The organism is Ralstonia edaphi (genome assembly GCF_958350185.1).
GTDB classification, from domain to species: Bacteria; Pseudomonadota; Gammaproteobacteria; order Burkholderiales; family Burkholderiaceae; genus Ralstonia; species Ralstonia edaphi.
The window spans coordinates 1-43879 of the sequence record NZ_CATWHI010000011.1 but is presented as its reverse complement, the minus strand read 5'-3'; the positions used below and the strand labels follow the sequence as shown (position 1 = coordinate 43879).

The window sequence follows — 43879 nt, the reverse complement described above, 5'->3', positions numbered from 1 at the left end:
TTCTTGGTTGCTGCTAGTCATAAACACAGTCGTATGCCTACCCGTTAGTTTAAGTGGGTGACTGTGTCCGGAGATTCAGGGGGCCGCTCCAGTCACATGCCTTCACGTCATTCGGTGAAATGCGTGTGTCATCGACCGCGGTGGTCGCTCCCATGCCGAACACCCTTCTAGCATCAGCTTGCGAAACCGCTTTCCAACCCGGCTGTTTGGCAGCGCCCTGCGGGATCAGGAAGTAATTGCTAGTCTCGTCTTCGAGAGCTGCTTTACTGATCCAGAGATCGTGCCCAAAGGTTGGATCCTTCAAGTGATATCGGCCATTCTGCTCGCCAACGATGGCGGCATAGTGATTTATCTTCCAATGAACCACCGCTGGTAGTGGAATTGGCGTACCAGGGATGCGCTTCGCAATGGTGTACGACAGGTTGACCTGTTTCGCCAATCGTCCCACCTCATCCAACGTTACGCCTCGCGGGCTTGAGCGCACAGCATTGAGCTGCGCGACACGGCTCTTGTCGGCGCCCTGGAACTCCAAGATGTTCTTGAGCGCCATCGGGCCGCACAGATAGGCGAGGCCGGGATCGTTTCGCATCATCCAAAGGCCTTCGCGAGCACCAGCTACAGCTTCGGTCGCAGGCCCTTGCAAAGGACGCCTTTCGGCTTCCTTCAGTAGCGTGTTCACCCGGTCGGCGTGGCCAATACGGGCATGCATGCGTACAAGCTCACCAAGGGCGCGATCTGCCAAGCGTTTAACATCCGGCTGTGCCTGCGCTCTAGCATCTCGCCAAGCGTCCTCCCATTCATTCATGGCGCTCGAGAAATAGCCGAGACGGTAGTACGTCAGCCCGATATTGGTTCGCAGGGCCAGGCCCCATGGGCTTCTGGGGTACTGCTCCAAGAACGACTTTAGAGGACCGAGCGCTTCCGCATTGCCTCCGTCGCGATATTGCTGAATAGCCCGCCAAAGCGTTTGTTGCTCTTCTAAACTACTTGGCCCTGTGGCAATCAGCGGCTCCTCAAACAGGCGCACTTCGCGTAGTCGCGTTTCCAGCGTTTCGGAATCTTGAGCAGCAGTTGGAGGAGTATCGTTCGCCAGACCGACTCCCGAGAACGAGTATAGGAGTGCCAAGGCAATAGCCGGCACTCGAAACCCTCGCGCTTGCGCATAGGTCGAGTTGTTCCAAAGCATGATGGGTCGTTGATAGATGTTGTTTTAAGGCCTACGCCGACCGCGACATTGAGCAGTTGGTTCATCGAGTCGAAGACGCGAGCGATTTGGCGAGTCAGATTGTCGCTGGGGGCTGTGGGCTGTTACTGCATGCGCGTGCGCATGGCGTCAGCCAGATGCCTGCCGCACAGGTCAATGTGGAATGTCTCACTTGTAGAACTCAAGCTCGTACCACATCACCCAAAACGGACTACTAGTCGTGGTGATGCGGATATAGCGCACCGGCGACGGCGAACCACTCGGCGTAAATGTCACCCACTCGTGATTTGAGGTCGTACCGGACAGCGTGCCTAGCACGTTTGTCGGCGACGGAACCACGTCGCCTGTAATCACGTGGGTTGTGTTGCCAGTGGCGTCCTGATCCGGCATGAGCCGCATGGATCGCAGAAGAACCGGTGTTCCAAGATCGATCTCGATCCACTGCGTTGGGTATCCACCGCTTACCCAGCGCGTATCGAGATTGCCGTCAATGGCCATGCTGGGAGTCAGTGTGTCGTTGTAATACCCGGAGGCTCTAGCGCTCACTGCAGCAACCTTGACCAACTGTCCGGACCCGGGGGCGGGGCCGGTGCCCGCCGACAACGACGGCCCTTCCATCACCTGCACGGGCCGATCCATCGCGTCGAACATTCGTGTCGTCTGGCGAGCCAACGTGCCAGAGGCATCCTTGAACTGGTCACGAGAACGGTTTGCGTTCTGGTCAAGCGTGTAGGTAACGTTATTGGCTTGGCTATCAGATACTGAAGTCAACCGCCCTGCGTTGTCGTACTGAAACGCGGTATACGTACCGTCGGGTTGGTTTTTCCGAGTGAGCTGACCTGTGCTGTCATAGCTGTACGATGTGGCTTGCATAGCTCCATTCGCTGCGGTGACGGTACGTCCCGCCAGCATATCGCTTGGCGTATACGTCAAGGCCGTGACGGTGCCATTACTGTCCGTTATCGTCTTTGTCTTGCCGTTTGGGTAATAATCGTACTGAAGAGTGCGACCAAGCGGGTCCGTCACCTGCACCAAATTACGCACGTTGTTGTAGGCGTACTGGGTGGTTCGGCCTAACTGATCAGCACTGCTCGCGAGATCTAGCTTGTTCCAAGTCATGACGCGAGTCGTGCCGTCGGGATACAGGACCTGGGTCAAACGATTCAGCGCGTCGTACTGGTATGCGAGCGTGTAGCCTACGGCGTCTGTCCGGCTAGCGATGCGCCCTATCGCATCATAGGTATAGCTCTCCTGGGTTTTCCCAACTGCGTTGACGACTCGCTGCAGAAAGCCGTTGGTATCGTACTCCCAGCGGGTCGTGTTCCCGAGCGCATCCGTCTCGCTGATTTTCTGACCTGCCGTGTTGTAAGCATAGGACGTCAGCTGACCGGTCGCGTCGCGGTACGTCAACGGTTGGTGCTGGTTGTTGTATGTGTACTCTGTAAAAGCACCATTGGGCTGTGTGACCCGCAAAAGGTCAATGCCATTATCAGCGTAACTGTACTGCGTCTGGTTCCCAAGCGGGTCAATCTTACTCGTGCGATTGCCCTGCGCGTTGTAGGTATAGCGCACCAACTGGGTGCTGCCGTCAGCCTGCACTCGACCCACCGAAACGGGGAGCTCTGACGTGCCAGCCGCACCGGTCCACGGCTGATTGGGGTAGTTGTACCAGACGCGATTCTCGAGAGGCGCCTTGGTGCTTTCGATCACGCCTGCGGTGTAATTGGCGTTGTCTTTCTCATGCAACCAATGCGTAATGCGTGCCCTCGTGTAGTCCCCTGCCCCTTCGGCATAGGCCTTCGCATTCCAGTAATACGTGTTGCGATCGTTCAGATAGGAATTGAAGAGGCTCATGCCAGCCGGGAGCGAAGATTCCGAAGATGGAATACCGGGGGGCTCGTGAACGTATTCGACGCGTTCGGTTTGACCTAGCGGGTCCGTGATGTTGACCCAGCGCTGTATGCCGTTCTCGCCATAGTCAAACTGGGTGGTGCCATAGGGTGTGGTCATCGTGTTGATGAAGGTGCCGGCGTCATAGGTGAAGCTGGACTTCATGCCAATGGCATCGGTGATGTCGGTCAGGCGCCCACTCGCGTCGTAGCCGATCTTGGCGGTCCGGCCAAAGGGATCACTGATCTGGGTAACTAGCAGCGGATTGTTCCCATTGCCGTAGCTCAGCGTGCTCTGTTTGCCTAGCGCGTCGGTCACCGTAGTCAACCGCAGTTGACCATCGTAATTGAGGCTGACTGCATTTCCCTGCGGATCAATGACCTGGCTCAGGAAGATGGCACGGGGGTAACTGGTGGCGCCATCCGGCTGGCTGTACACCTCTTTGCTGCCATCCTTCATGCGTCGTTCGTAGCTCGTAGCGCTGGTGCGCACGAGTACAGACATGTCCTGCGGGTCCGCGCCAAACGCTCCGGTAGTTGAGTTATACGAATCACTCTCCCAAACGGCCCCCCCACCTGCAACGATGCGGCGGACACTGGTACCCGGATTGGTGGGATCATCCTGGATGTACGCGAGCCAATTGGAAGTCCACTTCTGGCCGAAGTTGAAATAGCTGAAGTTGGCCGGTTGATAGGCCTCGCGCTGGTTGTAGGTGAGCGTAAAGTTGACTGGCGGCCCTTTCGGCGGCCGATAGCTGATTGGTGTGTCAACAAAATTGAGGCTGACCAGCATGGCATGAACGTTGTAGCTCGGCATGCCCACGCTGGGCGCGTCCGCACCAGCATCCCCGGCGCTGTCGTCATCGGACGACGGGCTCTTGCAGTCGCACGCCTTGTGATCATTCGGGCGTGTCCGCGCTGGATCAGAGAACTGGGTGTATCCCATACCGAACACCTTTTTGGCTTCGGCTTGTGCGACCGTCTTCCAGCCCGCTTGTTTGGCGGCTTGCCGAGGAATCAAGAAATAGTTACTGGTTTCAGCTTCCAACGCGTCCTTGCTGATCCAGAGATCCTGCCCAAAGGTGGGGTCTTTGAGGTGATAGCGTCCGTTCTGCTCGCCAACGATGGCGGCGTAGTGATTGATCTTCCAATGCACCACGGCGGGCAGCGGAATCGGCGTGCCGGGACTGCGCTTGGCAATGGTGTATTGGAGGTTGACCTGCTTGGCCAGTTGACCAACGGTATCGAGCGTGACTCCATTTAGACTTGAGCGGACGGCGTTGATCTTCGCAATACGGCTGCTATCCGCTCCTTGAAACTGCAGGATGCTCTTCAGTGCCATCGGGCCGCACAGATACGCAACGCCGGGGTCGTTTCGCATCACCCATAGGCCCTCCCTTGCGCCGGCCACAGCCTCGGTTGCCGCGCCTTGCAGCGGACGGCTCTCGGCTTCCTTCAGCAGTGCGTTCACCCGGTCGGCATGTCCGATACGGGCGTGCATCCGGATCAACTCACCCAGCGCACGATCGGCAAGACGTTTTGTCGCCGGCTGCGCCGTGGCACGCGTATCTCGCCAGGCTGCCTCCCACGCATCGATGGCGCGCGAGAAGTAACCGAGGTGGTAGTACGTCAACCCCATATTCGTCCGCAGGGCAAGCCTCCATGGGCTGTCCGGATACTGGTCGAGAAATGCTTGCAATGGCACAAGGGCCTCGCCACCTTCGCCATCACGGTACTGCTGAATGGCTTCCCAGAGCGCTTGCTGTTCCTCAGCGCTGCTCGGACCTGTAGCGATCAGGGGCTCCTCGAACACGCGAGCTTCGCGCAGCCGGGTCTCAAGTGCAGCCGTGCTCGAATCCGTGGGTATCGCGACTGCGGCAGGTAAACCGAATCCGAAGGAGGACAACAGCAATGCGAAGGCAATAGCCCTCGCTGGTAACCGTACGCGCAAGGCACGGGGCGAATAGTTATGCGGCATGTAGGTGCGTTGTGAATGTTGTTGTTCTACTGCGTTGCGCCGACCGTGACCCAGAGCGCCCGGCTCATCGAAGCGAAGATGAGCCGGGCATACGACCGCTCATTTATAGAACTCAAGCTCTCGCCACGAGACCCAGGAGGAACTGCTGGTCGTCGTGATTCGAATGAATCGTGTTGGCGGTAATGTGTCGCTCGGCGTAAAAGTGAGCCACTGCTGATCGGCGGTTTGACCCGACAGAGTTGTCAGCACATTGGCCGGAGCAGGCGCCACATCACCTGTAATGACGTGTGTTGAAGGGCCATTAGGCTGCTGGTTGACCAGCAAGCGAATCGATCGAAGCACCACAGGAGCTCCAAGATCGATCTCGATCCACTGAGGGGCATTGGTGTTCAGCCAGTACGTGCTGGTGTTGCCATCCAAAGCCATCGTTGCCTGATAGCCGTCTGCATAGAATCCCGAAGCGGTAGCACCCAGCGGGATGATTTTGACCAACGGTCCGGTGCCGGGCTGTGGATTCGCCTGTGATGACGTTCCAACAGTTACCTGCAACGGCCGGTTCATCGAATCGAACACACGGGTGATCTGTCGAGCTAGGTTGCCACTCGGATCTTTGGACTGCTCCTGTGTGCGGTTGCCCATCGCATCCAGCATGTAGCTAACGCTGTTGCCCGAGCTGTCCGCCGCAGCGATCAGCCGATGCGCTCCGTCGTAGCTGAGGCTAATCGTGCCGCCATCGGGTCGGGTCACCTTGATCAGCTGTCCCGCCTTGTCGTAGTCGTAGCTAGTGGTCTGCCCTACTCCGTTCAACGGTGTCGTCGTCTGGCTGATGAGCCAGCCCCGGCTCGAGTACGTGAAGGTTGTCACTGTGCCGTTGGCGTCCGTCATCTGCAGCGGTCGCCCATTCGCGTCGTACTGATTGATGGTCGTGGCATGCCCAGCTGCGTCGACGATCTGGTACAGGTCGCCCTTGCGGTATTGCGGTGGGCTGCTGGTGTCGTCCGCGGTGCGGTAGACGTATGCCGTACCGTCGTTGACATCCGTACGTGGACCGCTGCGGCTAGCGACCTGACCATCTGCGGTAAAGGTCCACGTGGTCGTGCGTGTCGGACCTGCAGCCGTTGCACTGAGGCCCTGGCTACCGTTAGTGTCGGTGGTCGGCGTCTCGCTATAGCTGATCAAATTGCCGCTAGTGTCGTAACTGTAGTTCTGCAGCTTGGTTGGCAAGGCGATCTGGGTGGGCAGATTCGAGAATTTCGAATGCCACACAGTGGTGACCGTGCGAGCGCCAGGCGTCCCTGCCCCCTCCACGCGCTGGATCTCCCGATTCTGGCTGTCGTAACTGTGTGTGGTGACGTTGCCCAGATAATCGGTTTCCTGGATCAGATTGTTGTTAGCGTCATAGCTGCTGCTACTGCGCGTGCTGCCGCACAGCCCGCAGGGGGCACTCACCGCCGTCGGTAATAGCACGCCGTTTTGTCGGAGAAACGTATAGACGCTGGTCTTCCCTGTGGGATCAACAACAGTCGTTTGATTATTCGCCCCATACAGGAATTGATAACGGTCCACAGCCCCCGCATGCTCGCTCACAGTCGCTCGACCGGAATCGTCATACGCGTAGGTGCTGTATCGAGCTCCGTTCTCATCAACGATACCTGTCAGCGCCCAAGGAAACCGACTGTCCTCATAGACGTATTGCCTCTTTGTTGCATCTGGCCAAGTCACCGAAATCAGTTGTCCGGCAGGGCCATAAGCGTACTGAGTGATGCCTCCGATCGGATCGATTAATGAGCTAATTCGCTTGTTGGAGTCATAGGTAAATGACAACTTACGCCCAAAACCGTTTTGAACGCTGGTCAATAAGCCTGCCGACGGGGCTGTTGCCGCCGGAGTGGATGCATCGCTGTAGGTCAGCAGCGTGGTCTCGCCATTTGGAGCGGCGACGCTAGAAAGCAGCCCATTCGCATCGTAGTTTTCCGTGCTCCCGTCATCCAGTACGTTAAGCTTCCAGCCCAATAGTTTGCTTTGGGTATCCAGCAACCGTACGAGGTTGTCCCGGCTACCGTTGTCGGCAACCCAACTCCCGTTTGCCAGATGGAATGTTCTCGTATTGCCGTCCTGACGCCGCAGCGCCACGCTGCTTGGCGTCAGCGTTTCGACGTATCGGCGCCACGCGTGGGTCCAGCCCAATCCGAGGTCTCCCTGGTTGGCTGTGAAGGACGACGATTGTGCGACAGTACTACGATACGTTCGCTCAAATACCAACGCCTGAGGGCCTGCACCTTGATAGTCCCTCTCTAATTGAATTTTGATGCCGGACCCTGGAAACACGGGATTTGATACAGGCTGGGCACTTGAGGCAGAACAGCTCTCCTCAGGTGTATCAGGCAGGCCACAAGAATTAAAGCCAACACTTCCTGAATTTCCTCCTGTATAGGTTTCATAACAAGTCGCTTCAGAGTCGGGCGTCGACGACTGGACTAGACCTTTTACGCCGACCCGAGCCGCGCACATTTCTTGAATCGTCGCCACGCATCGCCCACCTGCGGTATCGGGCCACTGAAATCCGGCGTAAACGTTGCTGCATGCCAACACCGCGGTGAACGTGAGAAGCCCTATCCAGTACGGCTTTTTTAGATCCCTTCGCCCCATTTTCATATCGTCTTCTTTTGTAAGCACTACATAACTCACGGTTCAGTTCAATTGAGGTGCGGCGCGAGGTCACTCACCGCGATCAAGCCACAAGAGGCTATTTGCAATCCAGGGCGTCCCAATTTCTGATGGATCCGGGCGAACGTTCATTGTTCTTCTCTGTTACCCCAGCCTAGGGGGCTGTGCCGACTGTCACCGTAAGCGGCCGGTTCATGGAATCGAAGACGCGGCTGATCTGGCGGGCGAGGTTGCCGCTCGGATCCTTGGATTGCTCCTGCACTCGGTTGCCCATGGCGTCCAGCGTGTATGTGATGCTGTTGCCTGAACTGTCTGCTGCACCGATCAGCCGGTGGGCGCCGTCGTAGCTGAAGCTGACTGTGCCGCCGTCGGGCTGCGTCACCTTGGTCAGTTGGCCAACCTTGTCGTACTCGTAGGCAGTGGTCTGCCCTGCTCCACCAGCCGGCGTCACGGTCTGGCTCATCAGCCATCCGCGGTTCGAATACGCAAACACGGTGACTGCGCCATTGGCGTCGGTCATCTGCAGTGGACGACCGTTCGGGTCGTACTGATTGATGGTGGTGGTGTGGCCCAGCGCATCGACGATCTGGTACAGATCGCCCTTGCGGTATTGCGGTGGGCTGTTGGTGTCATCCGCCGTGCGGTAGACATAGGTCGTGCCGTCATTGACATCGGTACGCGGGCCACTCCGGCTCGCTACCTGACCATCTGCGGTGTAGGTCCACGTGGTGGTGCGCGTCGGCCCTGCCGCCGCTGCACTGAAGCCTTGGCTACCGTTCGTATCTGCAGTTGGCGTCTCGCTGTAGCTGGTCAGATTGCCGTTGCTGCCGTAGCTGTAGGTTTCCAACTTGGTCGGGGAGGCAACCCGTGTTTGCAGGTTCCAGCTGGGATGCCATTCGGTGGTGATGGTGCGGGCACCCGGCGTACCAGCGCCTTCGACTCGCTGAATCTCGCGCTTCTGGCTGTCGTAGGCGTGCGTGGTGACGTTGCCTAGGTAATCCGTCTCACGGATCAGGTTGTTGTTGCTGTCGTACTCGCTGCTCTGGCGGGTGGTGCCACACAGACCACACGGCGCGCTGATCGATGTCGGCAGCAGCACGCCGTTCTGCTTGAGGAAGCTGTAGACGCTGGTCTTGCCTGTCGGGTCGGTGATGGTGGTCTGGTAGTCGGTGCCGTACTGGAATTGGTAGGCGTCCGCTCCGCCAGCATGGGTGCTTCTAATGGCCCGCGCCTGATCGTCGTAGGCGTAGGTCGCGTAGCGGTTGCCGTTCTCGTCGATGATGCCGGTCAGGGCCGTGGGGAAGCGGCTGTCCTCGTAGACATACTGGCGCACAGCGCCATCCGGACGCGTCACGCTCGTCAGCATGCCGGCGGAGTTGTAACCATACCGGGTCACGGTCGTATCAGGTGCCGTGACGCTGATCACGCGCCCCGCACCGTCATAGGTGAACACCACGCTGCGGCCGCTTGGCCCGATCACTGTCGTCAGTTGATTAACTGCGTTATAGGTCAGCGTAGTGGTACGCCCGTTGCGCTCCCTTACCGATTGCAACTTACCGTTTGCATCGTAGGTCTCGACCGCTCCCGAATCGGCAACCGTGTACTGCCAACCTGTGATGTTGTCATTGGAATCTGCGCTTGAACTCAGTGTATCTTGAGTACCTGAACTCATCCAAGCCGTACCATTCTGCCGGAAGGCGAACACCGAACCATCGTCGCGCAAGACGGTCACTTGGGGAGCCGAGTAAGTTGCCGTGCTCGTGTCTAGACTGCGCTGCCAGTTGAACGTCCATTGAGCCGCCCCCCCATTCTCCCCATAGATGCTGTACGACTGATAGGCAAGTGTGACCGGCAGCTCCGCGCTTCCCTCCTGCGCCCTTGTGGACATAGTCGTTGTGCCAGTCCCGGGGATTACTGAATTGCCGGCCGTGCAAACTCGCACAAGGGGCCGCGCAGGGACGCACGTTCCATCCCTCTGCGACGAGTAGCCAGGGCTACAGTGATCCAAAACAAGTTGAGTTGACCAGTAACCTATCGACCCCACTATTTGAGGATTCCGATCTTCTCGCCACTCAAAAATTCCTGAGCACTGGTAGTTCGTGTCCGACCAGCGCGAGACACTGATAAGGGTCATTGACCGCAACGCAGCAGATGCACGACAGCCCTGTTGGGGTGAGCTAGCGTAATAGTACGGCGCACCGTTTCCGTTCGTGTACATCCAACCATAGCCGACAGTTTGGGCGGATGTGGCCATACTCAACCAAAGAAGGACGATGGCGCTGAACCGGCAATGGCGCATGATATGTTGCACAGAAATCCATTATTTTGTTTGCGGTTCGGCGCTCCTCCGCCAATAGCAGAGCAAGTGGGGCATGCTTGCACGAATGCTGGGCTACCAGACAAATCAGGCATGATGCCGCACCCGAAATCTCATTGATGCTGCTGGTCGCATAGGGTTTTTCACCGGTAGAACTCGAGTTCGTACCAAGTTGGCCAGCCGGGGTTGACCGTACCAGTGATGCGGACGTAGCGCACTGGTGCCGACGGCTTGTCCAGCTGCACGTTGATCCATTCCTTGTCCGCCGGCGCCATCGTGATGGTTTTCAGCACTTCGGTCGGGTTCGGAGACACTCCTGCCGTAATCACGTTGGTGTCCTCGCCTGCCGGGTATTGATAGTTCATCATTCGAATTGCCCTCAAGGACACCTCGAATCCAAGGTCGATCTCAATCCATTGCGGCGGCCAGCTGGGTGAGGTCCAACGCGTATTGGGGTCACCGTCAATGGCTTTGTCCGGCGTTGTCGTCGCGTCATACGAGGCAGAGGCACGTGCCCCAACCGGCTTGAGCTGGACAAGCGGGCCGTCCGAGCCACCTGAGCTTGAAGCAAAGCCAGCTGTGGAGACTTGTAGAGGCCGGTTCATTGAATCGAAGACGCGGTTGATAAGCCTGGTGATGTTGCCGCTCGGGCCCCAGACCTGTTCCTGTGTGCGATTGCCCATTGCATCGAGCGTGTAGGCAATGTTCTTGCCTTTCGTGTCAGCGCTTCCTATAAGCCGGCCAGCCCTATCGTACTGCGGCACCATATAGCTGCCATCCGGCTGGGTGATGCGGCTTAGACGGCCTGCGATGTCATAAAGGTAGGACGTGGCTTGGACGGTACCGTTGGCACTCATGACGGACTGGCCAGCGAGCCGACCACTCGGCGTATAAGTCCATGCTGTCACCGCGCCATTAGGATCCCTTACGGTCTTGACCTTGCCGTTCCGGTAGTAGTCGTACTGCGTCACATGTCCGAGTGGGTCTACCGTCTGAATCAAATTGCGGGCGCTGTCGTGGGTATAAGTTGTAGTTCGACCTAGTTGGTCGGTCACACTTGATATGTCGAGCTTGTCCCAGGTGAAGACTCGCGTGGAGCCATCGGGATACTGAATCTGCGTCAAGCGATTGAGCGCGTCGTACTGGTACTGGCGCTTGAATCCTTCCCCGTCGGTCTCGCTAGCAACACGCCCCACAGCGTCATACGTGTAGCTCGTCTCAGTCTTGCCAGCGGCATTGACGATGCGTTGCAGGAAGCCGTTGTTGTCGTACTCCCAGCGCCTGGTGTTGCCCAGTGGGTTCGTCTCGCTGGTCTTCTGGCCGGCGGCATTGTAGGTGTAAGTCGTTACCTTTGCTGCAGCATCCTGATACGTGAGCGGCTGGTGCTGGTTGTTGTAGGTGTACTGTGCAACTAGTTTCGTTGCCGAGCTATCCGTGCGCGTGGCCGTCAGGAGGTCAATGCCGTTATCGGCATAGACGTACTGCATGCTCACGCCCAGCGGGTCGACGGTGCTCGTCACGTTACCCTGAGGGTTGTACGTGAAAGTCGTCAGTTCCGTGCTGTGGTTTTCGAGCAAACGCCCCTTGCTGACAGGCTGCTCGGTGGGCCCCGCCACTGTCGGCGCGATTGTCTGGCCTGCGTAGGCATACCAGATGCGAGTCTCGCCAGGCTCCTTCGTGCTCTCGATCCCACCACCCGTGACGTTGAGGTTGTTCTGCACGTGCAACCAGTGGGTGATGCGCGCCTTTGTATAGTCACCGGCGCTTTCCGCATATGCCTTGGCATTCCAGTAGAAGGTATTGCGGTAGTTGATCCACTCGTTCATTGTGTTCATGCCGCTGGGCACCCCTTCGCCTTCTGTGTAGAAGAGGCCGGGGGCTGCGTGCCGGTATTCGACGCGCTCGGTCTGACCCAGCGGGTCGGTGATGTTGATCCAGCGCTGGACCCCGTTTTCGCCATAGGCAAACTGAGTGGTACCGTAGGGCGTCGTCATCGCGTTGATGAACGTACCCGCGTCGTAGCTGAAGCTGGACTTCATGCCGATGGCGTCGGTGATGTCGCTCAAGCGGCCGCTTGCGTCATAGCCGATTTGGGCTGTACGCCCGAACGGATCCGTGATCCGTGTGACCAGCAACGGATTGCTGGCGTTGCCATATGACAAGATGCTTTGCCTACCGAGAGCATCGGTGATGCTCGTCAAGCGAAGTTGGTTGTCATAGCCCAGGGTGACCGCATTGCCCTGGGCATCGACGATCTGCGTCAGGAACACGCGTCTGGGGTATGCCGTGGCGCCGTCCGATTGACCGTAGATCTCCTTGCTGCCGTCTCGCATCCGACGTTCGTAGCTGGTGTCGCTGGCGCGCACCAACACCGAAATGTCCTTGGAATCCGCGCCGAATGCGCCTGTGCTGGCGTTATACGAGCCACTTTCCCACACGGACCCGCCTCCACCAACGATACGGCGCACGTTCGTGCCCGGGCTGGTCGGATCGTCCTGTATGTAGGACAGCCAGTTGGACGTCCATTTCTGGCCGAAGTTGAAGTAGCTGAAGTTGGCGGGCTGATAGGCTTCACGCTGGTTGTAGGTGAGCGTGAAGTTGATCGCCGGGCCCTTGGGCGGACGGTAGCTGACCGGCGTGTCCACCAGGTTGAGACTGACCACCATGCCGTGCACGTTGTACCTCGGCATGCCCAAGCCGATGCCGCTTGCGGCGGCCGCATCATCACCAGCACCGGTGTCCGTGTCGGGCGTAGCCGAGTCCTTGCAATCGCACGCCTTCGCGTCGTCCGGCCGGGTACGGGCATCGTCCACGCTGGTGGTGTTGCCCATGCCGAACACTTTCCGCGCTTCAGCTTGTGCCACGATTGTCCAGCCGGGCTGCTTGGCGGCCTGTTTCGGGATCAGGAAGTAGTTGCTGGTCTCCGACTCCAGCGCGTCTTTACTGATCCACAGATCGTTGCCGAAGGTCGCGTCCTTGACGTGGTAGCGCCCGTTCTGTTCGCCGACAATGGCAGCGTAGTGGTTGATCTTCCAATGCACGACGGCCGGCAGCGGGATTGGTGTGCCGGGGCTGCGTTTGGCGATGGCATATGGCAACTTCAGCTGTTTGGCCAGCTTGCCGACAGTATCCAGCGTGACGCCATGCGGGCTTGAACGGACGGCTTCGATCTTGGCGAGGCGGCTGACGTCGGCGCCCTGGAATTGCAGGATGCTTCGGATCGCCATCGGCCCGCACAGATATGCGGTGCCAGGCTGGTTGCGCATCAACCAAAGGCCTTCGCGTGCGCCCGCCACAGCTTCGGTCGCGGCGCCTTGCAGCGGCCGACCTTCAACTTCCTTGAGCAGGGCGTTGACGCGCTCGGCGTGTCCGATGCGGGCATGCATGCGGATTAGCTCGCCAAACGCGCGGTCGGCCAATCGTTTGGTGTCTGGCTGCGCTTGAGCACGGTCATCTCGCCAGGCAGCCTCCCATGCATCGATAGCGCGTGAGAAATAGCCAAGGCGGTAATACGTCAGCCCCATGTTCGTCCGCAGGGCGAGGTTCCATGGGCTGTCAGGGTGCTGATCGAGAAATGCTTGCAACGGCCCAAAGAACTCGGCGGCCCCGCCATCACGGTATTGCTGTATGGCTACCCAGAGCGCTTGCTGCTCCTCGATGCTGCTGGGACCGGTGGTAACCAAAGGTTCTTCGAAGAATCGGCCCTCGCGTAGACGAGCCTCCAATGCGGCGGTGTTCGGATCCGTAGGCATCGCGACTGCGGCAGGCAAACCGAATCCGAAGGACGACAACAGCAAAGTGAAAGCAGCAGCTCGTGCTGCCAGCTGTTTACTCAGGGTCCGGGTCAGGTTTTTATGCGACATGGTGGGCCGTGCTTTGTGTAGTTGTTGTACTGCGTGGAGCAAACGATTCGAAAAATCGGTGCAGATTTCCCCGAAGCCGGCCGCTCTTACAGATCATTCGATCATCACTACCGCCAAGATGTGATTTCCTTTTCAAGATCGGGATCGCTGGCCAGCTCTTTGATTGCCTCTTTCGCCAGCGGATTCTTGTTCCTGATCTTCCTCAATGCCGACAGTAGCAGCACCCGGCTCTCTCCATATGAACGGTCTTTGGCAAGCGCGATCAATTCCGGCAGGGTCTCTTCCGTAACCGCAACCGACAATGCACAGGCCAAGCCGTCCTTTGCCCCCAGCCTATATTCCTTTGTGTCACCGGGAGCCTTAATACCCCACCCCATTGGAGCCTTGCGATACTGTTCCACCAGGAGAGGCCAAGCCTTCTGAACTTGGGGATCGGGAACAGCCAGTGACCGTGCGACGCCCTCTCTTACGATGTCCGAATATGAAAGCTGCAAATGCTTGATCAAAATTGGGATGGCTTCGGGATACGGTGTAGTGACGTTCACCAAATCCCACACCGATTGAACGTCCCAACCGACTTCACGTAACTCTCTCAAAATCGGTTCTGCGTCGGCTCGTATCCGGGCAGAGCGTTCTAACCGCTCTTGGTCTTGGGCCTTTTTCTTCGCGAGAAATTCTGGGGCGGCTTGCAATTTTTTTGCCAATTCAGCCGCTGTCACTGGTGGGCGCTTCTTCGTTGTCATTTTGGAATTGTCGAAAGATTGATCCTGCCCTCACCAATTAGCTGCTGAAGTGGACCAGAAAGACTTGTTTCGGCTCGCGTGTAGAGATCGAAGCGAAGACCACTTTCCTCGGCGTATTGCATATAGTCTCGGATCTGCCTCGTCGCACTCAATCGACTAACGTTCTTTACTTCACTAAGAACTTCTTCAGTGAGGCCGTCAGGGAGTCGCCGGCGCCCATTCATCAGAATGGGTATTGTTGGCTTCTTGCCAATCTCACATGCAGCGCGAACCGCCATCTCGCCTTCCCGGCCGATCTGCCCCACAGTCTTTACTGCGGTGCCTGCCACGGTGGTGGCTCCGGATACCGGGTTCGGCGTGCCGGTGGCAATTTCAGCCGCAATACCAACGGCAGCAGCGATCGCGGGCCCATTCTCAGCCAAGACCACACAGACCACCGCCAGCGGCCCAACACACAAGCCTTTGGGGTCAGTGTACCGAGTTGGTTGTCCACTTACATATGCATAAGTGGAGGGCTGCCCCGCCGCGAGCCCAATGGGGTCGGACTGCACATACCGCCCACCTGCCGGATCGTAGTCCCGATTCACGTTGTAGTGCTTGCCCGTCTCCGCGTCATAGACCTGTCCCGGGAAGCGCAGGTTGTACGTAAACGCGCCGAGGCTGGTCGGATTCTCATCCGGCGCAGCCACCCCAAACGGATCGGCCTGATCCCACCGCCACACCATCAGGTTGTTCGTATCCGTGATCACCCGCGGCGTGTCGATCTGGTCTGCATACACGTAGTACGCGGTTTGGTTCTTGATCGTCGCGACGGGGGTGTCACCTAGGTACACCGTCTCCTGGATGGGAGCGCCGGCCTGGTCATACTCACCGATCAGGTGGCCGGCTGCGTCATACGCGTAGCGCGTCGCTCCGGTCGGGACGTTGCTGCCGGTCTTAGTGGTGCGTTGACCGAGGCCGTTGTACAGGTAGCTCGTGGTCGTACCGGCCTTGGTGACGCTCGCCAGTCTTCCGCGATCGCTGTAGCTGTATGTGGTGGCACCATCACCGGTCTGGTTCCCCGCCGCGTCATAGCTGTTCGTCGTGGGGGTCGGGCCCGTGCTCGCCGTCTGCCGATTGCTCGCCGGGTCAATGGTCTGGGTGTAGCTGCTGCTCCCCACCGTCTGACCCGTGCGGTTGCCATTGGCGTCGTAGCTGTAGCTCTGGCTGCTTGTGGCCGGCAGGTAGCTGATCAGCCGGTCGTTGTCGTCGTAGCCAAACGTCTGGTTCGCCGCCGTGGCGGTGCTGCTGCTCGGGCTGCCCGCCGTGTCCGTGTGGGTATAGGCGGTGATACGTGAAGCGACGTCGTAGTTGACCGTGCGCGACAGGCCGTTCGGGGTGGCACCGGTGCCGGTGGTCGCCCCCAGCGGGAACTGAGTCAGGCGACCGTTCAGGTCAAAGCTGCGTGTATAGGCGGTGCCGTTACCCCAGGTCCAGCCGGTGGGCTTGCCGAACGGCTGATACTGGATGTTCGACAGCAGTGCGGTGTTGCCATTGGTGGTCGTCAGCGTCAGACCGGTGATACGGCCACCTGCGTCATAGCTGTAGCCGATGACGTTGCCGCTCGGGTAGGTCTGGCTGACCACGTGGCCGGTGCTGCTGCCCGAAGTGCCGTAGGCGTACGCCACCGTTTGCGTGACCGTCACGCCATTGGCCGTGCTGGTCTGGGCACGCTGCACCAGGTTGCCGAAGCCGTCGTACTGGAATCGGGTGCTGCCGGACTCGTCGGTGATCTTGGTGAGGTGACCGATGTCGTTGGGCAAGGGTCTGGTGCCACCGTCGTATTCCATGACGGTGGGCGTGCCGCTGGCGTAGGTCGCCTGGGTGAGCCGGTTCAGGGCGTCGTAGGTGTACGTGGTGGTCTTGCCGCGGGCGTCTGTGCGGGTGATCAGGTTGCCGGCCGCGTCATAGGTGGCATTGGTGGTGCCGGTATCGGGGCTTTGCTGGGCGGTGGTGTTGCCCAGGCCGTCGATGGTGTAGGCCGTCACCAGGCTGCGCGGGTCGGTGACCTTGGTGACGCGGTCCTGGCCGTCGTAGTTGAACACTGTTACCGGGGCTGCTCCACCTGAGGTGGCGGGCGGTGCCTGCACTTGCGTGCGGCGGCCCAGGGCGTCGTAGGTAAAGGTCGTGACCAGGCCGCGCGGGTCGGTCACCTGGGTGAGGTTGCCTGCTGCGTCGTAGGCATACTGCGTGGTGGAGTACTGCGTGGTCTGCGCCAGCAGCTGGCCGCTCAGGCTCAGCAGCACCGCCGCAGCGATACTCTTCTTGATGTAGTTTCGATGCATAAGAGCCTCAACGATAAAATTCAAATTCTCGCCATGACACCCAGGACGGACTGGCGGTGGTCGTAACACGGATGTAGCGAACATTGACTGGCACTGAGTCCAATGAATACTCAAGCCATTGCCCGTCTGTCGTATTGCCGGAAAACGTCTGGAGCACATTGGTCGGCGCTGGGTTGACGTCGCCTGTCACGACGTGAGTCGTTTGCCCTGCTGGGCTTTGAGAGACCAACATCCGAAGCTTCTTCAATGGCACCACTGAGCCAAGGTCGACTTCAATCCATTGCGGCGCATATCCGGGCGCTGTCCAAGCTGTACTAGCATCGCCATCCATCGCTTTCTCTGGCGTATTGGAACCATAGGACGCGGAGGCAGAAACACCCATTGGCATCACCTTGGGCGACGGCGGCGGTGGAGGTGGGGTGTTTGGCGGCGGCGCCGTGCCCAACGTCACCTGCAACGGCCGATTGATCGAATCGAAGACGCGAGTGATCTGACGTGCCAGATTGCCGCTCGGGTCTTTCGCCTGCTCCTGTGTCCGGTTGCCCATCGCGTCCAGCGTGTAGCTGATGTTGTTGCCGGAACTGTCAGCAGCGCCGACCAGTCGATGGGCATCGTCATAGCTGAAGCTCACCGTGGCGCCGTCGGGTTGGGTCACCTTGGTGAGTTGACCGACCTTGTCGTATACGTAGGCAGTGGTCTGCCCTGCTCCGCCGGATGGCGTCACCGTCTGGTCGGTCAGCCAGCCCCGGTTCGAGTACGTAAAGGTGGTCACCGCGCCGTTGGCGTCCGTCATCTGCAGCGGGCGACCATTCGGGTCGTACTGGTTGATGGTGGTTGTATGGCCTAGCGCATCGACGATCTGGTACAGGTCGCCCTTGCGGTATTGCGGTGGACTGTTGGTGTCGTCTGCCGTGCGATAGCTCTGCGTAGTGGTGTCATTTCGCGGGCCTTTGACGGCCAATACCTGACCATCCGCGCCGTAGGTCCACTGCGTGGCGCGAGATGCACCCGCCGCTGCGGCATTGAAACCCTGCCCCCCAGTGGTATCACTGGTGGGCTGAACGGTCTGACTGCACTGCACGCCGATCGCAGCACCACCGCTGCCTATTACGGCCGTGGACGGTGCACACAACGCTCCGTTGTCTCCGTTGTAGACGTATGTCGTGATACGCCCTGGCTCTGCAATGCCGACCGGCGTGCGCCAAGTTGAGTGCCATTGCGTACTGATCTTTCGGGCGCCCGGTGGAACAGTGAATCCGTCCAGCGAACTGGGGCAAACAGTTCCCGCAGGCAACCCTTCTACGCGTGCAATCTCCAGGTTGCGGATCAAGTCGTAGTTCAGGCATGCCACGTTGCCGTTGAAGTCCGTCTTGGAGGTCACGTTACCGTTGGCGTCGTACGTCAGCGCTTGGAAACAACCGTCGCACGGTTGGCCTGTGATGCCGACATTGCGAACCGTGCCCAATGAGGTCGCGAAGTTGTACGTCCGCTTGGTGCCAAGCGCATCAACGACGGCGGATGAGCCATCAGCGTTGTACGCCATGGCAACGCGATCGGCGCCGCTTGTCCCGTGTTCGCTCGAATATGCTCGGCCGTTTGCGTCATAACGCCACGTGACATAGCGCCCACCGTTCTCGTCCCTGATACCTGTCAGTGCATGGCTGTAATCGACGCCTGATGCAGGCGAGGAAGAGACATTGCCACTTTCGTTATACAAATAGGTACGTACCGCTCCATCTGGATACGTCACGCTTGTCAGATTCGCGGTATTTACGCCACTAGCGTAGGTGTAGGTGTACACGCCACCGGCAGGGTCGGTGATGGTCTTGATCCGCGCTACTTGGTCATAGGTAAAGTTGAGCTGCCGCCCCGTTGGGTCTGTCACGCTCACTAAGAGCCCGGCAATTGGCGCAACGGAAGCGGGCGTCAAACTGGGGCAAGTCGCACTCAGGGCCGTGCAGCTATAGGCCAACGTTTGTGTTGCACCATCGCGATTGGTGAGCGACACCAGTCTGCCGTCGGCGTCATAGGACTCCAGTCCATCCTGCGCATTGACGAACGTCCAGCCTGTAGGTGTTGCGGTGCTACCAAGGCTAGACAGCCGGCCCGTCACGTCAGCGTCTGATACCCACGGAGCACCCACGCCGCCTGTTCGCGAGAAGTAATACTGCTTACCGTCGCCGCGTGTCAGTACGGCCGTATCAACGGAGCTTCCCGATGCTGGCGGCGAATAATTGACCTGCTGCCGGTATGCCAACCGCCAACCGGGGCCAAATCCGCCCGAAGCGATGGAATTGCTGTTGTAGGTCCGAGCGATTTGAAGCGGAAACCGCCCGCTTCCCACGTAGTCAACTTCCCGCTGATGCTTGTTGCCGACCCCCACATTGATCGGGTTCCCGCAGTCACTCTGCGGACTACATGCGTCCCCTGCATTCTTGGTGGCAATTGGTATGTCGGAAGGAACCGTGCAGTCCAGGCTACCGTAAGTGTTGTATGCAGAAGGGATAGGGCCTTCCTGACCAGACGGTGAGCGCACCCACAACACAACGCACGCTAGGCCAGTCGGAGTCTTCCGCACTTCAGACGGCAAGGGGTAAAAGCCACATATGTAGTGAGAGGGATCACCGACTAAACAACTCGCCTCAAGGCCGGCAACGTAAGCGCCAGTCGCATTGCACTGGGCGTTAAAGGCATTGATTTGATCGACAGTGCACTGTGACTGGGCAAACGCTGACGATATGAATAAGCAAGCGCTGCCGACGAGTAGGCTCGCAATTCGCTGAAGTCGTTTTCTCATCTTTGACTTGTGTTCTTGATGTCTTACTGGGCAGCGCCCACTGTGACCTTCAGCGGTCGGCTCATCGAATCAAAGACGCGGGTGATCTGGCGGGCCAAGTTACCGCTCAGGCCTTTGGACTGTTCCTGTACTCGGTTGCCCATCGGGTCCAGCGAGTAGGTGATGCTGTTGCCTGAACTGTCGGCTGCACCGATCAGCCGGTGGGCACCGTCATAGCTGAAGCTCACCCTGCCGCCGTCTGGCTGCGTCACCTTGGTCAGTTGGCCAACCTTGTCGTACTCGTAGGCGGTGGTCTGCCCTGCTCCGCCCGATGGCGTCACCGTCTGGCTCGTCAGCCAGCCCCGGTTCGAGTACGTGAAAGTGGTCACCGCGCCGTTGGCGTCCGTCATCTGCAGCGGCCGGCCATTCGGGTCGTACTGATTGATGGTGGTGGTGTGGCCGAGAGCACCGACGATCTGGTACAAGTCGCCCTTGCGGTATAGCGGTGGGCTGTTGGTGTCATCCGTCGTCCGGTAGACATAGATCGTGCCGTCATTGACATCGGTACGCGGGCCACTCCGGCTCGCTACCTGACCATCTGCGGTGTAGGTCCACGTGGTGGTGCGCGTCGGCCCTGCCGCCGCTGCACTGAAGCCTTGGCTACCGTTCGTATCAGCAGTTGGCGTCTCGCTGTAACCGGTCAGATTGCCGTTGCTGTCGTAGCCGTAGGCTTCCAGCTTCGTGGGCGCGGCCACACGCGTCTGCAGGTTCCAGCTGGGATGCCATTCGGTGGTGATGGTACGGGCGCCGGGCGTACCAGCGCCTTCGACTCGCTGAGTCTCGCGCTTCTGGCTGTCGTAGGCGTGTGTCGTGACGTTGCCCAGGTAGTCCGTCTCACGGATCAGATTGTTATTGCTGTCGTACTCGCTGCTCTGGCGGGTGCTGCCGCACAGACCGCATGGGGCGCTGATCGAGGTCGGCAGCAGCACGCCGTTCTGCTTGAGGAAGCTGTAGACGCTCGTCTTGCCTGTCGGGTCGGTGACGGTGGTTTGGTAGTTGTCGCCGTATTGAAACTGGTACGCGGCTGCTCCACCTGCATGCACGTTGCTGATGGCCCGTGTCTGATTGTCGTAGGCGTTGGTGGCAAAGCGGCTGCCGTTCTCGTCAATGATGCCGGTCAACGCGGTGGGAAAGCGGCTGTCCTCATACAGGTATTGGCGCAAGGCCCCATCCGAACGCGTGATCGACGAGAGCATGCCGGTGGCGTTGTAGCCGTACTTCGTGACGGCGCCATCGGGAGCGGTGACGCTGGCAATACGGCCCCAAGCATCATAGGCAAAGGCGTGGCTACGGCCGCTCGGGCCGGCGACCGTCGTGAGCTGACTGGTTGCGTTGTAGGCCAGTGTTGTGGTGCGGCCGCTGCGCTCGCGCACCGATTGCAGCTTGCCGTTAGCGTCGTAGGACTCGACGGTTCCCGCATTGGCGACCGTGTACTGCCAGCCGATGATCTTGCCGCTGGCATCTGTCACCGATCGCACGGTGTCTCGCGTGCCGGAGGCCGACCAAGTGGTGCCGTTCTGGGTGAAGGTCGACGCCGAGCCGTCGTCGCGCAATGTCATGAGCTGCGGCGTGGCGTAGGCATAGGTCGCCAGGCTGGTGTCCAGGCTGCGCTGCCAGTTGGGCGTCCATTGACCCGCGCCCGCCCCCAATCCATACGCGCTGTAGGAGCGATAGGAGAGTGCGGCAGGAACATCCGCGCTACCACCTTCGTTTGGCTCGGTGTAGGTCAGGGTACCGATGCCCGGAATGACAGGATCGCCGACCGTGCAGACTTGGGCTGGCGGGCGTGTCGGTTCGCAGGAACCGTCGGACTGCTGCGTATAACCGCGCGCGCATCCACCCACGAAAACAGCAAGGGTCGTGCCTCCAGCGTTTGTTTGGCCATCAGGTGCAACTACCACACCGTTGCAATTACCCCGGATTCCACTTTCGTATGCACTCGTTCCCGGTGATACGCTGAGATCAATGCCAGTCAATACAAACACGTAGCCAGGAAAGATATTGCCGGGGGCGTTTACATAGTCAGCCCACGCCTGACATGCCGCAGCGGGGCTACCGAACACTTGCCCCTGCAGAGAGCTGCTGCCGACAAGCCACAATTGACCGAACGCGCCTGCAGCATCGGCGCTTGAAGCCAAGGCCACGCCCAACACTGCTACCCAAAGTGGTATCTCGGCAAATCGCTTCATCCCCGCCCCGGAGTTTTGTTATCCGTTATTAACAAAGCGCTCCGACACGTCGTTCGCACTTTATAAAAAAGTTTTTACATCTCGTCTAATCAAATCTTATTGCGCTTCCGCGCATATTTTTTTCCGCGCTGGAAGCCTGCCATTCGAGCGAACGACATGCAACACTGGCGAAGTGGGGTGTCGACATTTATGCACTGAGAAAACTTGAGAATCTCGCGCAAACACGATCAGTCGTTGTGCGATCAATCACGGCCACTGCATAATCCTCCCCGGCCCACTGGCCAAATCAAAAAAATCCAATCAGCGTGGGGAGTTAGCAGTGATTCGGCACAATGGGATGCGCTGGTGCGCAGCGCTCCTGATCGCGTTGGCGCTGGGCGGTTGCGCGGAGCAAAGAATTCGGGACGAAGCCAATCACCAGATGGTGGCTGGCGCCTACGAAGATTCGCTGGCGACGCTGGATGCCGGCATTGCCAAGTACCCCGAGAGCGCAACCTTGCGCGTGGCACGACGCACGACACAGGACACGGTCGCAGACAAGCTACTTCAACAGGCTGCCAAGGAACTCAATGCCGGTAAGCGCTCTGCAGCACAGATCACACTCAAACGGCTGCTGGAGATCGAGCCGCAGAACGACCATGCGCTGGCTCTGCTGCAGACGGCCAAGCGCGACGAACAAAACGCCGCAGCGCTCGAGCTGTCCAAACAAAAATCCGTAAGCGGATCGCAAGAAACGGCACTCACCGCCATTGAAGCAGCACTGCGCGGCGACCCCAAGAACCGCCGCTTGCTGGAAGCACAGGCCGCGCTCGAACAACAGTCTGGCCGGCGCGACCTTCCACAATCCAAGGGCCCTGCAGCCAAGCAGCCGATTAATCTCGACTTTCGCGATGCCAGCGTGCGGATGATTTTTGAGGCCATGGCACGCAGCACGGGCATCAACTTCATCCTGGACAAGGATGTTCGCCCCGATTTAAAGACGACGGTCTTTCTGCGCCAAGCCAAGCTGGAAGACGCGCTGGATCTGATTTTGTCCACCACCCAACTCAACAAAAAGCTGATGAATGGCTCGACCATTCTGATCTACCCGAACACGCCAGAAAAGCAGCGCGATTATCAGGACCTGGTCGTGCGGGCGTTCTATTTGACCAACGCCGAAGCCAAGCAGACCGGCGCGATGCTCAAGACGATGCTCAAAATAAAGGATCCGTACATCGACGAGCGCAGCAATATGGTGGTGATCCGCGAGCCGGCGGATGTTGTTCGGCTGGCAGAGCGACTGGTGGAATTGCAGGATCGCAATGACGCCGAAGTCGTACTGGAAGTCGAAGTGCTGGAAGTCAGTTCGACCAAGCTCACGCAGCTCGGTATCCAATATCCCAACAGCTTTACGCTGACGCCGCTTTCCGCGACCGGCGCCTCCTCGCTTACCCTGAACGATCTGAAGAGCCTCAATAGCGATCGCATTGGCGTCAGCACGCCCAACGCTGTGATCAACCTCAGGCGCGAACTCGGTGACACCGATCTGCTCGCCAACCCTAAGATCCGCGCCAAGAACCACGAGAAGGCCAAAATCCTGATTGGCGACAAGCTGCCCGTCGTCACCACGACATCCACATCAACCGGTTTTGTATCGGAGAGCGTCCAGTACCTCGATGTCGGTCTGAAGCTGGAGGTGGAGCCATCGATCTCGCCAGACGACGAGGTGAGCATGAAGATCAACCTTGAGGTCAGTTCACTCGCCAACCGTATCACCACGCGCAGCGGCAGCGTGGTCTACCAGATTGGCACACGTAATGCCACGACGGTGCTTAAGCTGCGCGATGGCGAGACGCAACTTCTCGCGGGTCTTATCAAGACGCAGCAGACGTCTACCTCGTACCGCATCCCAGGGCTGGGTGATATCCCATTGCTCGGCCGCCTGTTCTCCTCACAGTCGGACGATGGCGCACGCAACGAGATCGTCCTGTCGATCACGCCTCGCATCGTCAAGCCAGCGCACCGGCCGGATACCAACTTCATGGAATTCTGGTCCGGTACAGAAACCAGCGCTCGGGCACGCCGCACTTTGCCGGACGGAAAGCCGCCGGCTGAGCTCAAGCTCGCTGATGGTGCGCCCGCTAACCCCGCAACGGCACAGCCATCGGACACTGCGGAAGCTGGTGATGCCCCGGCAGCAGCGCCCCAGGAAGGCGGCAGCATTGGGCTTACCATGAATGGCCCGTCGGCAGCAAAGGTGGGAGAAACGTTCTCCGTCTCGCTGAACCTGCGTACCGATACCGCCCTGCGAAGCGTGCCGATCCAGTTCGCGTACGACAAGGAGCGCTTTGCGTTCGACGGTGTCGAGGCCGGTGGCATGTTCGCGGGGCAGAAAGCTGCGCCGAATTTGGCCAAGACCGACCTGCCCGCCGTGGGCCGTGTGATGGTCACGCTCTCGTCAGCGGAGAACGCCCCGATCACGGGCCAAGGCGAATGGGCCAAGCTGCGTTTCCGCGCCAAGTCAGCGGGCACCGGTGCTATCTCGGTCGCCACGGCGACGCCGATCGGTATGACGGCGGCACCACAGCCGCCGCAGATGCCGGCGCCGGTCTCCATTTCGGTCAAGTAACGTGGCGGCATCGGTGCTCCGCAGAATCGGATCGGGACTCGGGCAGTGGTTCGAGTGGACGCTGTTCCGTCTCGCCCGGCTGGTGTCGCGCATTCCTGTCTTTGCGGCGATCGGGGTACTACTCCTGGGCGGTGCGGCGTTTCTGTGGGCGGTGTGGGAGCCGCGTATCGCGGTGCAATTGGCGCGGGTTGAGCGAGACCTTGCGAAGAAACGTGCAGCGGCACCCGTACCGACGCGACAGACCAGTCCGCTCGAAGCCGTTGCCACACAACTGGAATCACCGCTAAATCGCTCGGTGATTGGCAGCGACATCTTTACCGCCTTCACTGCGCAAAGCGTGCGTGTCGACCAAGTCGTATTCAGCAAGGACATGGAGGAAGCTCCTGGGGAGGATGTTCGTTCGGTTCGACTGCAAGCCACGGTCATTGGGATGTACCCTGCTATTAAGACTGGCTTGGCCGATCTGTTGCAGAAGCACCCGAGCCTGGCACTCGAAAGCCTCACCTTCACGAAGAACGGCGGCACCGAAAAGACGGTCACGGCCGACCTTGCGTTCGTGCTGTGGTACCGGGGGCACTGACGTGAAGCCGGTCTATCTCGTCGCTTTGGGACTCACGCTGGCCGCCACCGGGTGGACCTGGCTGCAGGATCACGGAATGTTCAACCCTGACGTTGCCGTGGTGGAAGTCAGCACGCCGCGCCAGCGCAAGACAGAACGCCAGCCAGACGCGCCCACTCCAGCGCCGACCACCGTCATCACGCGTGCGGCACTGGATCCGGCTGAGGGTGACCCGTTCAACGCGGTCGTACCGCCGCCGCCCCCGCCTCCTCCGGCGCCACCCCCACCGCCTCCACAGCCACCACCGTTTCCGTTCCGGTATTTCGGCGTGATGTCTGACGAGTCCGGCAAGCCGGCCCACTTCCTGGCCAAAGGGGATGCGCTGGTGCCGGTCAAGCCGGGTGCATCGCTAGGGGATGGCTATCGCGTCGAGAGCATGAACGACAAGACGCTGGTGGTGTTCTACGAACCGATTCCGAGCAAAACGGTGATCCAGCTCGGGAGTGCCGCGCCATGAAGACCGCCAAGTGCCGGGGCTACAGCCTGATTGAACTGGGCGTGGTGCTGGCCGTGCTGGCCACACTGGCGGTGCTCGCCACGCCGGTTGCCCAGCTCATGACCAAGCGCGCCAAGGAGCACGAATTGCGCGTGGGCTTGGAGCGCATCCGCGACGCGTTGGATGCGTACAAGCACGCGGTCGAGGTGGGTGACATTCAGTCGCCCGGAACGCTGTCGGGCTACCCGCCCTCCCTCGCTGTGCTGGTGACGGGGGCGCCGTCGGCACGCGATCCAGACCACCGCAAGGTTTACTTCCTGCGGTCGATCCCGCGCGACCCCTTTGCGCCGCTGTCGCTCGAAGCCGAGCAGACCTGGGCGCCGCGCAGCTACCGCTCGCCGGCCGATGCGCCGCAACCCGGCGAGGATGTGTACGACGTGCACTCAACCAGCGAGGAGGTCGGCCTGGACGGCCGGCCGTACAAGCAATGGTGAAAGCCCTGCACTACGTCAATCGTCTTCGCCCGCGTGGTTTCACGCTGATCGAGCTGATGGTCGTCATGGCGGTCATCGCCCTGCTGACAACCATTGCGCTGCCCCAGTATTTCAAGCACGTAGACGTGGCCAAAGAGCGCGTACTGCGCGCCAACCTGGAGATGGTGCGGGACGCCATCGACAAGTTCTACGCCGACAAGAATCAGTACCCGGCATCGCTGGCGGACTTGGTCAAGCAGCGCTATCTCAAGACGCCGCCGATGGACCCGATCACGGATCGCACCGATAGCTGGAAGCCGCTGCCCTCGCCTAATGGTGAGCCAGGCATCTACGACATCCGTAGCGGAGCGCCGGGCAAGGCCATGGATGGAACCCTGTATGCGGACTGGTAAGGCGCGTGGCTTCGCCTACCCCGCCTTGCTGGTAGGCGTGCTGGTGTTCGGCATTGGCCTCGCTAAGGTCGGTGAATGGGCATCGCAGCAAAGACGCCGCGAGGATGAACACGCGTTGCGCTGGGCTGGCGAACACGTCGTGCTGGCGATCAAGAGCTATTACTACTCGTCGCCCAGCCAGCCGCGCGCCATGCCGAAGTCGCTGGAAGACTTGGTCGATGACAAACGGTTTTCGGTGACGCGGCACCATCTGCGCGATGTGCCGTTTGATCCGATCAGCCGCTCGAAGGACTGGGGCATTGTGCGGGCACCGGATGGTGATGTGGCGGGGGTCTATTCGAAAGGCAGTGGGGCACCGCTGGCCAGCGTTGATCCGTCGAATGCCGACGCCGCGCGAACGCGACTAACGTATGCCGATTGGAAGTTTGTATTCGACCCCAATACGAAGTAAGGAAATCAACGCATCAGCAAGAACGAGGGGCAGGTGCCTGGTTGATAGCCGGTAGACACTAGATGAAGACCATACATGAAAATCTCTGACGCTATTCACGAGCGCGTATTGTCACGTGCCATTGCTACCGCTGTTCACGCACTCATCTGGTCGAGCATAAGCCTTGGCATGATGTTCACTCCTTTAGCAAATCAAGCCCGCGCACAAACGTCATCAGGCTCGTCGAGACCGGACCTGCTTGGAGGGCAATGGTGCGACAACGTCTGGACGCCTTACGGTTGCTCGAGCTCTCCCGCATCTACCTGTATAGCGGCTATCACAAGGCTGGGAACGAATGGTGGCGGAATGGGGGCCACCCCATGGGTATATGCGGGTACGGGCGCAGTTAGATTGAGCTTGCCGTATTGGGCGAGCGCGGAATGCTACGGAATCAACAATAATTTCCCAACCCCTGCGGGCCAAGGGACCGCGGACCTAAGATTGAACCCGATGCAGTGCGCGAATGGCTACGCGAGTCAGCCCGATGGCTCGTGTGCGCCAACCCGCCCCCCAGTGCAGATTTGTTCTGCAGGTAATCCAGTCATCTCGGGTGTCGGGACCACGGTCGCTATTGATCGGAACAACAATGGGAGTTCGGAACTTCCCACGTCGTTTGCCTATCGTTCCTACAGCGTTTATGGAACAGGTAACGGCGCCGGCCAATGGACACTAAATTGGCAACGCAGCTTAGACGTTAGTCTGGCCAGCTATGACGTGCCATGGATCGTCGGGCTACGGGATGATGGATCAGTGTTTGCCTTCCGACAAAATGGCACGACATGGACGGCTGCAGGTACCCAAGATGCCTTGGTGTCAGTCACGGATGCTAACGGCAAAGTGGCCAACTGGCAGTACACCATGGCAGATACCGGATCGGTTGAGACATACGATGCCACCGGCAAGTTACTTTCGGTCCGCGAACAAAATGGCCGCACTACGACGCTGGCCTATAACACTGGCGGACGATTGGCTACTGTCACTGCGCCGACCGGCCGTACGTTGGGCGTTGCTTACGACGGAGGAGGTCGGATAGCTAGTCTCAAAGCTCCCGATGGTGCGGTTACCAGTTATGCCTACAACGGTGCAGGGATGCTTTCAACGGTGACAAGCCCGGACGGCTCGCTTAGACAGTATGTCTACGAAGACGGCCGCTTTCCAACCGCCTTGACCGGTGTGATTGACGAGAACGGCAACCGTTACGCGACCTACGCCTACGACGATCAGGCGCGGGCCGTTAGCAGCAGCCATGCTGGCGGAGCCGACGCCTACCAATTCCAGTACGGCGCCGATTACCAGACCACCGTCACCGACCCGACAGGCAAGACGAGCGTCTACAGCTTCCTCAAGCAGAACGGCGTGCTGCTGCCGACGTCCATCAGTGCCCCGTGTGGCCTGTGCGGCAGCACCCGCCAGAGCAGCGAGTACGACAGCAACAACAACCTGATCCGTGAGACGGACTACCTGGGCAACGTCACGACACACGCCTACGACAGCCAGAAGCGCGAGATTCAGCGAGTCGAAGGGGCCGGTACGCCGGGTGCCCGTACCGTCACCACGGAGTGGCATCCGACCTGGAACTTGCAGACGCGTGTGGCCTCGCCGACGAAGCTGGAAGTCTACGGCTACGACAGCAACGGCAATCTGACCAGCTACGGCGAGACGCCGACTTCCGACTCCAACGGTGGCCAGGGCTTCAGCGCTACTGCCGCGGGGCCAACGCGTACCACCACGTGGACCTACACCGCCGATGGTCAGGTGGCGAGCCGCAGCGGACCGCGTACCGACGTCAATGACGGCACGACCTATGTCTACCGGACGGCGGATGACACCAACACCCCACCGCAATACCGCAAGGGCGACCTGTACCAAATCGTCGACGCGCTCGGCTATACAACCACGATCAATCAGTACGACCCGAATGGCCGCCCGCTCCAGATGACGGACGCCAACGGCGGCGTCACTACATTCGCGTACTCCAACCGGGGCTGGCTAACCAGCCAAACGGTGACGCCCGCAAGCGGAACGGCGCAAACCACGAACTACAGCTATGACGCGGTAGGCCAGTTGACGAAGGTGGCGTTGCCCGACGGCAGCAGTGTCCGCTTCACCTACGACGCAGCGCATCGCATGACAGGTGCGACCGACAGCTTGGGCAACAGCATCATGTACACACTGGACGTGATGGGCAATCGGACCCAAGAACACTCCAAGGACCCCGGTGGTAACCTCGCCCGTCAAATCACGCGCGTGTTCGATTCGATGAACCGACCGCTTAAGGTCACCATCGGCGCCACGCAGTAAGACAACAGCACACCAACAAGAATGGGACCTCTTCAAATCAAGATGAACATGCCCGGACTGCCGAAACTGAAGACCACCCGAGCTGTGCGCGGCTTCACGCTGCTGGAACTGCTCGTCGTCGTCGCGATCATCGGCTTGCTGGCCGCCTATGTGGGGCCGCGCTACTTCGCGCAGCTCGGCAAGTCGGAAGTGGGTGTGGCCAAGGCCCAGATCCAAGCCTTCGAGAAAGCCATCGACCAGTTCCGCCTAGATACTGGCCACTTCCCGACCACCGAGCAAGGTCTCAAGGCGCTGATGTCGGCCCCCACCGGAGAAACGCGCTGGGGTGGCCCCTACCTCAAGAAGGACGTGCCGCTCGACCCCTGGGGCCACGCCTATGAATACCGCCAGCCCGGCGCAAGCGGCCGTGACTACGACATCGTCTCCTACGGCCGCGACGGTGCCGCCGGCGGCGATGGGGAAAACGCCGACCTGACGAACTGAGCGATGCAGTTCAAGGTCAGCACGTTCGATTCGGCCACTGCGCGTGTCTCCACGCGCCGGGTCACCGGGGACGACCGTGCCTCGGTGGAAGCGCGCCTGAAGGCGGACGGTGCAACGGTCCTATCCGTCGAACCGATCGGAACCAAGCTGACGCTTTCCGCCCTGAAGACCCGACGCCGCAAGGTTGACGCCGGGCTGGTATGTATCGAGCTGGGTGGACTGCTGCGCGCGGGCCTCACCGTGTCGGAGGCACTGGATTCGCTCGCGCACCGGGACGACCACCCCAATGTGGCTGTGTATCGGCAGCTGTATGACGGCCTGCTGAGCGGCCTGCCCCTATCCGAATCGATGAAGCAGGTCGAAGGCGTGTTTCCCGGCATCCTGGTTGCCGCGATCCAGGCCAACGAACGCTCGGGCCGCATACCGGATGCGCTTGAAGAGTTCGCTAAATACGCGCAAGCGCAGGAAGCACTGCGCAAGAAGGTCGTCAGTGCCGCTGTCTATCCGGCCACTGTCATCGGCTTCGGCCTGCTGGTGGTGATCTTCCTGCTCGCCTACGTCATCCCACGGTTTGCAATGGTCTATGACGGCACGGTCATGCAGGCCTCCGGAGCGACTCGGATTCTCCTCGCCGTCGGGCACTTCATTCATGACCGCGGCTGGGCGCTGTTGATTGGCATTGGGCTGGGCGCCCTCCTCGTTGCCTATCAGTTCGCCCGAAGGAATGCGGCGGAACGCCTCTTGAGTGCCATCGGAAATCTTTGGCCGTTCAAGAAACTGGGAGAGCGCTTCCAGCAGGCACGCATCTGTGCCTCGCTCTCGATGCTGACGCGGGGTGGTTACGACTTTCCGGAAGCCATGCGGCTGGCTTCACCCCTCGCGATTTCGGCCACCACCCGTGCCCAACTGGATGAGGCGCGCGACCGCATCCTGGAAGGCGTGCTCGTGAGCCAAGCTCTCTCGAAGACCGACTTTGGGGACGGTTTTGCTGTGCGCATCCTGCAAGCCGGAGAGCGCGTTGGTGACCTTGCCGGCAGCTTCGAGATGTTGGCGCAGACCTACCGCCGCGAGCTGGAAACCATGCTGGAGCGGACCATGCGACTGGTTGAGCCGATTCTGCTCATGACGGTGGCCAGCCTGATCGGCGCCATTGTCGTGCTGATGTACCTGCCCATTTTTGATCTTGCGGGAGCAATCTGACATGTCCGACGCCGCACTTGATTGGACAGCCTTCGGCAGTTGGCTGCGCTCTGCCCGCATGGCGCGTGGCGAGGGCAGTCTGGCGGCTGCGCTCGCGGCGCAAGCCGGCGTTCAAGTTGACGCGCTGGTGTCGGCCGTCGCGGAGCGATTCGATTTCCACCACGTTGCGCCGCAAGCCGAGCTGGCCACGCAGGTCACGCTGGACCCCATCTCGCTCAAGGACTGCCGCCAGCACAAGATTCTGCCGTTGCGCATTGCCGACCAATGGGTCGTGGCGATGGACGACCCATGGGATGAGGCGCTGGTGCGCTGGACCCATGAACGGCTCGGGCAAGCCAAGCTGGCGTGGATCGACGGCCAGCACAGCATGGTCATTCTTGAGCGGGCCTTGAGCACGGCGTCAGCATCAGCCCTGCTCGCTCAGCGCGGCGCGGAAACCACCGTCCAGGACCAGGAAGTCAGCCGCATCGTCTCGCACGACTCCATTGAATCGGCTGAGAGCGCAGTAGTCCGATTCCTGGACGCGGTCCTGCTCGATGCCTGGCGCGCCGGTGCCAGCGATATTCACGTTGAGACCTCACGGTCGGGGCTGCACATCAAACTGCGGCTGGACGGCGTTCTGGTGCCCGGTCCCGCATTTACCGGGGCCCGTTCGCCGAGCGAAGTCCTGAACCGGATCAAGGTGCTAGCGCAGTTGGACATCGGAGAAACCCGCTTGCCACAGGACGGCCGCTTCCGGGTGCGGCTGGAAGGACGCGATGTGGACATGCGTGTCTCCATCATGCCCAACGTTTTCGGCGAGGATGCCGTCATCCGCTTGCTGGACAAGGCTCAACTGCGGGGGGCATCGGAGACGCTCACGCTGGAAGCGCTGGGTTTCGACTCCGCCGCCACCACGACCATCCGCCGGTTGACCAAGGAGCCGCACGGCATGCTGCTGGTGACGGGGCCCACCGGCAGCGGCAAGACCACGACGTTGTATGCCTCGCTTTCCGAAATCAATACCGGGCGAGACAAGATCATCACGATTGAAGACCCCGTCGAATATGAGCTGTCGGGTATTCTGCAGATTCCCGTCAATGAGAAGAAGGGCCTGACGTTCGCACGCGGCCTGCGCTCAATCCTGCGTCACGACCCCGATCAGATTCTGGTGGGTGAAATCCGCGACTCGGAGACGGCGGAAATCGCGGTCCAAGCGGCACTGACCGGCCACTTGGTCTTCACGTCCGTGCACGCGAACTCGGCGCTTGATGTGGTCGGCCGTTTTCTGCACATGGGTGTCGACCCCTACAACTTCATGTCGGCGCTGATCGGCATCGTGTCGCAGCGGCTGCTGCGTTTGAAATGCACGGAATGCGCCCCCGCTTCTGCTGCGCCTGGCACGCCCTCTGCCGGCTGCCCGGCCTGCCGCTATACCGGCTATCGGGGCCGGACTGTCGTGTGGGAGATCGTGCCCGTCAACGACATCATTCGGGAACTTGTTATCCGGCGGGAGCCGTTACGCCTGATCCGCGAACAGAGCCGGCAGATGGGTGTCGTCTCGCTGCGCGACCAGGCCGTGCGCATGGTGGAGCAAGACCTCACGACCTTCGAAGAAATTGACCGCGTGGTGTCACCCAATGAATGACTATTGGCTGTATCTCTCCAAATCCGAGATGGTCGTCGGCAGAGCGCGCGGAAGGCGACGTGAAGCCACAGTCTTGGACACCGCTGAATGCCAGATGGAGGGGCTCGCGGAGTTTGTGGGGCAGCGTGTGCCGCGCGGCAAGCGCTTGTCAGTCTGGTTGAGCGGCGGGTATTGCCACTATGTGACCTTCCCTCGGCCGCGCTGGGTGTTTGCTTCTCGCAAGTTGCAGATGGTTGCCGCGAAGGTTTTCGAACAGAAAACGATGCTGAACGCCGCCGACTATGCACTTAGCCTGCAGCCGTCGCGCTCGAATCTGCACGTCTGCGCCATCCGGCAACTGGATATGTCGAACGCCCTCCGAGCGGTCGGCGACCGATACCAGGTGCGCACAGTCGCACCGTTGGCGCCACTGGTGCTTGAGACCTACAAGCGTGCTAACAAAACTTCGTCTTGCGTGCTTTATGAGTCGGACAGCGTAACCCTGGCCCGCGCCGGCAAGGACACCGGATTGCTGCTCGCCACTACCGCGGGAAGCTCGCATGCGTCCGTCCTCACGCGCCTGCTGGCGGCCCACGCGGATGCGCCGTCCGGTATCGAAGTCGTTGCGGCGCCCTTTGTAAAGACTGACCTCGGCCTTGCTGAACAACCCGGACTGATCCTCAATGGGTGGCTTAAGCGACATGGGAGCCTACAGAATCGTGGCTGATTTCACGTTCTCAACGCGACCGAAGAATCGTCGATTGTCTTTGCTGGTGATGGCACTGGGTTGCACCGCCACCTTCATCGCGTTGGATAAATTCACGGAGACCGAGAGAAAACTGTCCTCCGTTCGGCAGCGCGCAGCCACGCTCGCACTCGAAGCCCCTGTGCAGGAAAGGAAGCCCCGCGACGTCGACGACAAGAAGAACGCACTTGCGAAGGGCATCCAAACCGCGATCGCTGTGGATTGGAACCGGCGACTCAATCAGCTTGAGAGTCTGCGTGGCGAAGCGGTATGGGTTGGCTTGCTCAAGCTGGTTGCCACGGACACGAAGGCCGAGTTACGCCTGATGAGTGACACGTTGGAGGCGGCGAATGGCGCGTTGGATCGGTATGCGCAAACGGCGGGCGACGACATGCGCCCGACTGTGACATCGATTGCCTATCGGGATCGGCGGTATGTGACGACGGCACTCGTTCCGATCAAATAGCAATCGCGCGATTGTCTGGCCAGGCACTGGCGCGGCGAATATGCCCGCAAGATTAGTCTTTGACAATCACCCAGGAGAGAACCGTGAGCGAAACCGCCCAGGGCGTAGCTACGTCCGTTGCAGCGAGCCCAATCAAGGGTTTCGTCGCCAAATGCTGGCAATACGTGCTGGAAAATCCACTCAAGTCGGCGACTGCGGCCACCCTATTTTTGGGCGGCCTGCTGCTCTTGATGTTCTTCCTTCATATTGGCTTCATGCCAGACGTCAATCTGGAGTCCGTCTCCTCATTGTTGTACGCCATGGCGCTGTTCGGCATATTCATTGCAGCATTCAGCGCCCTCACGATGGTGCTTCCAGGCCTTGCGCTGGCAGAGTTCAAGAAGTCGGTGAAATTTGTGCGCCCCCGCCACCTCGCACTCATCATGTCGGGCACGACGTTGACTTGGGCGGTGGTCCTTTTTCACTTAATTGATTACCTCCCAGGATGGGTTGCTTGGTTCACGTGGGGAATCGCTGTGGTGATGGTCTCGCCAACCTGTCTCGCGATGGACGCCCGCAAGCGCGTCGTATCAAGCCCCCTTACGGTGTCCGCTGACGGCAAATGCAGAAGTCATGGGCATCGACTTTCCTTCTATAGCCGGCGCCATGTGAAGCTGAAAGCCCGATGGACCGAGCACGATTGGAGCGACGCCAGAATCTCGCGCACGGTGCTCTGGTTGCGTCTGCGAAGGCGGTGGCAGACCTACCTCTGGGCGTCCGCCATGGTGCTCCTAATCACGCCGCTCGTTGCCTTGCCGTTGAGTTTTATTGGCGTTATCGGCCTTGCTGGCGATATCCGGACGGCCCCAGCACTACAATTCACCCCCCTGTTGACCGCCTTGGTTGCGGTCATCGCCGTTGCTGCGGCCGTAATCGGAAGTGTTCAGTCAACAGAGGCCCCCAAGGTTGCCGCCTTATTTGCCCCATTGCTACTATTTCTGGTTATCACAGCCACGGGCAGTTTTTCCGCCTTTTCGATCATTGCCGTCAAGACTCTCGGACAGGGCGAAATCAATGCAGCGCGCGCCACAATCACGGGCAAAACTTGCAAAGAAATTAATCAAACACTTGGGCAGCGTGTATGCGCCAACGTCAGAGATGACGAAATCGCAGCCATTTGTCCGGTGATGATCCGCTCGCGCATCGGCTCGCAAGTGCTTCTGGAATTTGCGCCAATGGCGGTCGAGTCAGACAAGAGCATTCAGCACGCCATCTGGATCACTTCTAATGAGTCGATTGTGGGCCAGGATGGCAAAAGGCGAACCAAACAGTTGATCAGACGCGTGGTGATCGACAAGGCAAAGCTGCTCAGTTGGCGGCCCCTGGATGCATTCGGTGAAGGAAAGTCGGAGCGACCAATTGATGCCCTTACGCCCTTCGTAGCGACGTCGTTCATCTATGCCAAGCAAGCCGAAATAACCAACCCGATGGCCAATGATCGAGCGTTGGCAAAAATCCTGCAGGACCAGTGCGGCGGCGATTTGGACCAGCACAACGATTCCCCGTCAAGCAACAGCGCACAACCAAGCGACGCAGGTCAATCAGACACTCAAAAGCCGTGACCGCGGCCCGAGCGGCAAGTCCGTGGAGCCGATACCATCGCACGCACCCAGTTGATAGAGTGCGCTTGGACAACTTGGAAGATATGGCCGCCACGTCTGCACATGGGTACCTGCGCACGAGGATAGGGGTCGACAACGTCACCTTTGCCGAGATCTTTGGAGTTCAGTGTTGCCACGTAGATGTCAGAGCCATAAGGCGTCTGGCGCCCTGACGTCCAGCTCAATGCGCTTACCGATGGCCCGCTGCAGCCGACGAACTTCTGCTAAGGCGAGCCGCAACCGTTGCTGGAGTTCGGGTGCTGGGATGTCGGTGCAGTACGTTGCGCTGACTGCGAACTTTTAGAGTTGAGTTGAACATCCCGGTGCATGCTGAATTGTCCGTGTCTCCGTGAGCCTGAGTCTCAGAACCGGGATGTGCTGCGGACCTCTATCTTGCGCAAGGTTTGCGATGCGATAGAAGCCAAGCCACGAACCTCCTCGATAAACCGTCCTTGCCCGCTCTCCGACATCCGACACCATTCCTCGTCCGAATCGCTGAATGCGCTATCTACTCGGTAACCCAGTTCCGCAGGGTCATGAAACTCGCGCAGTTTTCGCAGCAGAGCTGCGGTTACAACCGAGACGTAAGTCCCATAGACTTCGAGACGCCCATGCTCCAGACCGCGTCGGAACCGTGTGGCGGTTTCTTGATCGTCTATAGAGAGCGGCGCTACCGCACGCTCCAGTCGCGGCAGAAGAGCATCGTCGCCATCCACGCACCATCTTCGTAGAACCCTGGCGAGATACGGTGAGAGCGCCATAGAAAGCGCTACCGCCGAGCACTCGCCTCCATTGGGAGTTGGATTCATCTTTATCGCTTCATGGACGTATTGCTTGTGGGAGTGAACTCGCAGGCGGCCCACGCCTTTAGCCGGCCGTGCCAGCAATTTCACTTTGGATGATCAAGCCAGCCTTGAACGCTGAGTTCTCTGCGCTCCGCCCCTTTAGGGCATAACCTCTCGGATTGCAGACCACCCGGCAATTCCCGACGACATAGTCAGCGCTGTCATGCATATGACCATGGATCCATAGGTCTGCCATTTGAACCAAAGCATCCAAGTCACTGGCATACGCCGGCGTGAGGCGGTCACCTCGATATTGCGGAGCCACGCTCCGCTCCGAAGGAGCATGATGAGTGACAACAACACGCTTGCGCTGCGTCGGAACCTGCAACTCGGTGCTTAGCCATTGCCGTGCGGCAATGTGCATGCGGATCGTGTCCAGCGGCTGGAGTTTTCTGAACACGCCATGCGTCTCGAAACGGATCGCACCGGTGAAGTCACTCATACCTTGGGCGGCATAACCCTCGGCGGCACGGCCACCGTGGTCCGTGCTGCGATTCAGGGCAAAATCTGTCCAGAGCGTGGCTCCGAGAAACTCCACATCGCCGATCGTGATCTTATCCATATCGAGCAGTTGAATGTTCGGCGTCGCCGCGCACGCCGCACGCAGATCTCGAAGCACTCGGCTGTGCTCGCCTTTGTAGAACTCATGATTGCCGGGTACGTAGATGACCGGCAGATCACGACTCTGCGCTCGAATCCACGGGATGCCCCTTGTTCCCAGGTGAATGTCACCAGCGAGCACGATAACGTCGACGGTAGCCGTGTCAATATCGAGCGACGAGAATTCAAGGTGAAGATCGCTAAGGATGAGGAGTCTCATTGCGCACCACCGCTAGCTTTCTCTTCGGGTTGATGCTCTGCGACGAAGCCGATCGCCCTGCGCCTCGCGCGCCCAGGTACAGTCGGCGTAGCGACAAGCTTTCCTGAGGCCATCGCCGTGGCAAAGGCATCTGCTACCAAACGCTGCGTTTTGCGTAGGTCGAGGTCACACCGTTCGGCGAGAGTCTCTACAGCGTGAATGTCCAGTTCGATGCGGCAGCCTGTGGCGCGTCGCAAGCGCTGGGCTTCGGAAAGAATGATCTGGAGCCGTTGCTCGGCAGCCGGTGGCGGGATATCGAATACCTCCACCCGGCTCAGTAGAGCGGGAGGCACTGCATCCAGATCATTTGCCGTGAGAACATGAACAACCCGGCTCGCGTCGAATGTCGCACGGAGAAATGAGTCCTCAAAGGTCTTGGCAGTCCCACCTTCAAGTAGATCAAGCAGCACCGCAGTGACGGAGTAGCGGTTGTCAGAACTGATCTTGTCGACTTCATCGAGAATAAAGACAGGCGCCGCTGAGGTGCCTTTCGCCAGCATCTCAAAGATCATCCCGGGTCTGGCGCTCCGCCAAGCACCATCGCCGCCGGTCAACTGGAAGCCTGCTTGCGCACTTCCGGCAGACCACTTCTGCATCGGCACACCCAGAATCTCCGCCAGCTTCAGCGCGAATTGTGTTTTGCCGACACCGGGCTGCCCCGTCAGCAAGACCGGGCGAATACGAAAATCCTTCGACCGCATTGCACTGGCGAGGGTGAGTTCGATTTTCAGTTTTTCGATCGGCTCACGCAGATTGCCGAAAAGGGGCCGCGATGCTTCGAGCCGATTCAACGCCGAACCCAGACGCGGCAAGGCGCGATATCCACCCTCACTCTTGGCTTGATCCAACAATGTCGATCCATACCGCTGCTGGTCCCACTCTCCGACACGTAGGCGTTCGCGTGCTTGCTCGAGGGTCTCAGGGTCAAAGATCTGCACAAGCCTGGGCTTTCGCCGCGGAGGCGTCTGAGCCGATGGTTTGGCAGCGGAAGGTCTCTCTGTGGTCCAACCGGGAATCTCCTCCTTGGCCTCCGCTCCATCTCTGCAGTTCTGTCGAGCCGTCACGAGGGCGGAGTGCGTATCCGCGGGAATCAGCAATTGCCATGCAGTGGCACTACGCAGAACCGAAAGTTCGCCCAGAGGCAAAAAGCCAGGTGGATGCTCCGGAAGAAATCGCGGAGAGGACATGGTATTTCTCCATACACGAAGGGCGGCGTGCTGCCGCAGCTGACGAGCCCGTCTATATCGGGATCAATAGCGCCTCGGTCAGCTTGCTATTCGTGTATGAGCGTGCTCGATTGGAACGAGCGCACGGCTGCCGCAACCGACCTGTGAGGTCAGTTGGTGATGGCGGATGTCATTGGCAGCCATGGAGATATTTGAGTGCAATTAGGTTGCGCTACTACATATTTGAACCATACACCATCACAAGGTTTGAAGCTATCCGCAGACGTTGGCTTGGGGCTGCTGATCCAAGGGAGGCTACGAGGATCGTCTAACGAAGATCATCCCATGCGCGGCAACACTCGCCGACAATGGGTTGATACATGAACTCGTTATCACGCTCTTCGGGCAGCAGGCGCACGGCAAAAAACTTTGCATTCTCGAAATCGCAACTGATGCTGATCGTGCTGCCACGATGCAATGAGACTTCAAGCTTCTTGGAGGCCTCATGAAAGAGAAGCCCTTTTACCTCCCCTTGGTCGAGCACGAAGTTGAATCCGCTCCGGAGAGCCTGGAAGACGACCTTGCCGCCCTCGAATCCGATCCGCAATTCGCGCGCGCTACGTCCTGACATGCTAGTTGACCGACTCCGGCTACGAGACTTCAAAGTACCCCCTACCGAACGAACCTATTGCCACTCGACATCTCGCTTATCGAGGGCGATTTGCTAATCATAGTATGTAGAATCATAGTGTGCAACGACGGACATTTGGCACATGTCCGTTGCTCCACAGAACTGCCGTCTTGTCACTGTATTCGCCGAGAATATACGGCGCCGACGTCTCGCGCTCGGCTTGTCTCAAGAGGAACTCGCTGAACGAGCCGGAGTGCATCGTACTTACGTAGGCATGCTGGAGCGTGCCGAGAAAAACGTTACCATTTACAACATCGAGCGCCTAGCTGTTGCGCTGAACGTCACGCCTGCGTCGCTTCTTGAGGCGGGGCAACCCGCGTAGTTCCTATTTGCAATGTTGTTCGTTCGGGCATGCATATAGGGATGGACGCTTTTTGGGCTGATATGTTGAGGGCAGCGACTACCGGGAGTTGATCTATGCAACGCGCTTCCGCGGATCAACTGTCGTCCAAAAACTAGCATCCCTCCCTACCCAGCCGCCGCAAGCTACCGTAAGAGGCGGGGCCGCTGCGCGTGAAAATTGTCCCGGCTGAGCCAACGCAGTTAGTTCGTACGTCAGCACAGGCTACCGGCGGCCGTATCTACGGTAGCGGCATGCCCGGCAGCGAGCGAAAAATAATCATCCCTTGACGTACGTGCTGAGTGTTACCAAGCAGCACAGGCGAATCACACCTGGCCAGGAAGTCCTGAATCTCAAAGAACGAGACGACACATTGGTCTGTATGTGTGGCCACAAACTCCATCATTTTTGTGTAGAGCCACAGAAAGACCATATGGAGCGCCAGGAGCGGTATATCGAACGAAGGCACGAACCAGGCAAGTGCCGGACCAGGGGAGGCGCCTGCAGTATCGTCGGTCAGTCTACGGTGGTTTCCCGCAAAGGCATCGTCGGACAACACACATCGCAGTAGCAGATAAGCGAGCTCGAATGTATCTCCCTGCAACTCAATCGCTCCCTCTTGGCCAATCCGCAGCGTCCTGCGCGACGCACCTGCGTCCCTACGCGCCGCTGCTCGGTTGTGCAACCAGTTTTTTAGAAGCAGCAAAGTAGAGCGATAGACCTTTTGAACGCGATCGCTCTCCCGTCTATTCACGAACCCCTGCGCGTGGTAAGTCTCCCGCGCTGGCGCGTTCGCCCAATGCCACGTCGCGATCATCCGATCTTCTACCCCCATGCATTCAGCGGGAGGCGACACGATCGAGCCACAAAAATCATATGCGAGGCGCCATCGCGCTGCCCAATAACGTTCACTTTCGTCATCCCTAAAAAATGCCCAACTCAACGTTCTATCGAGTTGCCCAAACCACTGCGAGATATCAGCAAATCGCTCGATTTGACGATCGGCATGGAGGCGGAAATCCAAGTGCGCGTCGATGGTGAAGTCCGCCCCACAGTAGGGATGGCCGCAGCCGTTGCAGGCGTACGGACGCGCATACAACGCAGCATCACCAAAGGATGGTAGTGGCTTGGCACAGGTCATGCATTGCTCCGTCAGCACCGTTCCGTGGATGGGGCACAAGAGGAGCGGCCGACATTGATGCCAAAACGCGTGATAGCCCACCTCGAGGCACAAGGGGCAAATTCTCAATGAGCTAGAAAACAGACTTCCGAGCAAACCTATGGCGCTGCTCTCGAACAAAGTATGCTCGACGGGCAGCGAGAGCGACCGTTTCAGCACGCGTTGAAGGTTGCTCGCCATGCGCATTTCATGGGCCAGAAAGGTACACGCGCGTTTGATCTGCGTAAGCGCGCCCAGACGATCAAGCTGCGCACGATCTAGAGCATTAAGCCAAGCGAATCGTGTACACACAGAGAAACACGACTCAAAGGGCAGAACGGACCAAGAGGACCCAGTCCACTCTTGTTGACTGTCGCGCATGTTATTCCAGTGTACTTCTAGCTTAGACGTGCTGCTCTCCCGCACAAAACAGCGCGGCGTCCATCCACAGTTGATCATCCAAGTCGGGACAATCCGCGTCGTAGTGTTCAGCATTCGCAGCTACGTAACCCATTAGCTCAAAGATTCGGCGTGCAACCACTGTGTCGTTGTCGTGAGACCTGATCAATTTGGCTTCCTGCAAAGCGTGCCAGACATGCCCAGCCTGGCGCTCAAAACTAAATCCCCGGGCGGTCGCACGCGGAAAGAAGAAGCATGACCACGTCAGATCTGAGCCTGCCGGCCAAATCGAAGCGTCCATCAGCTTGAGCAAGCAAGCGAGTGACTCGCGGTTGTAACCGTCGATCGGAATCCTTCGGTGCGTGAACCTGTCAAAACAGGCGTGGTGTTTAGCCTGCCCCGCACTCGCGCTGACCAACTCAAGCATCGGCGACTCCCCAAACAGGGCAACTACAAGGTCAATGTTCTCTCTCTCAAGCTGATTTTGTATGTCCTTGGCAAACTCCAAATCGTCGACTAGTAACGCCTGCGCTTCGTCGATAACGAGCAGGATGGTCCGCCAAGTGGTTTCGCTCGCCAAGGCGACCAACCGGCGACGCGCACGTGCCTGCAAATCCCATGTCTCGCCGCTTGTACTAGGACTTCCGACGGTGTCTAGAAACCCCTTGTAGAATGAACGCACTGATGGCCCTTGCTTGTTTTGGGTGCAGTACACAATGGTGACGATGTCACCGAGATCCCGTTGAATACGATCTACAAGTGCGCTCGCCACGGCAGACTTGCCCTCTCCTGTGGGTTCGTCCACATAAAAGCTGTGTCTCTGCAGAATGAGCCATTTGGCGCGTGTATAGAACTGCTCAACCGGCGGCGTCCATAGTGGTGTTCGATTGTGCTTCGCAAGCAAGGGATGGCAGATTGCCTGCTGCCGCCACCATTCCGGCCCGCGGCCCTTCGAATCTGTCGCGTTGTTAGTCATGATTTGTGTCTACGGCGTCATCGGAAAGCCGGAATATGCCGAAGAGATTGCGTGCCGGGCAGACTGACGAGGTGATGTCCGTTGGGGCCTCAGCTTGGCCCCCATCCTTACTTGCGGACCGTTTGTGCCGCGCGTAGTCAACCGCCCCGCGAACCATCCCCCCTTTCCCTAAGGCCTTCCTCGCAATGAGTTCGTCCGCTTTGGCCGCAAGGAACGCCTCTGGCATGCTGCGGCCACGATCTAATGGCCGCGCACAGGTGTGCCGAGTGAGCATAGTGCTTACCCTCAGCGACATGCGCCACTCACGCCATCTCCGTTCTACCGTGAGCGCCCCCAGATTCTCGCCAGTGTCCGCCAAGGATGCCCAGGCTTTCCGAGGATCTTGGCGATCGATATGCAAGCGCACTTGCTTGTGCAGCAAGGAGAAATCCGACGCGATGCGTGGATTGGTGTATTTTCGCTTCGCATATTGCAAATAGGGCCGTATCCCCTTTTTTGCATTTCCGCTAACGGGGACAACGACTTGATGGTCCAGAAGTCTCGCGACTGCTTCGGTTGACTTCGGTAAGGGCCGAGGCAGCCATCCGAGGCCCGGATCCGCCGAGAATCGCGTCCTCACCGTCAACAATGTGCTACCGAAGAAGCGCTCTTTCCCGAGCGCGCAGTTCACTTCGTATAGCGTCGAGAGGATAAGGGCCTCCATATCTTCTATGCGAACCTCAAACGACTCGGCCTTTTGCTCCGGGTCGCGGCGCCGAGTGTCATCTGCGTCACTGCCACATGTAAAAGCAAATCGATGAAGGCCACGCGCATGAAAGACACCGATCATCCTCTCTACGACGGCACGCATCCACCACGCAAAGAGTTCGCCGAATTCAACCGTGCAACCCATTACATCGATGACGTTATTGACGAAATCTTCAGCGAGATTGCACAAGCCATGATCCACTCTCAGCAGACAGCATCCTTGTCGTTGATATTGCGGAAGTAACGAAGGCATCAGGCACTTCCCAGAGGGAAGAAGCTCTTCCAAAATGGGAGTTGTGTCGTAGCATTCATCTTGTAGGGAGCTCAAGATGGTTTGCAGAGCCGTGTCGGCACTCGGACTTCTTTCTAATGCAAGACTCACACCCAGGATCGCACCGTCGTACTCATCAGCCAGGATCCCGACATACCATCGCTCCGCAAGAATCCTATGCTCTACCCCCAGTGAATCGGAAACGATGACGATGCCGCCGGGCGCGTCGATTATTACATAATCCAACTCGAGAATCGCCGAGGGAACATTCGCACGAAGAAGCGGCTCCACACCTGTTCCAACGCGAAGGCGCCGAGCCGACTCCGTACCATGCCGACCTTCGACGTACTTCGCTGGATAGTCCTTTAAAAGGCGCCTAAAATATCTCGATAAGCTCTTGTACCCTAGATTTTCTGTGTTAAATGGCCAGTCGACATCAGTCAATCCGATTGATCTCAATTCACTTATAAAATCATAATGAATGTCTGCTATAGATTTTTTAGGCTCGAAATAGATTTCTCTCTTGCAGGTCCCAAAGAACTCAGACTCGACTCTTTTCCGCAGATATGGGTACTCCTCAAAAAGGTGAGAGAGTGCACCGGATAGCCCAAATGACAGGGTTGTTTTCGGCCGAGAAGTCGATTTTTTTCGTTCATATCCAGCCACCCGACACCGCTCAACAATTGCTCTGAATCCGAAAATTGATCCGCGACCATCCGGAGTCAAACATCGACGAATTTCTCTTCTAACCTCATTTTCTGATATCTTTGTCTGCTTTTTTATCTCGGTGAAATCTACGCCGGCGTGATAAAGCGATATCGCAGATTTCATTGCATAGAAGCGGGTGGATTTGCCCCCGCATCTCCGGACACCGCCTCACACTTGAGTTGATGATTCCGTCCTGCGCCTGAACTCGCGTGGCGAGCGATATTTCAG

At 59.0% G+C, this 43879-nt stretch carries 31 protein-coding genes; 14 read left to right on the top strand and 17 right to left on the bottom strand.

All coding sequences use genetic code 11. The features are described from left to right. Window positions 1–49: 49 nt before the first annotated feature. From R2669_RS24465 to R2669_RS24425, 9 genes are all read right to left on the bottom strand, one after another. On the bottom strand, window positions 50–1186 hold the full coding sequence (locus tag R2669_RS24465) for a cysteine peptidase family C39 domain-containing protein (protein WP_316902449.1): 1137 nt from the start codon (window positions 1184–1186) through the stop codon (window positions 50–52). A 186-nt stretch (window positions 1187–1372) separates the two neighbouring features. After that, the gene (locus R2669_RS24460; protein ID WP_316902448.1) at window positions 1373–5071 is read right to left on the bottom strand and encodes a discoidin domain-containing protein; all 3699 of its coding nucleotides are present in this window, start codon (window positions 5069–5071) and stop codon (window positions 1373–1375) included. Between the two features lie 99 nt (window positions 5072–5170). After that, a complete protein-coding gene (locus R2669_RS24455) occupies window positions 5171–7582 on the bottom strand; it encodes a DUF6531 domain-containing protein (protein ID WP_430708845.1) in 2412 nt (803 codons plus the stop codon). A gap of 310 nt (window positions 7583–7892) precedes the next feature. After that, window positions 7893–9626, bottom strand: a complete 1734-nt coding sequence (locus tag R2669_RS24450; RefSeq protein ID WP_316902446.1) for an RHS repeat domain-containing protein — start codon at window positions 9624–9626, stop codon at window positions 7893–7895. A 572-nt stretch (window positions 9627–10198) separates the two neighbouring features. Then, the gene (locus R2669_RS24445; RefSeq protein WP_430708843.1) at window positions 10199–13918 is read right to left on the bottom strand and encodes a discoidin domain-containing protein; all 3720 of its coding nucleotides are present in this window, start codon (window positions 13916–13918) and stop codon (window positions 10199–10201) included. A gap of 107 nt (window positions 13919–14025) precedes the next feature. Next, complete coding sequence (locus tag R2669_RS24440) at window positions 14026–14661, bottom strand: hypothetical protein (RefSeq protein ID WP_316902444.1); 636 nt, start codon at window positions 14659–14661, stop codon at window positions 14026–14028. Continuing rightward, a complete protein-coding gene (locus R2669_RS24435; protein WP_316902454.1) occupies window positions 14658–16985 on the bottom strand; it encodes an RHS repeat-associated core domain-containing protein in 2328 nt (775 codons plus the stop codon). The genes R2669_RS24440 and R2669_RS24435 overlap by 4 nt, the downstream gene beginning before the upstream one ends. 7 nt (window positions 16986–16992) lie before the next feature. Continuing rightward, window positions 16993–19782: a DUF6531 domain-containing protein gene (locus R2669_RS24430; protein WP_316902442.1), complete on the bottom strand. Its 2790-nt coding sequence runs from the start codon at window positions 19780–19782 to the stop codon at window positions 16993–16995. A 23-nt stretch (window positions 19783–19805) separates the two neighbouring features. After that, complete coding sequence (locus tag R2669_RS24425) at window positions 19806–22010, bottom strand: RHS repeat domain-containing protein (protein WP_316902440.1); 2205 nt, start codon at window positions 22008–22010, stop codon at window positions 19806–19808. Window positions 22011–22329: 319 nt separating this feature from the next. Between R2669_RS24425 and R2669_RS24420 the strand changes: the two genes are divergently transcribed. The 13 genes from R2669_RS24420 to R2669_RS24360 all read left to right on the top strand — a co-directional run bounded on the left by R2669_RS24420 (window position 22330) and on the right by R2669_RS24360 (window position 35451). Further along, window positions 22330–24618, top strand: coding sequence for a cohesin domain-containing protein (locus R2669_RS24420; RefSeq protein ID WP_316902438.1), 2289 nt, complete (start codon window positions 22330–22332; stop codon window positions 24616–24618). Between the two features lie 13 nt (window positions 24619–24631). After that, window positions 24632–25198, top strand: coding sequence for a hypothetical protein (locus R2669_RS24415; RefSeq protein WP_316902436.1), 567 nt, complete (start codon window positions 24632–24634; stop codon window positions 25196–25198). Window positions 25199–25274: 76 nt separating this feature from the next. After that, a complete protein-coding gene (locus R2669_RS24410) occupies window positions 25275–25694 on the top strand; it encodes a hypothetical protein (RefSeq protein WP_316902435.1) in 420 nt (139 codons plus the stop codon). Then, complete coding sequence (locus R2669_RS24405; RefSeq protein WP_316902433.1) at window positions 25691–26167, top strand: type II secretion system protein; 477 nt, start codon at window positions 25691–25693, stop codon at window positions 26165–26167. The genes R2669_RS24410 and R2669_RS24405 overlap by 4 nt, the downstream gene beginning before the upstream one ends. Beyond that, window positions 26161–26559, top strand: coding sequence for a type IV pilin protein (locus R2669_RS24400; RefSeq protein WP_316902431.1), 399 nt, complete (start codon window positions 26161–26163; stop codon window positions 26557–26559). Before R2669_RS24405 ends, R2669_RS24400 begins: the two co-directional genes overlap by 7 nt. Further along, window positions 26546–27010 (top strand): type II secretion system protein, encoded by a 465-nt coding sequence (locus R2669_RS24395; RefSeq protein WP_316902430.1) that lies wholly within the window; start codon window positions 26546–26548, stop codon window positions 27008–27010. The genes R2669_RS24400 and R2669_RS24395 overlap by 14 nt, the downstream gene beginning before the upstream one ends. Before the next feature lie 489 nt (window positions 27011–27499). Then, the gene (locus R2669_RS24390; RefSeq protein WP_316902451.1) at window positions 27500–29350 is read left to right on the top strand and encodes an RHS repeat domain-containing protein; all 1851 of its coding nucleotides are present in this window, start codon (window positions 27500–27502) and stop codon (window positions 29348–29350) included. Between the two features lie 48 nt (window positions 29351–29398). Continuing rightward, window positions 29399–29833: a type II secretion system major pseudopilin GspG gene (gspG, locus tag R2669_RS24385; protein WP_316902450.1), complete on the top strand. Its 435-nt coding sequence runs from the start codon at window positions 29399–29401 to the stop codon at window positions 29831–29833. A gap of 3 nt (window positions 29834–29836) precedes the next feature. After that, on the top strand, window positions 29837–31033 hold the full coding sequence (locus R2669_RS24380; protein WP_316902429.1) for a type II secretion system F family protein: 1197 nt from the start codon (window positions 29837–29839) through the stop codon (window positions 31031–31033). Between the two features lies 1 nt (window position 31034). Continuing rightward, window positions 31035–32660, top strand: a complete 1626-nt coding sequence (locus tag R2669_RS24375) for a GspE/PulE family protein (RefSeq protein ID WP_316902427.1) — start codon at window positions 31035–31037, stop codon at window positions 32658–32660. After that, entirely contained in the window at window positions 32653–33366 is a 714-nt protein-coding gene (locus R2669_RS24370) for a hypothetical protein (protein WP_316902425.1), read from the top strand. The genes R2669_RS24375 and R2669_RS24370 overlap by 8 nt, the downstream gene beginning before the upstream one ends. Beyond that, entirely contained in the window at window positions 33356–33850 is a 495-nt protein-coding gene (locus R2669_RS24365; RefSeq protein WP_430708844.1) for a hypothetical protein, read from the top strand. The genes R2669_RS24370 and R2669_RS24365 overlap by 11 nt, the downstream gene beginning before the upstream one ends. Window positions 33851–33933: 83 nt before the next feature. Continuing rightward, the gene (locus tag R2669_RS24360) at window positions 33934–35451 is read left to right on the top strand and encodes a hypothetical protein (RefSeq protein WP_316902421.1); all 1518 of its coding nucleotides are present in this window, start codon (window positions 33934–33936) and stop codon (window positions 35449–35451) included. Window positions 35452–35852: 401 nt separating this feature from the next. On the opposite strand, the gene R2669_RS24355 is transcribed toward R2669_RS24360, so the two are convergent. From R2669_RS24355 to R2669_RS24340, 4 genes are all read right to left on the bottom strand, one after another. Then, the gene (locus tag R2669_RS24355; RefSeq protein WP_316902419.1) at window positions 35853–36206 is read right to left on the bottom strand and encodes a hypothetical protein; all 354 of its coding nucleotides are present in this window, start codon (window positions 36204–36206) and stop codon (window positions 35853–35855) included. A 151-nt stretch (window positions 36207–36357) separates the two neighbouring features. Then, window positions 36358–37155: a metallophosphoesterase gene (locus R2669_RS24350; RefSeq protein WP_316902418.1), complete on the bottom strand. Its 798-nt coding sequence runs from the start codon at window positions 37153–37155 to the stop codon at window positions 36358–36360. Then, window positions 37152–38042 carry an AAA family ATPase gene (locus R2669_RS24345; protein ID WP_316902417.1) on the bottom strand — a complete coding sequence of 297 codons (891 nt, stop codon included), beginning with the start codon at window positions 38040–38042 and terminating at the stop codon, window positions 37152–37154. Before R2669_RS24345 ends, R2669_RS24350 begins: the two co-directional genes overlap by 4 nt. A gap of 646 nt (window positions 38043–38688) precedes the next feature. Then, window positions 38689–38991, bottom strand: a complete 303-nt coding sequence (locus tag R2669_RS24340) for a hypothetical protein (protein WP_316902415.1) — start codon at window positions 38989–38991, stop codon at window positions 38689–38691. A gap of 142 nt (window positions 38992–39133) precedes the next feature. On the opposite strand from R2669_RS24340, the gene R2669_RS24335 reads away from it, so the two are divergent. Continuing rightward, window positions 39134–39373, top strand: a complete 240-nt coding sequence (locus R2669_RS24335; protein ID WP_316902413.1) for a helix-turn-helix domain-containing protein — start codon at window positions 39134–39136, stop codon at window positions 39371–39373. A 259-nt stretch (window positions 39374–39632) separates the two neighbouring features. Here R2669_RS24335 and R2669_RS24330 read toward each other — a convergent pair whose 3' ends face one another. From R2669_RS24330 to R2669_RS24315, 4 genes are all read right to left on the bottom strand, one after another. Beyond that, entirely contained in the window at window positions 39633–40751 is a 1119-nt protein-coding gene (locus R2669_RS24330) for a hypothetical protein (RefSeq protein WP_316902412.1), read from the bottom strand. Window positions 40752–40953: 202 nt separating this feature from the next. Next, window positions 40954–41925, bottom strand: a complete 972-nt coding sequence (locus tag R2669_RS24325; protein ID WP_316902411.1) for an ATP-binding protein — start codon at window positions 41923–41925, stop codon at window positions 40954–40956. Continuing rightward, window positions 41918–43234 carry a hypothetical protein gene (locus tag R2669_RS24320; RefSeq protein ID WP_316902410.1) on the bottom strand — a complete coding sequence of 439 codons (1317 nt, stop codon included), beginning with the start codon at window positions 43232–43234 and terminating at the stop codon, window positions 41918–41920. The genes R2669_RS24325 and R2669_RS24320 overlap by 8 nt, the downstream gene beginning before the upstream one ends. Before the next feature lie 460 nt (window positions 43235–43694). Continuing rightward, on the bottom strand, window positions 43695–43879 hold a 185-nt coding region (locus R2669_RS24315), incomplete at its 5' end, for a hypothetical protein (protein ID WP_316902409.1).

Coding starts and splice junctions, on each gene's coding strand:
- R2669_RS24380 (WP_316902429.1), top strand. CDS start 29,837: ATGCAGTTCAAGGTCAGCACGTTCGATTCGGCCACTGCGCGTGTCTCC.
- R2669_RS24325 (WP_316902411.1), bottom strand. CDS start 41,925: ATGACTAACAACGCGACAGATTCGAAGGGCCGCGGGCCGGAATGGTGG.
- gspG (WP_316902450.1), top strand. CDS start 29,399: ATGCCCGGACTGCCGAAACTGAAGACCACCCGAGCTGTGCGCGGCTTC.
- R2669_RS24455 (WP_430708845.1), bottom strand. CDS start 7,582: ATGTGCGCGGCTCGGGTCGGCGTAAAAGGTCTAGTCCAGTCGTCGACG.
- R2669_RS24350 (WP_316902418.1), bottom strand. CDS start 37,155: ATGAGACTCCTCATCCTTAGCGATCTTCACCTTGAATTCTCGTCGCTC.
- R2669_RS24395 (WP_316902430.1), top strand. CDS start 26,546: ATGCGGACTGGTAAGGCGCGTGGCTTCGCCTACCCCGCCTTGCTGGTA.
- R2669_RS24460 (WP_316902448.1), bottom strand. CDS start 5,071: ATGCCGCATAACTATTCGCCCCGTGCCTTGCGCGTACGGTTACCAGCG.
- R2669_RS24340 (WP_316902415.1), bottom strand. CDS start 38,991: ATGTCAGGACGTAGCGCGCGCGAATTGCGGATCGGATTCGAGGGCGGC.
- R2669_RS24330 (WP_316902412.1), bottom strand. CDS start 40,751: ATGGCGAGCAACCTTCAACGCGTGCTGAAACGGTCGCTCTCGCTGCCC.
- R2669_RS24370 (WP_316902425.1), top strand. CDS start 32,653: ATGAATGACTATTGGCTGTATCTCTCCAAATCCGAGATGGTCGTCGGC.
- R2669_RS24335 (WP_316902413.1), top strand. CDS start 39,134: ATGTCCGTTGCTCCACAGAACTGCCGTCTTGTCACTGTATTCGCCGAG.
- R2669_RS24375 (WP_316902427.1), top strand. CDS start 31,035: ATGTCCGACGCCGCACTTGATTGGACAGCCTTCGGCAGTTGGCTGCGC.
- R2669_RS24425 (WP_316902440.1), bottom strand. CDS start 22,010: ATGAAGCGATTTGCCGAGATACCACTTTGGGTAGCAGTGTTGGGCGTG.
- R2669_RS24405 (WP_316902433.1), top strand. CDS start 25,691: ATGAAGACCGCCAAGTGCCGGGGCTACAGCCTGATTGAACTGGGCGTG.
- R2669_RS24465 (WP_316902449.1), bottom strand. CDS start 1,186: ATGCTTTGGAACAACTCGACCTATGCGCAAGCGCGAGGGTTTCGAGTG.
- R2669_RS24400 (WP_316902431.1), top strand. CDS start 26,161: ATGGTGAAAGCCCTGCACTACGTCAATCGTCTTCGCCCGCGTGGTTTC.
- R2669_RS24435 (WP_316902454.1), bottom strand. CDS start 16,985: ATGCATCGAAACTACATCAAGAAGAGTATCGCTGCGGCGGTGCTGCTG.
- R2669_RS24440 (WP_316902444.1), bottom strand. CDS start 14,661: ATGACAACGAAGAAGCGCCCACCAGTGACAGCGGCTGAATTGGCAAAA.
- R2669_RS24430 (WP_316902442.1), bottom strand. CDS start 19,782: ATGAGAAAACGACTTCAGCGAATTGCGAGCCTACTCGTCGGCAGCGCT.
- R2669_RS24390 (WP_316902451.1), top strand. CDS start 27,500: ATGCAGTGCGCGAATGGCTACGCGAGTCAGCCCGATGGCTCGTGTGCG.
- R2669_RS24450 (WP_316902446.1), bottom strand. CDS start 9,626: ATGTCCACAAGGGCGCAGGAGGGAAGCGCGGAGCTGCCGGTCACACTT.
- R2669_RS24445 (WP_430708843.1), bottom strand. CDS start 13,918: ATGTCGCATAAAAACCTGACCCGGACCCTGAGTAAACAGCTGGCAGCA.
- R2669_RS24410 (WP_316902435.1), top strand. CDS start 25,275: ATGTTCAACCCTGACGTTGCCGTGGTGGAAGTCAGCACGCCGCGCCAG.